Annotated in this window: 43 protein-coding genes, 3 pseudogenes and 1 riboswitch (2 of these 47 cut by a window edge); of the genes and pseudogenes, 29 read left to right on the top strand and 17 right to left on the bottom strand. The window is 71.5% G+C overall.

Annotation, left to right across the window (positions count from 1 at the left end; translation table 11 throughout):
• The 10 genes and pseudogenes from B4N89_RS42270 to B4N89_RS42230 all read left to right on the top strand — a co-directional run.
• A pseudogene (locus B4N89_RS42270) lies at positions 1-751 on the top strand (glycosyl hydrolase family 18 protein); its annotated part reaches 682 nt to the left of the window's first position; the annotation flags it as partial.
• Between the two features lie 267 nt (positions 752-1,018).
• A complete protein-coding gene (locus tag B4N89_RS42265; protein ID WP_078981933.1) occupies positions 1,019-1,561 on the top strand; it encodes a hypothetical protein in 543 nt (180 codons plus the stop codon).
• A gap of 2 nt (positions 1,562-1,563) precedes the next feature.
• Entirely contained in the window at positions 1,564-2,772 is a 1,209-nt protein-coding gene (locus tag B4N89_RS42260; protein WP_078981932.1) for a sensor histidine kinase, read from the top strand.
• The gene (locus B4N89_RS42255; RefSeq protein WP_078981931.1) at positions 2,769-3,452 is read left to right on the top strand and encodes a response regulator transcription factor; all 684 of its coding nucleotides are present in this window, start codon (positions 2,769-2,771) and stop codon (positions 3,450-3,452) included. Before B4N89_RS42260 ends, B4N89_RS42255 begins: the two co-directional genes overlap by 4 nt.
• Positions 3,453-3,500: 48 nt before the next feature.
• Positions 3,501-3,715, top strand: a riboswitch (cobalamin riboswitch).
• A gap of 18 nt (positions 3,716-3,733) precedes the next feature.
• Positions 3,734-4,813, top strand: coding sequence for an ABC transporter substrate-binding protein (locus B4N89_RS48435; RefSeq protein WP_101897536.1), 1,080 nt, complete (start codon positions 3,734-3,736; stop codon positions 4,811-4,813).
• Positions 4,810-5,892 (top strand): FecCD family ABC transporter permease, encoded by a 1,083-nt coding sequence (locus B4N89_RS42250; protein ID WP_201261159.1) that lies wholly within the window; start codon positions 4,810-4,812, stop codon positions 5,890-5,892. Before B4N89_RS48435 ends, B4N89_RS42250 begins: the two co-directional genes overlap by 4 nt.
• A complete protein-coding gene (locus tag B4N89_RS42245) occupies positions 5,889-6,704 on the top strand; it encodes an ABC transporter ATP-binding protein (protein WP_235619304.1) in 816 nt (271 codons plus the stop codon). The genes B4N89_RS42250 and B4N89_RS42245 overlap by 4 nt, the downstream gene beginning before the upstream one ends.
• Positions 6,701-7,453: a (2Fe-2S) ferredoxin domain-containing protein gene (locus tag B4N89_RS42240; protein ID WP_201261158.1), complete on the top strand. Its 753-nt coding sequence runs from the start codon at positions 6,701-6,703 to the stop codon at positions 7,451-7,453. The genes B4N89_RS42245 and B4N89_RS42240 overlap by 4 nt, the downstream gene beginning before the upstream one ends.
• A 226-nt stretch (positions 7,454-7,679) precedes the next feature.
• Positions 7,680-8,093 (top strand): VOC family protein, encoded by a 414-nt coding sequence (locus B4N89_RS42235; RefSeq protein ID WP_078981929.1) that lies wholly within the window; start codon positions 7,680-7,682, stop codon positions 8,091-8,093.
• A 184-nt stretch (positions 8,094-8,277) separates the two neighbouring features.
• Positions 8,278-9,249 (top strand): annotated as a pseudogene (locus B4N89_RS42230) (DUF5937 family protein).
• Positions 9,250-9,311: 62 nt separating this feature from the next.
• Here the strand turns inward: B4N89_RS42230 and B4N89_RS42225 are convergent.
• Complete coding sequence (locus tag B4N89_RS42225) at positions 9,312-9,965, bottom strand: hypothetical protein (protein ID WP_235619303.1); 654 nt, start codon at positions 9,963-9,965, stop codon at positions 9,312-9,314.
• A 110-nt stretch (positions 9,966-10,075) separates the two neighbouring features.
• Positions 10,076-10,582 (bottom strand): DinB family protein, encoded by a 507-nt coding sequence (locus B4N89_RS42220; protein ID WP_078982375.1) that lies wholly within the window; start codon positions 10,580-10,582, stop codon positions 10,076-10,078.
• 385 nt (positions 10,583-10,967) lie between these two features.
• On the opposite strand from B4N89_RS42220, the gene B4N89_RS52290 reads away from it, so the two are divergent.
• From B4N89_RS52290 to B4N89_RS42190, 6 genes are all read left to right on the top strand, one after another.
• On the top strand, positions 10,968-12,260 hold the full coding sequence (locus B4N89_RS52290) for a glycosyl hydrolase family 28-related protein (RefSeq protein WP_321170757.1): 1,293 nt from the start codon (positions 10,968-10,970) through the stop codon (positions 12,258-12,260).
• 403 nt (positions 12,261-12,663) lie between these two features.
• Positions 12,664-13,416 (top strand): DUF4232 domain-containing protein, encoded by a 753-nt coding sequence (locus B4N89_RS42210; RefSeq protein ID WP_078981927.1) that lies wholly within the window; start codon positions 12,664-12,666, stop codon positions 13,414-13,416.
• Positions 13,417-13,645: 229 nt separating this feature from the next.
• Complete coding sequence (locus B4N89_RS42205) at positions 13,646-14,227, top strand: snapalysin family zinc-dependent metalloprotease (RefSeq protein WP_078981926.1); 582 nt, start codon at positions 13,646-13,648, stop codon at positions 14,225-14,227.
• A gap of 247 nt (positions 14,228-14,474) precedes the next feature.
• A complete protein-coding gene (locus B4N89_RS42200) occupies positions 14,475-15,434 on the top strand; it encodes a helix-turn-helix domain-containing protein (protein ID WP_078981925.1) in 960 nt (319 codons plus the stop codon).
• A gap of 147 nt (positions 15,435-15,581) precedes the next feature.
• Positions 15,582-17,027: an aldehyde dehydrogenase family protein gene (locus B4N89_RS42195; RefSeq protein WP_078981924.1), complete on the top strand. Its 1,446-nt coding sequence runs from the start codon at positions 15,582-15,584 to the stop codon at positions 17,025-17,027.
• A 35-nt stretch (positions 17,028-17,062) separates the two neighbouring features.
• Positions 17,063-17,449 (top strand): nuclear transport factor 2 family protein, encoded by a 387-nt coding sequence (locus tag B4N89_RS42190; protein WP_078981923.1) that lies wholly within the window; start codon positions 17,063-17,065, stop codon positions 17,447-17,449.
• Positions 17,450-17,576: 127 nt separating this feature from the next.
• On the opposite strand, the gene B4N89_RS42185 is transcribed toward B4N89_RS42190, so the two are convergent.
• From B4N89_RS42185 to B4N89_RS42160, 6 genes are all read right to left on the bottom strand, one after another.
• Positions 17,577-18,452 carry a hypothetical protein gene (locus B4N89_RS42185; protein ID WP_078981922.1) on the bottom strand — a complete coding sequence of 292 codons (876 nt, stop codon included), beginning with the start codon at positions 18,450-18,452 and terminating at the stop codon, positions 17,577-17,579.
• A 10-nt stretch (positions 18,453-18,462) separates the two neighbouring features.
• Positions 18,463-18,912, bottom strand: coding sequence for a papain-like cysteine protease family protein (locus tag B4N89_RS42180; RefSeq protein ID WP_235619302.1), 450 nt, complete (start codon positions 18,910-18,912; stop codon positions 18,463-18,465).
• A 362-nt stretch (positions 18,913-19,274) separates the two neighbouring features.
• The gene (locus tag B4N89_RS42175; RefSeq protein WP_078981920.1) at positions 19,275-19,733 is read right to left on the bottom strand and encodes a hypothetical protein; all 459 of its coding nucleotides are present in this window, start codon (positions 19,731-19,733) and stop codon (positions 19,275-19,277) included.
• A gap of 217 nt (positions 19,734-19,950) precedes the next feature.
• Positions 19,951-21,003 carry an isocitrate/isopropylmalate family dehydrogenase gene (locus tag B4N89_RS42170; protein WP_078981919.1) on the bottom strand — a complete coding sequence of 351 codons (1,053 nt, stop codon included), beginning with the start codon at positions 21,001-21,003 and terminating at the stop codon, positions 19,951-19,953.
• Entirely contained in the window at positions 21,000-22,985 is a 1,986-nt protein-coding gene (locus B4N89_RS42165) for an aconitase family protein (protein ID WP_078981918.1), read from the bottom strand. The genes B4N89_RS42170 and B4N89_RS42165 overlap by 4 nt, the downstream gene beginning before the upstream one ends.
• Positions 22,969-24,222: a LeuA family protein gene (locus tag B4N89_RS42160; protein ID WP_078982374.1), complete on the bottom strand. Its 1,254-nt coding sequence runs from the start codon at positions 24,220-24,222 to the stop codon at positions 22,969-22,971. The genes B4N89_RS42165 and B4N89_RS42160 overlap by 17 nt, the downstream gene beginning before the upstream one ends.
• Here B4N89_RS42160 and B4N89_RS52285 point away from each other — a divergent pair.
• The 4 genes and pseudogenes from B4N89_RS52285 to B4N89_RS42140 form a co-directional block, all read left to right on the top strand.
• Positions 24,167-32,953: pseudogene (locus tag B4N89_RS52285) on the top strand (AMP-binding protein); the annotation flags it as partial. The gene B4N89_RS42160 and the pseudogene B4N89_RS52285 overlap by 56 nt on opposite strands.
• A gap of 266 nt (positions 32,954-33,219) precedes the next feature.
• Positions 33,220-36,162, top strand: coding sequence for a condensation domain-containing protein (locus tag B4N89_RS52280; protein WP_235619351.1), 2,943 nt, complete (start codon positions 33,220-33,222; stop codon positions 36,160-36,162).
• Positions 36,099-37,598 carry a thioesterase domain-containing protein gene (locus tag B4N89_RS42145; protein ID WP_161501010.1) on the top strand — a complete coding sequence of 500 codons (1,500 nt, stop codon included), beginning with the start codon at positions 36,099-36,101 and terminating at the stop codon, positions 37,596-37,598. The genes B4N89_RS52280 and B4N89_RS42145 overlap by 64 nt, the downstream gene beginning before the upstream one ends.
• Before the next feature lie 269 nt (positions 37,599-37,867).
• Positions 37,868-38,716 carry an MBL fold metallo-hydrolase gene (locus B4N89_RS42140; RefSeq protein WP_078981914.1) on the top strand — a complete coding sequence of 283 codons (849 nt, stop codon included), beginning with the start codon at positions 37,868-37,870 and terminating at the stop codon, positions 38,714-38,716.
• Positions 38,717-38,917: 201 nt separating this feature from the next.
• On the opposite strand, the gene B4N89_RS42135 is transcribed toward B4N89_RS42140, so the two are convergent.
• Positions 38,918-39,916, bottom strand: coding sequence for an AraC family transcriptional regulator (locus B4N89_RS42135; RefSeq protein ID WP_235619350.1), 999 nt, complete (start codon positions 39,914-39,916; stop codon positions 38,918-38,920).
• A 791-nt stretch (positions 39,917-40,707) separates the two neighbouring features.
• Between B4N89_RS42135 and B4N89_RS42125 the strand changes: the two genes are divergently transcribed.
• The 3 genes from B4N89_RS42125 to B4N89_RS42115 all read left to right on the top strand — a co-directional run bounded on the left by B4N89_RS42125 (position 40,708) and on the right by B4N89_RS42115 (position 45,183).
• Positions 40,708-42,219 carry an alpha/beta hydrolase gene (locus B4N89_RS42125; RefSeq protein ID WP_235619301.1) on the top strand — a complete coding sequence of 504 codons (1,512 nt, stop codon included), beginning with the start codon at positions 40,708-40,710 and terminating at the stop codon, positions 42,217-42,219.
• A gap of 386 nt (positions 42,220-42,605) precedes the next feature.
• Positions 42,606-43,835: a D-mannonate dehydratase ManD gene (gene manD, locus B4N89_RS42120; protein ID WP_078981910.1), complete on the top strand. Its 1,230-nt coding sequence runs from the start codon at positions 42,606-42,608 to the stop codon at positions 43,833-43,835.
• 229 nt (positions 43,836-44,064) lie between these two features.
• Positions 44,065-45,183, top strand: a complete 1,119-nt coding sequence (locus tag B4N89_RS42115; RefSeq protein ID WP_078982373.1) for a Ku protein — start codon at positions 44,065-44,067, stop codon at positions 45,181-45,183.
• Between the two features lie 120 nt (positions 45,184-45,303).
• Here the strand turns inward: B4N89_RS42115 and B4N89_RS42110 are convergent, their stop codons facing one another.
• Entirely contained in the window at positions 45,304-45,600 is a 297-nt protein-coding gene (locus tag B4N89_RS42110) for a hypothetical protein (RefSeq protein ID WP_143658289.1), read from the bottom strand.
• Between the two features lie 360 nt (positions 45,601-45,960).
• On the opposite strand from B4N89_RS42110, the gene B4N89_RS42105 reads away from it, so the two are divergent.
• The 3 genes from B4N89_RS42105 to B4N89_RS42095 all read left to right on the top strand — a co-directional run bounded on the left by B4N89_RS42105 (position 45,961) and on the right by B4N89_RS42095 (position 48,735).
• Positions 45,961-46,992 (top strand): AraC family transcriptional regulator, encoded by a 1,032-nt coding sequence (locus B4N89_RS42105; RefSeq protein WP_143658288.1) that lies wholly within the window; start codon positions 45,961-45,963, stop codon positions 46,990-46,992.
• A 343-nt stretch (positions 46,993-47,335) separates the two neighbouring features.
• On the top strand, positions 47,336-47,533 hold the full coding sequence (locus B4N89_RS42100; protein ID WP_078981907.1) for a ferredoxin: 198 nt from the start codon (positions 47,336-47,338) through the stop codon (positions 47,531-47,533).
• On the top strand, positions 47,530-48,735 hold the full coding sequence (locus B4N89_RS42095; RefSeq protein WP_078981906.1) for an NAD(P)/FAD-dependent oxidoreductase: 1,206 nt from the start codon (positions 47,530-47,532) through the stop codon (positions 48,733-48,735). Before B4N89_RS42100 ends, B4N89_RS42095 begins: the two co-directional genes overlap by 4 nt.
• 37 nt (positions 48,736-48,772) lie before the next feature.
• Here B4N89_RS42095 and B4N89_RS42090 read toward each other — a convergent pair whose 3' ends face one another.
• The gene (locus tag B4N89_RS42090; RefSeq protein ID WP_078981905.1) at positions 48,773-49,885 is read right to left on the bottom strand and encodes an acyl-CoA dehydrogenase family protein; all 1,113 of its coding nucleotides are present in this window, start codon (positions 49,883-49,885) and stop codon (positions 48,773-48,775) included.
• 305 nt (positions 49,886-50,190) lie between these two features.
• Here B4N89_RS42090 and B4N89_RS42085 point away from each other — a divergent pair, with 305 nt between their 5' ends.
• On the top strand, positions 50,191-51,096 hold the full coding sequence (locus B4N89_RS42085) for a protein kinase domain-containing protein (RefSeq protein WP_161501008.1): 906 nt from the start codon (positions 50,191-50,193) through the stop codon (positions 51,094-51,096).
• Between the two features lie 72 nt (positions 51,097-51,168).
• Entirely contained in the window at positions 51,169-51,486 is a 318-nt protein-coding gene (locus tag B4N89_RS42080; protein ID WP_078981903.1) for a hypothetical protein, read from the top strand.
• A gap of 65 nt (positions 51,487-51,551) precedes the next feature.
• Here the strand turns inward: B4N89_RS42080 and B4N89_RS42075 are convergent, their stop codons facing one another.
• The 6 genes from B4N89_RS42075 to B4N89_RS42050 all read right to left on the bottom strand — a co-directional run bounded on the left by B4N89_RS42075 (position 51,552) and on the right by B4N89_RS42050 (position 57,202).
• On the bottom strand, positions 51,552-52,649 hold the full coding sequence (locus B4N89_RS42075; protein ID WP_143658287.1) for a glycosyltransferase: 1,098 nt from the start codon (positions 52,647-52,649) through the stop codon (positions 51,552-51,554).
• Between the two features lie 259 nt (positions 52,650-52,908).
• On the bottom strand, positions 52,909-54,126 hold the full coding sequence (locus tag B4N89_RS42070) for an MFS transporter (protein WP_161501007.1): 1,218 nt from the start codon (positions 54,124-54,126) through the stop codon (positions 52,909-52,911).
• Positions 54,127-54,315: 189 nt separating this feature from the next.
• Positions 54,316-55,011: a hypothetical protein gene (locus B4N89_RS42065; RefSeq protein WP_078981900.1), complete on the bottom strand. Its 696-nt coding sequence runs from the start codon at positions 55,009-55,011 to the stop codon at positions 54,316-54,318.
• Positions 55,008-55,400: a DUF6114 domain-containing protein gene (locus B4N89_RS42060; protein WP_235619300.1), complete on the bottom strand. Its 393-nt coding sequence runs from the start codon at positions 55,398-55,400 to the stop codon at positions 55,008-55,010. The genes B4N89_RS42065 and B4N89_RS42060 overlap by 4 nt, the downstream gene beginning before the upstream one ends.
• Positions 55,397-56,032, bottom strand: a complete 636-nt coding sequence (locus B4N89_RS42055) for a DUF6230 family protein (RefSeq protein WP_078981898.1) — start codon at positions 56,030-56,032, stop codon at positions 55,397-55,399. The genes B4N89_RS42060 and B4N89_RS42055 overlap by 4 nt, the downstream gene beginning before the upstream one ends.
• Positions 56,033-56,080: 48 nt before the next feature.
• Positions 56,081-57,202 (bottom strand): SDR family oxidoreductase, encoded by a 1,122-nt coding sequence (locus B4N89_RS42050; protein WP_078982372.1) that lies wholly within the window; start codon positions 57,200-57,202, stop codon positions 56,081-56,083.
• A gap of 408 nt (positions 57,203-57,610) precedes the next feature.
• On the opposite strand from B4N89_RS42050, the gene B4N89_RS42045 reads away from it, so the two are divergent.
• A protein-coding gene (locus tag B4N89_RS42045; protein WP_078981897.1) for a type I polyketide synthase crosses the window boundary here: on the top strand, positions 57,611-57,671 show its 5' portion. 7,544 nt of this gene lie beyond the right edge of the window; only the first 61 of its 7,605 coding nucleotides appear in the window; its start codon is at positions 57,611-57,613; its stop codon lies off the right edge, out of view.

The raw sequence follows: 57,671 nt of genomic DNA, 5'->3' as shown, positions 1-57,671 counted from the left end.
GGCCGCGTTCGCCGAGTCGTGCCACAGCGTGGTCGAAGACCCGCGCTGGGCCGACGTGTTCGACGGCATCGACCTGGACTGGGAATACCCGAACGCGTGCGGCCTGACCTGTGACGCGAGCGGCTTCGGGTCGATCAAGACCCTGCTGGACGCCACCCGCGCCCGCTTCGGCGCCGGCAACCTGGTCACCGCCGCCATCACGGCCGACGCCGCCCCGGGCGGCAAGCTCGACGTCGCCGACTACGGCGGCGCCTCGGGGGCCGTGGACTGGTACAACGTGATGACGTACGACTTCTTCGGTCCGTGGATGGCGCAGGGCCCGACCGCCCCGCACTCGCCGCTGACGTCGTACCCGGGCATCCCCGTGCCGAACTTCAACTCGGCCGACGCGATCGCCAAGCTCCGGACGAAGGGCGTACCCGCGAAGAAGCTGCTGCTCGGCATTCCCTTCTACGGCCACGGCTGGACGGGCGTGACCCGGAACGAACCGGGCGGCACCGCGACCGCGCCCGCGTCGGGTGACGGCAGCTACCGCGCGCTCAAGGTGCGTTGTCCCGCCACCGGCCTGGCCGGCGGCACCTCGTACGGTCACTGCGGCGACGAATGGTGGGGCTACGACACCCCGGCCAGCCTCGCGGTCAAGACGAAGTGGGCCAAGGAACAGAAGCTGGGCGGTGCCTTCTTCTGGGAACTGAGCGGCGACACCGAGAACGGCGAACTCGCCGCAGCCCTCAACGGCGGACTGGGATAGCCCACCCCGCCCGAGCAAGGTCGCGGCCGGATCGATCGGGGCCGGCCGCGACCGCGGGACCAGGCCCGCGTCACCCGCCCGACGCCGTTCGCCGTCGACGGAGCGACGACGCGGACGACGCCCCGCGACCACGCCGGTCCGACGCCGGGCGAACACGCTCCGTAGTCGGCCTTCACGGGGGCTCCTCCTCGGCTCCACCCGCGGCTCCACCCGATGTTCCACCCGTGGGTCCAGGTGCGGGAAAGGCGACGGCGACAGTCTGGGGACATGAACACCACGGACTGGATCACCGACATCATCCTCGTTCTCATCGTCTTCCGGCAGATGCGGGAAGAGCGACTGGACCGCAAGACCTTCCTCATCCCCCTGGGGATCGTGGCCTTCGTAGGGTTCAAGTACCTCCACACGATCCCCACCGCAGGCAACGACACGGTGCTCATCGGCACGTTGGTGGCGATCGGCGCGGCGCTCGGCGTGGCGGGTGGCGTCTTCACCCGGATCCGCTCCGCCGGCGGGCATCTGCTGATCAAGGCCGGCGCCGTCTCGGCGGTGTTGTGGGTGCTGGGCATGGGGGCGCGGATGGGCTTCCAGGTATGGGTCGACCACGGCGGTGCCGACCACGTCGCCCGCTTCAGCCTCGACCACGACATCACCTCGGGTCGGGCATGGGTCGCGGCGTTCGTGCTGATGGCGGTGACCGAGGTCGTCACGCGGGTGGCCACGATCTTCGTACGGAGCCGGATGGTGGCCGCCCGGCAACCGGTGACCGCGGTGGCGCGTCCCGTGTCGTCCCTCGACCACGCGCTCTGACCATGGGATATGGTCGCGCCGTGCCCGTATCCGAGAGTGTTCCCGTCCCCGGGTCGGCCCGGGGACGGGAGTCCGGCCCGCGAGCGACGGCACGCCACGATCCCCGGGTGCAGTGGGTCGTCAGCCTCGGCGTCATCGCCGTGGGCATCGCGACGATCCGCCCGGTGGGCTCCAGCGGTCGCGGTCTGGCCGTCGTCGTCCTCATCGCGCTCAACTCCCTGTTCCTGCTGGGCCGCAACGTCCCCGAGGACAGGGTCCCCCCACGCGTGGGCGTGGTATGGATGGTGCTGGGCCTCGTGGCGGCGGCCGCCCTGGTCGGCACCGCCCGCGGCGGTACGAGCTATCTGTTCGCGTACTTCCTCGTCGGCCACATCGGCTACCGCCTGCCGCTTGCGCAGGCGGCCCCGCTCGCGGTGCTGGGCGGGCTGCTCTGCGGTGGCGTGCTGTACCTGCATCTCGGCCCGGGCCACGAGGCGTTGCCCTGGGGCCTGGGATTGTCCACCACCCTGCCGGTGGTGATGGGGATCATCAGCCGCAGTCGACAGCGGGCGGTGGAGGCCGTGATCGAATCCGCCGAATCCGCCGAGCGCGCCGCCCGCGCCGAGGCCCGCACGGCCGCACTGGCCGAGCGCAGCCGGATCGCCCGGGACGTGCACGACGTCCTCGCACACTCGCTGGCCGGCATCAACATGCAACTCGAACTCGTCGACGCCCTCCTCGACACGGGCGACCTGGCCAAGGTTCGCGAAGCCAACGACAAGGCGCACAGTCTGGTGAAAGAGAGCCTGAAGCAGGCCCAATGGACCGTCCACGCGCTGCGCGAGGACGCGCTGCCGCTCATGGCGAGCCTGACCGCCATGGTCGAGTCGTCGGGCCACCGGGACGCGCTCACCGTCGGCGGCACCGTACGCGAACCACCCGCCCGGACGGTCCAGCACCTGCTGCGGATCGCCCAGGAGGCGCTGACCAACGCCGCCCGGCACGCCCCCGGCGGCGATGTGCGGGTGGAGGTGACGTTCGCAGCCGCGTCGATCACACTGCGGATCCGCAACGGCCCCGCCACCTTGGAGGCGGCCGGGCCCGGCGGCGGCATGGGACTGATCGGCATGCGCGAACGCATCGCCATGGTGGACGGAACCCTCACGGCCGGACCGATCACCGAAGGACCGGAACGAGGCGGCTGGCAGGTGGAGGCGGTGATCCCGGAATGAACGACACCACAGGGCACGACCCGCGATCGGCCGACGCGACCCGGCGGCTGCGGGTGGTGGTGGCCGACGACCAGGCCGCCATCCGCGAACCGCTGGCGGCCGTGCTCGCGCTCGCCGAGGACATAGACGTCGTCGCGGCCGCCGCGGACGGGGACGAGGTGCTCGCCGCCGCGGCCGCGGGCCCGGTGGACGTGGTGCTCATGGACCTGCGCATGCCCCGGACCGACGGCATCGAGGCGACCCGGCGACTGACCGAGGAACACCCCGGGGTGGCCGTCGTCGTCCTGACCACCTTCGCCGACGACGACTCGATCCTGGCCGCGCTGAGCGCGGGTGCGCGCGGCTACCTGACCAAGAACGCGGGCCGCCAGGACATCGTCCGCGCGATCCGGGCCGCCGCCGCGGGCCAGTCCGTGCTCGACCGCGAGGTCCAGGACCGGCTGCTCGCCACCGTCCGCACCCGGGCCACGACGCCGAAAGACAACCTCCCCGACGACATAACACCCCGTGAACGCGAAGTCCTCGCGCTCATCGGCCAAGGCCTGCCCAACCGGGCCATCGCCGAGAAACTCTTCATCAGCGAGGCCACCGTCAAGACCCACATCAACAACCTTTTCGCCAAAGCCGGCATTCGCGACCGCGCCGACGCGGTGCGCCGAGCCATCGCGGCGGGTCTGTAACGCGGTTCCGGCTCCGGCCGCCGCGTCGAGCGCCGGCGAGACGCGACGAGCGGTTTGGTAGCCTGTGGCCGCCGTGGTGTACGGGAAGCCGGTCGAATGCCGGCGCGGCCCTCGCCACTGTAGCCGCGGAGTTCCGCAGCCCTCGCCGACCGCTCCCCAGGCGGTCGGGGTCACTGGATGGATCGGGAACGAGCCAACCGGGAAGGCCGGCCGCGGAGCGTCGATGCGGAAGCCAGGAGACCGGCCACGGCGCGACATGTTCCACGAGGGTTGGAGAACACATGCCCCGCGCTGCCCTGCGCCCGTTTCGAGCCGAACGTTCCATACCTCCGGCGGGCGCCCCGCACTCCGTGCGCCCCATACGCTCCACCCGCTCCGGTCTCGCCGCCGTGGCGCTCCTGCTCGTCGGCGCGCTCGGCGCCTGCACGGGCGCGCCCGAGGCCGACAAGCCCGTCGCGGCGGCGGGGAGCAGCCACCCGACACCGGTGAGCGTGAACAGGTGCGGCGTCACCACCACCGTGACGGCACCGCCGGCCCGGCTGGTCACCCTCAACCAGGGCGCCACCGAAGTCGCCCTGGCCCTCGACCTGCAGACCCGGATGGCCGGAACGGCGTACCTCGACGACGCGGTCCCGGCGCGATGGAAGACGGCCTACGACACCGTCCCGGTGCTCTCCGAGAAGTACCCGTCCAAGGAGAAACTCCTCGCGGCGCGCCCGGACTTCCTCTACGCCTCCTACTCCAGCGCGTTCACCGACAAGGTGGCGGGCACGCGGGACGAACTGGGTTCCCAGGGCATCACCACCTACCTGTCGCCGCTGGGTTGCGCCGACGGCAAGCAGTCGGCGTCGCCCTCCTTCCAGGCGGTATGGGACGAACTGGGCGATGTCGCCGAGCTGTTCGGCGTCGCACCGCGTGCCGCCGCCATCCGGGACACGCAGCAGCGGCAACTGGCCGAAGTCACCGCCAAGTCGACGGGCAAGGGCCTGAAGGTGCTCTGGTACGACTCGGATACCAAGACCCCCTACGTCGGCGCGGGCCACGGCGGACCCCAGCTCGTGCTCGACGCCGTCGGCGCCCGCAACGTCTTCGACACGCTGCCCGGTGGCTGGAAGAGCACGAGTTGGGAGCAGGTGGTCGCGGCGGACCCGGACGCCATCGTGCTCGCGGACGCCGGGTGGGACACCGCACAATCCAAGATCGACTATCTCGAACACGACCCCGTGCTGAGCAAGCTCAAGGCCGTCCAACGCCGTGCGTACGTGGTCGTGCCGTTCTCCGAGTCGACCCCCGGCGTGCAACTCGCCGACGGTGCCGTCCGGGTCTCGGCCGGCCTGGGCAACCTGACTCCGCGTCCGTGACCGCTCGTCCCGCCGCACGACTCGCCGGCGCGAGTCGTGCGGCGGTGGCCCTGGCCGTCGCCGCAGTGCTGCTGCTGTCCACCGTTGTGCTCGGCCTCGCCGTGGGATCGGTGCACGAGCCGCCGCACGTCGTGGCCGACGTGGTGCTGCGCCGACTGGGCCTCGGTGGCTCCGACGTCACGCCGTTGGACGATCAGATCGTCTGGCAACTTCGGCTGCCGCGCGTCCTGGGGGCCGCCGCGACCGGCGCGGGACTCGCGGTGTGCGGGGCCGTGTTGCAGACCCTGACCGGCAACGACCTGGCCGACCCCTACCTGCTCGGGATCTCCAACGGCGCCGCCGTCGGCGCGGTCACCGTGATCGTCCTCGGTGTAGGGGTCTCCGGCACCGCGGGAATCGGCGCGCTCCCGGCCGCCGCCTTCGTCGGTGCCCTGCTCGCCGTCCTCGTCGTGCTGACCCTGGCCGGGGCGCACAGCCGGACCCTGCCGGCCTCGCGAACCGTGCTGGCCGGCATCGCGGTGGGGCAGTTGTGCGGCGCGTACACCTCGTTCGTCGTGCTCGTCCTCGGCGACCGCAACGCCGCTCGCGGCGTCATGGAGTGGACGCTGGGTTCGGTGGCCGGGGTGCGGTGGAACACGGCCGTCTTCCTGGTCGCGGTGGCCGTCCTCGGCACGGTGGCGATGGGCGCGGCCGCCCGGGACCTCGACGCGTTCGCGTTCGGCGAGACCGCGGCCCGTTCCGTCGGCGTGCACGTCGAACGGACCCGCTGGGCCCTGATCGCCGCGGCGGCGCTGGTGACCGCGTGTCTGGTGGCCAATACCGGCGTCATCGGGTTCGTGGGTCTGGTCGTGCCGCACGTGGTCCGCCTGGTGTGCGGTCCGCGCCACGCCCTCCTGCTGCCGATGTCCGCACTCGTGGGCGCGTCGCTGCTCGTGGGCAGCGACATCGTGGCGCGCTCGGTGCTCCCGGAGCAGGAGATCCCCGTCGGCGTCGTCACCGCCGGGCTCGGAGCGCCGTTCTTCGCATGGTTGTTGTGGCGCCAGGCGGCAGGCAGGTCGGCCGGGGGGAGTCGGTCGTGATCAACGCGAACCGGGCGGGGCCGGCCGCCGAGAACGTAGGCGTGCGCGTCGACGGCGCCACATTGTTGACGGACGTGACGGTCGGCTTCGCCCTCGGCCGGGTGACGGGCCTGCTCGGGCCGAACGGTGCCGGCAAGACGACGCTGCTACGGGTCCTGGCCGGTCTGCGCCGGCCGCAGACGGGCCGAGTCCTCCTCGACGGCGACGACCTGTACGGCCTCACGGCCCGCCGACGCGCGCGCAGGGTGGCCTTCATGGAGCAGCAGGCCGACACCGCGCTGCCGCTGACGGCCCGCCAGGTCATCGATCTGGGGCGCACGCCGCACCGCGGCCGGTGGCCCGTGCTGCCGGGCCTCGCGAGCGCCCACGAGGATGCCGTGCTCGCCGAGGCCGCCTCCGCCACCGATGTCGGCGCGCTGCTCGACAGGACCTGGTCGTCCCTGTCCGGCGGCGAGCGCCAGCGCGTGCAACTCGCGCGCGCCCTGGTCCAGGAACCGGAGGTGCTGCTGCTGGACGAGCCCACCAACCACCTCGACCTGCGCTACCAACTCGGCTTCCTCGAAACCGTGCGCGGGCTCGGCATCACCACCGTCGCGGCCCTGCACGACCTCGAACTCGCCGCCGCCTACTGCGACGACGTCGCCGTGCTGCTCGACGGCCGACTGGTGGCGCATGGGCCCGTCGCCGAAGTGCTCACCTCCGCCACGATCGCGCGCGTCTACGGCGTCGACGCGACCGTGGAGCGCCATCCCCTGCATTCCCGACCGCACATTCGATGGAACGGCTTGCTTACCGAAGGGGTCGAGTCATGAGTGGAGAAGGTGCGCGAGCCCTCGACGGGCCTGTCGCGGGCGGTGTGACGGTCCTGGTCGGGATGTCCGTCACGGAGGCCGATCGGCGGGCCGAACTGCTCGCGGCCGCCGTGCCGTCGGGCGCCACGACGGCGTTCCTGCAGCAGGGCGAGCCGTCCCTGTCGGCCGAGTTGACCAGGCTGGCCGACGCGGGCGCGCAGGCCGTCGTCCTGATCGGGGTCCGCCTGGGGGCATCCGGCCCCGGACACTCCTGGCTGCGGCGGATCGCGGCGTACTGGTGGCGCGAGCGCACCGGCCATCGTCCCGCGCTGCTGGTTGCCACGCGGCTCGCCGAATCCGCGGACGCGGTGGCCGAGGTTGCGACGACCGTCAAACCGATCACCGGGGAGGAACCCGGTCTCACCTCTCCGGCCTGGGAGGAGGTCACCACCCACCGGCACCAGGTGATGGTGTGCCGCGGACCGCGCTGCACGGCCAAGGGCGCGGACGACACCCAGGTTGCGCTGATCCGCCGACTCACGGAGCACGGGCTCGGCGACGACGACGTCCTCGTCACGCAGACGGGGTGCCAGTTCCCCTGCAACCAGGCCCCCGTGATCAGCGTGCAGCCCGACGACGTCTGGTACGGGCACGTGGACCCGGCGACGATCGGCGCGATCGTGGCCGACCACCTGATCGGCGGCCGGCCGATCACGACGCATCGCCTCCCGCGGCACAGGAAGGAACCGGCGAACCGGTCGGAGGACTGACCCGCCCGCGACCCGTCGACGAGCACCGTCCCGTGCTCGACGACAGCGCCCGCCACGCGAGGCGGAGCGAGGGACGGCAGCCGAAGAGCGACGTCGGTACCGAGCAGGATTCGAGAAGCCCCGGCCGCCGTGCTGCCCCTAGCGTGATGGTCATGGCAACCGCGGGGCATCCGGGCCACAGTCCGGATGCCCCGCGGGTACACATCCACTGTGCAAGGGGCAAGTCATGAAGGCGCACGTCAGCTCGATTCTTCTCGGTGTCCGTGACATGGACCGGGCCAAGGAGTTCTACACCGAAGGGCTCGGTTGGAAGATCGAGAACGACTACGGCATCTCGGTGTTCTTCGCATCGGACGGCGCGTCGCCGGTCGGGTTCTACGCTCGCGAGGGCCTGGCCGGCCAGGTGGGCACGGACCCGGAGGGCAGCGGCTTCAGCGGGCTGGTTCTGACCTACGTCGTCCGCAGCGAGGCACGCGTCGACGAGATCATGGCGGAGGCCCGCAAGGCCGGCGCCACGATCCTCAACCCCGCCGGTGCTCTCCCGTGGGGCGGCTACGGCGGCACCTTCGCCGACCCGGACGGCTACATCTGGAGTCTCGGCTACAGCGCCCAGGGAACCGACCAGCCCTACGCCGAGTAGTCGCGACCGCCGGCCGCACCGGCGTCCGGGGCTGCGCGGCACACGCCGCGCCGCCCCGGGCCCCGAGCCGCCCCGGTTCGACACCCGAGCGTCCGCCGGTCCGCCCGCCGCGGGCGGTCGTCGCGATTGACGGTCGTCGTCCATCGACGCGGGCCCCGGGCCGGGAACCTGCGATGATCCCGCTGTGAGTCTGACCATCGACATCGCCGGAGTGCCGCCCGAGCGCCTGCTGTTCGCGCTCTCGCCCCTCGCGGAGCCGACCGCGACGTTGCACGTGCTCGCCGAGCCCGCGCACCACCCGGCACACCGCGTCCGGGCGGCCGAGACCCGGTCGGCGCTGCGGCCGGAGCCGGCCGGGCAACTGCTCGAGGCGGAGTTCCTGTGGCGCTCCTCGCGCGCGGACTTCCTGCTGCCGGGCCGCCCGGGCGCGACCCTGGCGGACGAGTTGGACCGGGTCGACCGGCTCGACCAGGACACCTACATGTCGACGGCGTTGGTCGCGACCTGCGGTACCGACCGCATGTTGCTGCGGACCCGCGTGCGGCGCATGCTCGAGGAGTGCGAGGCGTCGTTCTTCGGCGCGGAGTGACAGCGGGTGGCCCCTCGGCTCGCCGCGGATCTGTGCCTGCGGGCCGACCTCATGGCCCGGCGCGGCGTGGCCGAAACGTTGGCCTCGATCTCCGGGGCGGTGGCACTGGACGAGCGGCGACAGCGCATCGTGATCGACAAGCTCCAGGACAACACGACCGGCGCGCGCGGCGACGGGGTGACCTTCCTGCCCACGGTGTTCGGCGATCCGCACCTGGTCGTGGTGCACGCGCGGGGATGGCGTCCCGTCGTGCAGTACCCGGTCGTGGGCGGCGACCGGGCGTTCCCCGAGCCGGTGGCGATGGAACTGGTGCGACTGCGGCTCGAAGCCCTGTCGCATCCGGTCCGGCTGCGCCTGGTACGGACGCTCGCGCGGGGTTCGCACACCACGGGCGAGTTGGCCTCGGCCTGGGACCTGAGCGCGCCCGAGGTCTCCCGGCGCCTGGCGGTCCTGCGCGAGGCGGGCCTGCTGAGCACGCGACGGCGCGGCCGGTACGTGCTGTACGACCTCGACACCTCCGCGACGGCGGCTCTCGGCACGGATCTGATGGCGGCGATGCCGCGCTGAGCCCGCCGAACACGCCCCGGGGTCCGTGACGGGGCCGGATGCGTACGTCGAACGGCCGCCGCCTATTCGCCGAATGGCCGAGTGGACGGCGGCCGCGAGGGGAGCGGATCGCGCAACCCGGCCAGGTACCGCCGATAGGCCCTCGCCTCGGCCGAGGCGTCGTCGACGGCGGCGAGGCGGTCGGGGAACAACACTCCGCCCGCGTGCGGTCGGGTACTCGTTCCGAACCGGTTGCCGTGCAGACGGCCGGTCACCAACCGGCCCCGGTGCCAAGGGGTCGACCTGGACCCGCCGGCCACCACCGGGCCGCGGTTGACCTGGAACCAGACCTCGCGCCCGTTGCCGAACAGCACGACACTCTCCCGGAGATCACGCACGTCGGTGTACACGTCGAAGTCCCAGTCGCCAGGCGCCGCCCCCGCGCCGTAGCGGCCGCGAAGGTGGTGCACGAACCGGGGCAACTCGACGGACGCCCCGAACGGAACCACCGCGTCGGCATAGGGCTCACCGGCGACGAAGTAGATTCTGAACTCCAAGCCGTACAGCCGCCCGCGGACCTTCCTCCTGACGGAGAGCGAGAACATGTCCGCGTCGTCATGCCCGGCGCGGTCCACCGCACGCACATGCCGACTCAGATGCTCGAACGACAGCACCTCGCGATCGACCAACAGACCGGGGATACGATCGAGCGAACCATGGAACAGATACAGACACATCAGGTCCACCGGATGTGTCTCGTGGGCCAGGCGCGTCAGGAACCCATCGGAAAAGCCGTCCCGCAAAGGTGTCTCCAGCCGTCCTGCGCACTGCCGTGTCGTGGGCCGCTCTACTTGCCGGTCCTGCCGTCGAGCATCTCGCGCAGGATGTCCAGATGACCGTTGTGGCGGGCCGTCTCTTCGGTGAGATGGAGGAGGATCCAGCGCAGGTCGACGTGGAGGCCGTCGCGGATGGTTCCCACCGCCCGAGTGTCCAGCTCGTTCGCGGCGACCAGTTCGCGGTAGCGGGCGCTCTGTTCGGCATACGTGTCGAGCAACTCCGTGAGCGGGAAGTCGACGGCGATACGCATCTCGCGGTCGGGGTCCTCGTCCGTCATCGGGGCCCGGTCCTCCTCGCCGAGGAAGACCACCTGGAACCAGTAGTACTCGGTCCAGCGGAGGTGGTTGACCAACCCGCTCACGGTCATCAGCGGCGATCCCGGCAGGAGCGCTTTGCGGGCGTTCTCCGCGGAGATGCCGTCGCACTTGGCGCGGGCGGTGCCCCGTGCGTAGTCGAGGAACGTGGTGAGCTGGGTGCGCTCGTCCCATGCGGGCGGCGTGTCGTTGATTGTGGTCATCGTGCGAAGCATCCCCAACACCGCGCCCGCTGTCGAGGCATTTATCGACGGACCCCACCTGCTCCGCCCCGGTGAAGACCCGGCGTCTCGTTCCCCGACGCCGGGACGACGTCGACCCGACGGCGATGTGTCCGATACGCGCGGGCGCCGCGTGGTCGATTCACGCGAAGCCGACGGGAGAGAACGCGCCCTGGCATCATCCACCGAAGCCGGGCGATCTCCCGTCCGGCGCTTCCACGGGGGGACGGCAATGAACGGCGAGCACTCGTCCGACGAAAGAGCGCGACAGCGGGATGGCAAGGACATGACAGGGCGGCGGGGAGCCGGAGGCCGTCGGGCGTTCCTGACCGGTGCGGTGACGGCGACAGCGGTGGGGGTCGGGCTCGTGGCGACGACATCGGCCCCGGCGACCGCGGCGGGCAACGCCGCGGACTGGTACGACGTCAAGGCACACGGCGCGATCGGCGACGGCGTCGCGGACGACACCGCAGCCGTCCAGTCCGCGATCGACGCCGCGGCGCGAGCGGGCGGCACGGTCTACTTCCCCGCCGGCCGATACCTCGTGGCCCCGGTGCCCGTTGCCGGCAAACCCGCCGCCGCGCTGTCCGTGAACGGCGACGGCGTACGCCTGGTCGGCGCCGGCAGCAAGGCCGCCATGCTCGTCAAGAAAACCGACGGCATCCTCCTGCGGATCTCCGGCACCGGCCCCTCACTCGACGCGAAAGGCACCACACACCGCCGCTACTGCGCGATCGAGAACCTCGGCCTCAACGGAAACGGCAGGACGGGCCTGCTGCTCGAGCTCTACTACAACAACAACACCCACATCCGCGACGTCTACCTGACGAGCAACGCGGACATCGCCGTCGACGCCGTCGAACTGTGGGACTCGCGATTCCACGACATGGTCGTGGAATCCTGCACGGGTCCCGCGGACAGCAGTCGACACCCCAACGTCTGGCTGCGGAACTCCTCCACCGCGAACCCCCGGGAATGGGGCTACGGCACCGACAACGTCAATCAGGTCCACCTGACCGGCTGCCGCCTGGAGAACTTCGGCACCGGCGCACTGTGGGTCACCCAGGGCACCGCGGGAACCAGCAACCCCAACGGAATCCACATCACCGACTGCAAGTTCGAGACGTCCGCGATGAAGGGTGGACCACACTTCAGGGTCGACGCGTCCTGCCGACACGTGTTCGCCCGCAACATCTACGCGTACGCGGGCAACTTCGCCACCGGATACGGCACTCCGCAGAACATCATCGACTGGGCCCCCTCCGCGAGCGCGCTGGAGGACACCCTCATCGCGTGCGGCACGACGACGACCGTCAACTCCGGCGTCATCCTGTACTCGGCCAAGGGCCAGACCGGCGTCCTGCGCAACGTCAACGGCCTGTACGGCACCAAGCCCGCCGGCACGCACATCTACTACGAACAGAGTTCGACCGGCGACTTCCGCGTCGAGAACTCCTACGGCAACACCGGCGGACAGGCCAGTGGCGCCATCCCCACCCGCAACCAGCCCAACCCACCGCTGCGCCTGGTCGCGGGCCCGGTCTCCGACGCGTCGTTCCAATACCCCCCGCTCGACGGCACGATGGCCGTCGACACCACCGACAAGCGCCTGTACGTACGCGTCGGCGGCACCTGGACCTGGACCGAACTGCGGGCATGAGCCTGCCGGTGGCCCCGACACCCCGGACGCCCGGTGATCTCGTATCGAAGCGGCGCCGTCGGGCCGACGGTCGGGGGGACGCGAGTGACCGGCGGCGTGTGTTACCGCGCCGACGATGGGGGCGGCCACTGCGCCGCAGGCCGCGGGACGCGTGTAACACCATCCGTCGGGTCGCGGCGTGTCGGCTGTGACCTGGGCGAACGTGGTATTGCCGGGGTGTCGGGCGGGTGGATCGAGGTGGCCGTCGTTCCCTCTCGTGACCTTGTCACCGGTCGGTGACGACGGTGTCGTGGTGCGACGACTCGGGTATCGCCAGAGGCGGCGGACCCGCCATGGTGGTTGGGCAGGCACCGGGGAGCCGAGCGGGTTTCGGCTCCAACCACCAGCTATCAAGGGGTCGTTCATGTTCCGCAACCGTCGCACCGCCCTCCTCGTCTCCGCAGCCGTCCTCGGCGGCGCGATGTCGATGACGGCGTGCCAGGGATCGGACTCGAACTCGAAGTCGGGGGCCGCACAGGGCTCCTCACCCGTCGCGCCGCCGGCCGCACCGCCCGCTGCGGCGGCCCCCGGCGGCAACACAGGCGGCAGCGCGGGAGGTAGCGCGGGAGGCAGCGGGAGCGCCGGCGCGACCGAACCCGCCGGGAAGGTCTCCTCCGGGAAGGACTCCGCCGGGAAGAGCGCCGGCGGGCAGGGCGCGACCACCGGCGGCGGAGGCGGTGGCGCCGGTGGCGACGGCTCGATCGGCAAGTGCCGCACCGACGATCTGCGGGCCACCGCACAGGACGCCACGATCGGCGGCGACGACGCACTCACCGTCGCGGTGACGTTCGAGAACATCGGCCACAACTGCACGATGTCCGGGTTCGCGGGCGTGGACCTCCAGACGGCGAAGGGCCCCCTGTCCGCGAAGCGCGTCGGCGACCCGGCCGCCCCGTTCACCCTGAAGAGCGGCACGTCGGTGTCCTTCGGGGTCACCTACCCCAGCGGCGCCACCGGCCCCTACGGCGTCAAGATCACCGGCCTCGAGGTCACCCCGCCCGGGGAGACCAAGACCATCACGCTGAACTGGCCCGGCACGCCCACCCTGCCGGTCATCGACGGCGCCGGCTCCCCGGTCGACGTCGGCCCCATCGGCAGCGCCGGCCAGGGCGGCTGACCCGCACGACCCGCAGGAACCCGCCGGCCCCCGATTCGGGGGCCGGCGCTCGGCTGTGCGGTGGGCGGTTCCTTCTCATGTCGACGCCTGCGCGGATGTTATGGCCGGCTGGTATGTCTGGGAACCGACGAGCACGCACATACTCCCAACGATGAAACGAGTCGACAGGTCGCCGACATCCGAGGGACCTGTGCTTTCCCCGCCATGCACACGTCGAGGAAGGACGCTCATGCCCCAGCCCAAATGGTTCGCGGCACTCGGGACCGCCGCGGTCGTCACCATGGTCATGGCGCCTGCGGAGCAAGCCGCGGCCGCGCCGTCCAACGCCGCTCCGGACAGCGTTTCGGCGGCGACGACCCTCTACTACGACGACTCCCGAGCCGCCGGCTGGGAGGCGGCCATCACAGCCGGCGTCGCCACCTGGAACGCGAACGTCACCAGCGTGAAGCTGATGAAGGCGCCGCCCGGCACCCGGGCCCAGATTCGGATCACCGCCACCAACGGTTGGCCCCAGGCAAGCCTGGGTCCGGTCCGCCCGGGTGGACAGTCGTGGGTGGAACTCGGCAGCCAGGCGGTCGACCAGGGCTACGACAAGACCCGGATAGCCGCCCATGAGATCGGCCACAACCTGGGCCTGCCCGACAACAAGCCGGGTCCGTGCTCCAAGCTGATGTCGGGCTCCAGCGCGGGAGTCGGCTGTAGGAACCCCGTTCCCGACGCGGCCGAGCGATCGCGGGTCGAGTACAACTACGGCGGCCGTGCCGCCGCGCACATCCCGGCCGACGGCCGGGTGATGGTCGACGTGTCCTGAGATCCGACAACGAACGCATCCGCCGATCGCAACGTCCGACCCGCGCGTCGGTCGCGGGTCGGACGAGCACCACCGTGCGGTACGGGGCGGCCACTTCCCCGTGTCCGGTGTGCCCCCGGTACGCCGCCGCCCCGCCCGGCACGACGCCGCTCCGCCCTCGGCCGGCGATGTTCCTCCGATCTGGCGCGCGACACCCGCCGGAGGACACAATGACCGCCTACCGAGATCCCGGAAGGCTTGGCGTGACATGGAATTCGTGCTCACGACGGACGGCCTGCGCGGCGCCGAGCGCTTCGAATACTGGCGATCGGCCGTCTCCGACACCTTCGTCCCGCTGCGCGCCGAGCCGGCGCGCGGCGCCGGGCGGCCGTTCCGGGGCCGGATGCGGTCCATGGCGCTGGGCGCGCTACAGATCACCGAGGTCTCGGCGGATGCTCACGCCGTATACCGGACCCCTCGCCTGATCACGGCGTCCGGTGGCGAGTACTTCAAGCTGGGCCTCCAGCTCTCCGGGGGATGCGTGCTGAGCCAGGACGGCCGGGAAGTGGCGCTCGCGGCCGGCGACTTCGCGATATACGACACCACCCGCCCGTACCGCCTGTCCTTCGAGGCCGAATACCGTCAACTGGTGGTGATGTTGCCGCGGTCCCTGCTGCGTGTCCCGTTGCGAGAGATGGACCGGGCCACCGCCCGGCGGCTGTCCGGGCAGCGCGGCTTCGGTGCCCTCGCGGTGAGCGTGTTGCGGCAACTCCCGCAGCACCAGGCGGAGTTCCAGGGGGCCGAGCGGCACCGGCTGGCCGACACGGTGAGCGATCTGGTGGCCGGTCTGGTCACGGCCCGGCTCGCCCCGGTCGCGTCCGGCGGCGGGTCGGGCCGAGGGGTGTCGATCACCACGATCAAGGCCTATATCGAGGACCGGCTCGGCGATCCCGGCCTGGGCCCGGAACGAGTGGCCGCCGCGCACTACGTCTCCACCCGCCACCTGCATCGGCTCTTCCAGGAGCAGGGGACGACCGTGTCCGGCTGGATACGGCATCGCCGACTGGAGCGCTGTCGTCGCGAGCTGGGCGATCCCACGCTCCGGGAACGCCCGGTCGGGGCCGTCGCCGCCCGCTGGGGCCTGACGGACGCGGCCCGGTTCAGCCGCACGTTCCGCCACGCGTACGGATGCAGCCCGCGCGAGTATCGCGCGGCGGCACTCGGATGAGGCGTCGCATGGGCGGCCGGAACGGGGATCGGGCCGGCGCCCATGGACAAGTGCCGGGCGCCCAAAGACAAGAAGTCCGGGCCCCCGGAGGGGGATCCTCGCTCCGGGAGGCGCGCGTCGGACGCGCCGTGACACCAGGGCGGCGGCATGCCGAAGGGCCGGCTTCTCATCGGCGGAGCGTGGACGGCGGCGGCGGACGGTGCGGAGTTCCCCGCGCACGACCCGGCGAGCGGTGCGCCGCTCGGCCGGCTCGCCGCGGCCGGTCGGCCGGACGTGGACGCCGCGGTCGATGCGGCGAGGGCCGCCCTCGGCGATCCGGCCTGGACGCGGATCACCGCGGCCGAGCGGGCCCGCCTCCTGTGGCGGATAGCCGACCTGATCGAGCGCGACGCCGCCGAGTTGGCCGAACTGGAGACCCGTGACCAGGGTCAGCCGCTGGGCGTGGCGCGCGCGGTGAGCGTGGCGGGAGCCGCCGAGCACTTCCGCTACTACGCGGGGTGGGTGACCAAGATCGAGGGGTCGGTGGCCCCGGTGTCCTTCCCCGACACCCTGCACTACACCCGGCGCGAACCGGTCGGCGTCTGCGCGCTGATCACCCCGTGGAACTTCCCGCTGATGATCGCGGCCTGGAAGATCGCCCCCGCGCTGGCCTGCGGCAATACGGTGATCCTGAAGCCCGCCGAGCAGACCTCGCTCACCTCGGTGCACCTGATCCGGCTCTGCCAGGAGGCGGGACTGCCCGCCGGGGTGGTCAACCTGCTCACCGGCGGCCCGCGGACCGGACAGGCGCTGGTCGCCCACCGGGGAGTGGACAAGGTCTCGTTCACCGGCTCCACCGAGGTGGGCCGGGAGATAGCCCGGACGAGCGCCGACGACCTGAAGCGGGTCACGCTCGAACTGGGCGGCAAAGCCCCCAGCATCATCGCCCGCGACGCGGACATCGACGCCGCGGTGGCGGGCAACGTCCGGGGCGCGCTGCTGAACAGCGGCCAGGTGTGCGCGGCGTACTCCCGGTTCTACGTGGACCGCGCCCGCGCCGCGGAGTTCACCGAGAAGCTCGCCGCGGCCGTCACCGCGCTCCGGCTGGGTCCGGGGCTGGCCGCCGGAACCGACCTCGGCCCCCTGGTCAGCGAGGAGCACCTGAACCGGGTGGAGTCCATGGTCGCCGCGGGCGTCGCCGAGGGCGCCGAGGTCGTCACCGGTGGCGCTCGGGCGGGCGGCGACCTGGCGCGGGGCAATTTCTACCGGCCCACCGTACTGGCGGGCGTCGGCGACGCCATGTCCATCGCCCGCGACGAGGTGTTCGGCCCGGTGTTGCCGATACTCACGTACGACGACGAGGACGAACTGATCGCCCGCGCCAACGACACCGACTACGGGCTGGCCGCCGCGGTGTGGACCGCGGACCTGCGCACCGCGCACCGGCTGACGGCCGGCATCCGGGCCGGCGCGCTGTTCGTGAACATGCCCCCCGTCCCCGATCCGGCGGCGCCCTGGGGCGGGTTTCGCAGCAGTGGCTGGGGGCGGGAGATGGGCTCGTACGCCCTCGACGCGTTCACCGAAACCAAGGGCGTCTGGGTGCACCACGGCTGAGCATGCCGCTTCGACGACGAAAGCCGGGTACCGACATGACCTCCTCCCACACCCACCCCGATCACGACGGCGTCCACGCCGCCGTCCGCTCCTATGTGCGCGCGGTGACCGCCGGGGACGCCGACGCCGTCCGGGCCGTCTTCCACCCCGACGCCCGCATGTGGGGGTATCTCGGCGAAAGGTTCGTCTCCGCGCCCATCGAGGAGTTCTGCGCGGTGGTGGCCGCCGAGTCCGGCGAGCGGCGATGGTCGGCGCGGTACTCCTGGGAAATCCGCTCCATCGAGGTGAACGGCGAGGTCGCGGTCGCGGTGCTGGAGGAGTACGGCTACCGGGGCGCCGACTTCGTCAACCACTTCTCCCTGGTGCGTACGGACGGGCGGTGGCTGATCGCCGGCAAGACGTTCCACAGCCCGGCCACCTGACGACCCGTCCGTGAACCGCGGGGAGTACGGGCACGCCCCGGGCGCGGACGCCCGGTCGGGGCCGGGGCTTTCGCCCTGGCCCCTACCCGGGATGCCGGAAGCGGGGGAGGAGGGAGCGGGGTCGGGTTCAGCCGGTGGTCGTGCGCCGGCGCCGGTGGAAGACGACGGCTCCGCCCGCGAGGACGAGTGCCGCGCCGGAACCGGCGAGCAGCGGGGTGGACGTCGACGCTTCGTCCGTCGTGTGCCGGGGGCTGTAGCCGCTGGAGTACCCCTTCGTGTCGTACTCCGAGCCGGGCAGTTTGTCGGCGTAACGGGCCTTGACCAGCTTCTGGTAGTCGCCGAGCGACATCGACGCCCGGCCGTCCAGCCCCTGCCGGGCCTGGTCGTTGAGCGGTTCGACGGTGGTGAGCTTGAGTTGGTACCAGGCTCGGAGTTGCGGTTCGGTGAAGACGAGGGTGCCGACGGTTGCCCTGCCGGCGTAGGTGGCGTCGGTGTCACCGTCGCGGATGGCTGCCAGGTGCCAGCCGCCGCCCTGGGTGGGGGTGAGCATGACGGTGGCGGTGCGGCCGTTGACGGTGATGCTCAGCGAGGAGAGCAGGTTTGTCAGCTTGACGGCCTCGGTGGGCAGGGGTGGGGCGGTGCCCGCGACGAACCCGGGGGTGATCTCGTTCAGTGCCACCGGGTCCTTGATCGTGAAGGCCGGGAGGCCCTGGCACGGTTCGGGTGTGTCGGGGATCGTCTGCACCGTCCCGGTGGCGCCGGCGGGGATCGGAGTGCTCAGGAAGCGGCAGACCGAGTCGCGGACGGCGGTGGACTTCACCACGTCGAGGGCGGCCTGGTAGTCGGGGATGTCGGCCGGGAGCGGGTCCTTGGCCGGAGCCGCCCGGGTCGGGCCGGCGACGGACAACAGGACGGACGCGCTCGATGCGAGGACGACGGTCAGGCGGGAGAGGCGAAAGCCGGTCCGCTTGCGGGACGTTGTGGTGCCGCTGGTGTCGCGCATGTCGCCTGCCTTAGCGGGAGATGCCGATGCGGGAGTGCGTCCACTTCGACGAACTGTTGCTGACGTAGTCGGCGTAGTTCCACCACGTGTACGTGGCGGTGTCCGGCCATGGGTCGCCCACGGCGATCGTGTTGCGCGACGTGTCGAAGCCGTAGACCACGTTCATGTGGCCGCCACCGGAGGTCCACCCGATACGGGCCGCGACCGGCCGGGCCGCCTTGACCTCGGTGTACACCTGGTTGAACGTGGCGGCGCTGTTCAGGCCCGAGCCGGGGTGACTCATGCCCAGGCTGTTCCAGCCCCTGGCCATGTCGTCGAGCGTGGCGGGCTGGTTGTTGCAACCGTAGTAGGGCTGTGCGCGGTCGCAGAAGTCGGTCTGCGTGGAGCCGAGGCCCTGGAACTTGGCGATGGTCAGGCCGGAGGCGACCCAGCACCACTGGGTTTTCTCCTGTTTGTACATGTTGATATTGTCCTGACCCGCTTCCGCGTGGGCGGTGCCTCCTGCGGTCGCACACAAACCCAAGGCGACCGGCACGATGGCCGATACCGCGATTCCGTACCTGAATCTGCCCATGTTGCTGCCTTCCCGTGACGAGACGAACGGGGGCGATCTGGCATGGATATGACATCGCGTTACGGTGACATCACATAGGGGTATTACAGAAATTTCATTCGAATAGGCTATTTACCCGGTAATCGCATAAAGAGCGAAGCCGAGGCGCGGGCGTGGATGCGACGGTGCCCCCGGGTGGCCTCGTGGAGTCGAGGCCACCCGGGGCGTGTTCGGACCTTGCGTTCGGGGGTCGGTCCGGGGCGGTCGTTTCAGGCGGAGACCCCGGCGGGGGCATCGGCGTGTGAGGGCGCCCATTCCCTGGTGCCTCGGAAGTCGGCCGTGTAGCCGTCGGCCAACCCGCCGATCCACGACTGGGGGTCCCCGGCGAACGCCTTGGATTGCACGACCACATCGCCGTTGGTGTCGGTGATGCCGGAACCGACGTCGGTGCCGGCGACGAAGAAGAAGACCCTTTGACCTCGGATGGGCTCGCCGTACTCGTCCGAGAGGTGGGCACGGGCCTTGCCGGCGATCAGCTGACCGAGCTTGCCCCGCACCTGCGAGAGTTCGAGGTTGGTGGGCTGCGGATGGGCCGCGGGAGCCGTCTGGCCATTCTGGCTGTTCTGGTTCTGCGTGGCCTGCTGCTGCTTCAGCCGGTTGTTCTCGTCCTGAAGTTCCTTGTTCTTCGCCATCAGTGCTTCGATCATCTTCTGGTCGGCGTCCGACATGGCGCACTCTCCTCCTTCGGTGGGCCCCCCGGATCAGTTTGACCGGAGACGCAAACCAACGCACCACTTGGTTGGGCCATTCGAGTTGGGCGACCCGCCGGGGTTCGCATGGCCGCGCGGCGCGCCGATACCCGGCCGGGGTGTGGTGGTCGGAGGAGGACCGGGCGTGGGTTCTCGCCGACGAGTCGACGCGAAGTCGCGGCGCCGGGGGCGCGGTTCAGGTTCGGGGTTCGGGCCTGTCGTCGGCGAGATCCTTTTCCAGCCGTTTCATGACGTCCGCCATGAAGGTGCCGGTGGTGCCGTGACCGCCCAGGTCCGGGGTGGCGGAGTCGGTTCGCGCCGCGGCGGCCAGCGCCCGGCGCAGCGGGGCCGCTGCCCGGGGATGGCCGAGGTGGTCGAGCATGAGGGCGACCGCTGTCGCCGCGGCATACGGATTGGCGATGCCCCGGCCCGCGATGTCGGGCGCGCTTCCGTGTACCGGCTCGAACAGGGCGCAGCCGGTCTCCGGGCACACGCTCGCACTGGCGGCCAGCCCGAGTCCGCCCATCAGGGCCGCGCCGATGTCGCTGACGATGTCGCCGAAGAGATTGGAGGCGACGATGCCCTCGTAGGGCGAGGGGTCGCGCACCAGGTGGTAGCAGAAGGAGTCGACGTACTCCTCACTGCCCACCAGCCCGGGAAAACCGGCGAGTTCGGCACGGAAGACCCCTTGCCAGAGGCGACCCGTGTGGGGGACGGCGTTGCTCTTGTGCACCAGGGTGACCCGTTCGCGACCGCTCTCGCTCAGGGTGCGCAGGCAGTAGCGCAGAAACTTCTCCACGGTCTCCCGGGTGTATACGCATTCGTCGATGGCCACGGCCGGGTGCCTGCCGTGTGAGACGGTGCCGCCGACTCCGGCGTACAGGCCCTGGGTGTTCTCCCGGAACAGGGCGATTGTCCGGTCGCCGCCGCGAGGGGTGAAGGGTCGGTAGTTGACGTACAGGTCGAGGCCTCGACGAAGGCCCAGCAAAATGTCGCGACCATGTGCCATGTCGGGGATCCTGGGGTCGCCCAGGGCTCCGAGGAGAATGGCGGGGTAGTCGGAGGCGAGCAGGTCGAGCGCGTCGGGCGGCAGGCCGACCCGCTCGGCCAGCCATCGCTCGGCGCCCCAGTCGAAGATTCGGTACGAGAGCCCCAACCCGAAGTGGTCGCCGAGGAGTTCGAGCGCGGGCAGGACGGCCGGGACGACTTCGCCGCCGATTCCGTCGCCGGGAATCACGGCGATCCTCATGTCCGCGCTCCGGTGGCGAGCATGTCCTCCACGGAGCTGAGCCGTCCCGCGATGGCGCTCGCCGCGACCACGTACGGGGAGGCCAGATAGACCCGGCCGGGTCCGGACCGGCCGGGGAAGTTGCGGTTCTGAGCGCTGACGGTGACTTCGTCGGGCCGCTCCGAGACACCCGGCCCGGCGTTGATGCAGGCGCCGCACGAGGGCGGCAGGACGGTGACGCCGACCTGCTCGAAGAGGTCCAGATAGCCGCGTTCGGCGGCGTGGTCGAGCACTGCCTCGCTGCCGACCTGGATGTACGCCCGGACCTCGGCGGGGACCGATCGTCCCTGGTCGCGGGCGAGTTCGAAGACTGCGGCGTACATGTCCATGTCCTCGGCCTTGCCGCCGGTGCAGGAACCGCCGTACACCTTGTCGACGCGGACGTCCTCGCGCACCGAGGCGAGCGGGACGGCGTTGCGCGGGTTTCCCGGCAGGGCCACCATGGGTTGGACCGAGCCCAGGTCCACGGTGACGGTGGAGTCGTACCGCGCACCGGGGTCCGAGGTCGGTACGGCGCCGACGGGAGCCGGCGGAGTGCGGCGGGCCAGGTGGGCGTGAGTGACGTCGTCGGCTTCGAACAACGCGGTCATGCCCCCCGCCTCCACCGCCATGTTGCACAGGGTGGCGCGTTCGTCCACGCTGATCGACCCCACGCCGGAGCCGGTGAACAGCAGAACCTTGCCCAGGGTCCGACTCCCCTCGATCCCGGGGTGGACCAGCAGGCCGAGCATGACGTCCTTGGCGCAGACGCCCGGGCGCAGCGCGCCGTCGAGTTCGACGCGGACGACGGCCGGCACCTTCACCAGGGTCTCGCGGTTGTACCAGGCGTTGGCGATGTCGGTGGCGCCGACCCCGAAGGCCAGGGCGCCGACGGCGCCGCCCGTGCAGGTGTGACTGTCGGTACCGATGATCACGTCCCCCGGGCGGGCGACGTGCTCCAGGATGTGGTTGTGACAGATCGCCCGGCTGCCGCCCCCCTCGCGGGGGCCGATGAGGTGTCCACCACCGAGTTCCGCGAACTCCCGTTGCCGGAGCCCGAGATCCTCGACCCGGGCGATGAGCCGGTCACCGTTGTCCCGGCGCTTCAGGACCGGGGCGGCCAGGGAGAGGTGGTCCTGGAAGAAGTAGCAGGTGTCGGGCTGTTCGAGCCGGGCGTGCGGTCCGAACTGTCGCGTGAACATGCCCGCGGCCATGGGGGTGACGTACTCGTGCGAGAACCGGACGTCCGTGGTGACGAAGTACGACTCGCCGACGCGCACCGAGGCGTTCGCGGGGAGCGGGTTGCGCGGTGACAGGGCGCGCTGCAGGATCTTCTCCACGATGTTCAATGGGCGGGCGGGGTCGAAGTCGGAGGTCAGGCCCGAGCCTTGGCGATTGAAGCCGAACAGGCCCCCGAGGTCGACGATGGCGCGCTCGATGCCGTTGGCACGTCGGGTGAACGCCGCGAGCGGCAGTTCCTCGCCGTCGAGGAGCGACTCCAGCAGGTCGAAGTCGGTGCAGGTGACGATGCCGACGTTGCGGCAGTTCTGCTCGTAGATGCGCTCGAAGGACCGGGCGAAGACGACTTCGACGCCGGCGTACTTCTCGGCATAGACGGCGTGTTCCCGGGAGGAGCCGCAGCCCTTCGCCTCGCCGCTGACGATGATCCGGGGCGCGAGGGACTTCAGGGCCCCCTCGGCGACCTTCTCGTCCCGCAGCCCCAGGTAGGCGTAGTCACCGAGCTTCTCGTCGTACCAGTAGCAGCACCAGCCCGGGATGATCTCGTCGGTGGAGATGTTGTCCATGAGCGGCGCGCGCAGAAGTTCGGCGACGCCGGGCGCCGCACCCCCCGACAACTGGGCGGCCACCAGGTCGGTGTCCTCGGTCAGGACGAGGACGTTGCCGCGCAGGCGGATCCGGCGCTCCTTGGACCCGTCGTCTCGGGGCTCACTCCGCTGTCGCAATGATCCGCCCTATCTGTTCGTCGGTGAGGGGACCCGGATGAGCCCTGGAGCCGTCCAGGATCTTCTTGAGCAGGGACGCGTCGGTGCTGTCGTAGCCGTGAACGGTCAACCAGTAGCGAACGTTGTTGGTGCCCGACGCCCGATCGATCAGCACTTCCTGTTCGCGGCCCAGGTAGCCGGCCGGGACGCTGGAGTACACGCTGTCCTTGACGAGCGTGTCGCCCTTGCGGTGCGCCTTGAGGATCGCGGAGGCGTGGACCCCGGCGCTGGTCTTGAAGACGTCCCGGCCCAGCGCGGGGTAGTTCTGCGGGATGTCCACGTGGAGTACGTCCGCCGCGTACTCGCCGTACTGTCGGAGCGCCTTCAGGTCGTATGTTCCGTGTCCGTCGAGATGGCTGTTGACGATGAGCTGGTCCAGGGAGGCGTTCCCGGCGCGCTCCCCGATTCCCAGGATCGTGCCGTGCACCCGGGCGCAGCCCAGGGCCAGCGCCGTCAGGGAGTTGGCCAGGGCGAGCCCCCGGTCGTTGTGACCGTGCCATTCCAGGTCGACGGACTGCCGCCGGTTCCGGAAGTACCGGGAGGTCCAGTGGAGCAGCGCGGCCGTACCCTCCGGGCGGGCCGCTCCGACGGTGTCGCACAGGGTCAGCCGGCTCACTCCGGAATCGATCGCGGCGTCGTAGACCTGTCCGAGGACCTCCGGGGTGCACCGCACCGCGTCCTCCAGGACCAGGACGAAGTCGACCTCGTCGTCGAGGCAGGCCGCGGCCGAATCGACGATGTTGCGCTGGATGCCGGCGATGCTCCAGTCCTCGACGTACTGCCGGATGGGGCTCACGCCGACGAAGACGTAGGCGTCCACCGGGGTCTCGGCCCGCGCCGCGATCTCACGGATCGCGGCGATGTCCGCGGGGTGGGTGCGGCCGGCGTAGCCCGGGACGATCGGGTGTCCGGAAGCGATGATGTGCCGGGCCAGAGCCACGCACTCACGCAGTGCCTCCGGGTCGGCCCCGGGGAAACCCAGGTCGGCGGATCGCACCCCGGCGCGAGCCATGTGGTCGATCAGGGCCCGCTTTTGAGCCGGTGCGGGATTCCTGATGTGGGGTGCCTGGATTCCATCGCGGAGGGTTTCGTCGAAGAACGTTCCGGAGTACGCCGTAGGGTGTGGGGCGGCGTCCACGACCATGGTGTTCCAGTTGAACCAGATGTCAGGGCTCGGAAACACGCTCCGGCCGGTCATGCCGTTCAATTCGACCTCCTTTTCGATGGAATGGGATCTTTGGCGGGACCGGGGTGGACACCAAGGGCGCCGGAGTATGCACCTCGACAGAATCCGGTACTCCCATCCCGGGAATCAATGGTTCGGGACGCACCGGCAATTTCGCCGCGGGACATCATGCGGACGGATCGCATCCGCTTTCCCGGACCGGTCCCGTCGACAGGACAAAAGATTCCACGGTGAAAGCCGTACTTGCGACGCGCGCCGAGTTGCGTCGAATTCGCTTTCTCGCATCATGTTCCCAGGGGCCATCGGCCGGTCGGTGGAGCCGAGTTCCGGAACGGGGGATTCCGAATTCGGGGAATCATCCCGACGCGTCTTTACGAGGGAGCCGAATCCGGTGCGTTCCATTGGCGTTTCACAAGCGCAGGAGAGCCTGTGGCTGGCTCAGAAGATCACGCCGGATGTGCCGAACATCCCCGCGTGCAGATGGATCGTCGCAGGCGATGTCGACCTGGATCTGCTGCGCGCCGCGCTGCGCGTCGTCTTCCACGAGTACAGCGCCGCACGGGTGAACTTCCGCCGGTTCGGAGACGAGCTGCGGCAAGTGCTCCGCGAGGGCGACACGGACACCTGGACGCCCTCCTTCCACGACGCGAGCGCCGCCGCCGACCCCGAATCGGCGGCCCACGCATGGGCCGAGGCCATCGAGCGAGAGCCGTTCGATCTGGAACACGACCTCCTGTTCCGGGCCGGGATCGCCCGCGTGTCGAAGTCGCGCCACCTGGTGTTCCTCGCCGCCCACCACACCGTCGCCGACGGCTACACGCTGACCCGACTCCTGCCGCTCCGCATCGCGGAGTGCTACCGGGCCCTGAAGCACGACACGCCGATACCGGAGCGCTCCCACGGCGGGCCGGAGCTGATCCGCCTGGAAGACCTCCGCTACCGGAACTCTCCGCAGTTCGCCAAGGACGCCGAATTCTGGCGAACGCGTCTGGACGAGGCACCCGAACCGCTACGGCTGCCGGGACAACGCAGCGCCGGCCGCCCCACGGTGCTGCACCACACACTGGCGGTGCCGACCCGGGATACGGACGCGTGGTTCGACGCCGCCGCCTCCATCGGCGCGCGGATGCCCGCCTTCCTGACCGCCGCCGCCGCCGTCTTCTTCCGGCACGTGGGCGGGCGCCAAGACTTCACCTTCTCGATGATGGCCCTCGGCCGCACGAAGGCCGCGAGGGACTTCTACGGCTCGCAGTCGACCACTCTGCCCTTCCGCGTGCACGCCCCGTTGGCCACACGATTCCCGGACTTCGCGCACACGATCTCCGGCGAGCTGTGGCAGATCGGGCGGCACTCCGCTCACCAGGTCTCCGACATCCGTTCCGGAGCCGGGAGAGCCGACGTGGGGTCGGTCGCCAGTCCCTTCGGAGTCACCCTCAGCATCCTGCCCTTCGTCACCCCGGAGGTCGACTACGCCGGTGCGACCGCGTACGGGCAATCCGGTTTCTCCTGGGGCGCCTTCGACGACCTGCACCTCGCCATCTACTACGACGGCCACGCCAGGAGCGGCCTGCACATCCGGGTGGACGCCAACAGCACCTTGTACAGCGCGGACGACGTGCGTCGATTCGCCGACACCCTGGTGGCCTGCATCAGCGGCACGGCACGCAACCCGCACGCCGCGATCGGCTCGTTGGACCTGCTGGGGCCGGGTGCGCGAGAGCAGGTGCCGGGCATCGCCGACGACACGGCGGTCGAGCTGCCCGACGTGACCGTTCCGCGACTGTGGGCCCGGACGGCGGCGGATCCGGACGCGGTCGCGGTGGTCTTCGGGGATCGTCGAGTGACCTACGCCGAGTTGGCGGTGCGGTCACACCGCCTCGCCCGGGAGCTGACCGGCCGGGGCATCGGCCCGGAGACCCTGGTGGGGCTGGCGCTGCCACGCTCGGTCGAACTGGTCGTGGGCATGCTGGCCGTGCTCGAGTCAGGTGCCGCCTATCTGCCGATCGACCCCGGGTACCCCGGCGCGCGCCTGGACCTGATCCTGGCCGACGCGCGGCCCGCGCTCGTGCTCACCGACGCGGACACGGCTCGCGCCCTCCCGAGGACCGGGACCCCGCATCTGCTGTTCGAGGACGTCGACTTCACGAGCGCGGCCCCGGGCCCGGAGCCGGCGCCGGTACGGCCCGCGAACGCCGCGTACGTGATGTACACGTCCGGCTCCACCGGTACGCCCAAGGGTGTGACCCTCACCCACCGCGACATCGTCAACGGCGTGCTGCGCCTGAAGGACGCGATCGGCATCGACGCGGGCACCCGTATGCTCGCGGGAACCTCCATCGGCTTCGACGTCTCCGTATTCGAGGTGATCACCACCCTGGCCGCCGGAGGCACGGTCGAGGTCGTCCCGGACGTGCCGACGATCGCCGAGCGCGGCGGCTGGAAAGGCGGTGTGATCAGCACGGTTCCGTCCGTCATGGCCGCGCTGCTGGACCGGTGCGGCGACGGTCTGCAGGCCGACGCCGTCGTTTTGGCGGGTGAGGCGCTGCCCGCCGCGCTCGTACGGCGCGTACGCGAGGCGATTCCCGGCGTGCGTGTGGTCAACGCGTACGGCCAGACCGAGTCCTTCTACGCCACCACCCACACCGTCGGCGAGGAGCGGCCCGAAGCGGTGACCGTTCCGATCGGTGTGCCGCTGGGCAACATGCGCGCCTATGTGCTCGGCCCCGGACTGGCGCCCGTACCGCCCGGCTTTCCGGGCGAGTTGTACGTGGCGGGCAACGTCGCGCGCGGTTACCGCGACCGTCCCGGATCGACCGCCGAGCGCTTCGTACCCGATCCCTACGGGCCGCCCGGTGGGCGCATGTACCGTACCGGCGACCTTGCCCGCCGGAACGCCGACGGTCGACTGGAGTACCTGGGCCGCACCGACGCCCAGGTCAAGATCCGCGGCATCCGCGTCGAGCCCGGCGAGGTCGAGGCCGCCCTGACCGCACACCCGGGCGTCGCACAGGCCGTGGTCGTCGTCGGCGCCAACCGTAGCGGTGAGCGGCAACTGGTGGGCTACGCGGTGCCCGTCGGCGCCGGTGCCGACGCCGGCTCGTCCGGCCTCGGCGGCGGGGCCGGCCTCGGCGAGCTGGACGTGGACCTGGTGGGGACCGTGTCGCCGCGAGAGCTGCGCCGATTCGTGGCCGCCAGGCTGCCCGAGTTCATGGTGCCGTCGGAGTTCGTGCTGATCGACCGGGTCCCGCTGACCCCGAACGGCAAGCTGGACCACAAGGCCCTGCCCGAGCCCGAGTTCACCGTCGGCGCCTACCGCGCGCCGGGCAATCCCGTCGAGGAGGTGCTCGCCGCGGTGTACGCGGACGTACTCGGGCTGGAACGGGTCGGCGTCGAAGACGACTTCTTCGCCGTCGGCGGCGACAGCATCCGCTCGATCCAGGTCGTCTCGCGAGCCAAGGCGCAGGGCATCGAGATCACCCCCAGGCAGATCTTCGAATGCCGCACCGTGGCCGAACTCGCCGAGGCGGCCGGCGACGTGCGGCACACGCCGGTGCTCGCCGAGTTGACGGGTGGAGGTGTCGGCTTCGCACCGCTGCTCCCGGCGGCCCACCACGTGCTGCAAGCGGGCGGCGGCGACGACCGGTTCGCCATGACGACGACCGTCGATCTGCCCGTCGGCATCGACGAGGCCGGTCTGGTCGCGACGCTGGCCGCGGTCGTCGACCGGCACGACGTCCTGCGCTCGACCCTGGTGAACGGCGAAGAGGCGACGGGGCTCGACATGGCCCCGCCCGGCGCCGTCGATGTGGCGGGGCTCATCCGCCGGGTCCCCGTCGACGGCGCTTGGGGCGAGGGTTGGTTCGACCGGGCGCGCGGGGAACTGGACGACGCTGTCGACGGGTTGGCCCCGGCCGCCGGGGTGATGATCCGGTTCGTGTGGTTCGACGCGGGCCCGACGATCGCCGGCAGGCTGAGCATCGTCCTGCACCACCTCGTCGTCGACGACGTCTCCCGGCGCATCCTGCTCCCGGATCTGGCCGCCGCCTGGCGGCAGGTCCGCGACGGCCGCACTCCGCGCCTCGCCGAGATCGCCACCTCGGTACGTCGGTGGGCGCACGCCCTCGCCGAGGAGGCGACTTCGCCCCGACGCACCGGCGAACTCGCCCTGTGGCGACGCGTGGTCACCGGACCCGACCCCGACCTTGGCCCGCGCCCCTTCGACCCGGCCCTCGACGTGACGTCCACGGTCCGGTACGTACACCTGGACCTGCCCGCACCCCTCACCCGGACGCTGCTCACCACCCTGCCCACCGCGTTCCGCGGCGGTGTCGACGTCGGCCTGCTCACCGCGCTCGCGCTGGCGCTGGCTCGGTGGCGGAAGCGGCGGGGCATCGCCGAGACCTCGCTCCTGGTGCGGGTCGAGGGCCACGGCCGGGAGGAGGCGATCGTGCCGGGCGCCGACCTGTCCCGCACCGTGGGCCGGCTCACCAGCGTGTTCCCCGTCCGCCTCGACGTGGGCGGGGTCGACCTGGACGAAGCGCTCGCCGGCGGGGCGGCCGCCGGAGCCGCCGTCAAGGCCGTCAAGGAACAGCTCGCGGGCATCCCGGACAACGGCATCGGATACGGGCTGCTGCGCCACCTCAACCCCGAGACCGGCGAAGTCCTGCGCCCGCACCCCACCGGGCAGATCGCCTTCACCTACGTGGGCCGGCCCGCCGCGGTCGGGGACACGTCCGACGATCTCGACGGCCTCGGCTTCACACCGAGCGCGGGCACCACGGGCCTCGTCCCCGGGCCCGCGCCGGACCTGCCCGCGCCCGCCTCGTTGCACATCACCGCGTACGTCGACGAATTCCCCGAGGGCCCCCGCCTCGAAGCCAGGATCGGCTACCCCGAGAACCTGCTGTCCCACCGTGACGTACAAAACGTGACGGACCTGTGGCGCACGGCGCTGGAAGCACTCGCCGACCACGGCAGCCGCCCCGACGCGGGCGGGCCGACCCCGTCCGACACCGCTCTCGTGGACATCGACCAGGCCGAACTGGACGGCTGGCAGGCGCGATACGGAGGGCTGCTCGACGTCTGGCCGTTGACCCCGATGCAGTCCGGTCTGCTGTTCCACACCATGCTCACCGGCAGCGCGTCCGTCGACGCATACCACATGCAGCTCATTTTCCACCTGTCCGGCGAGGTGGAGCCGGAGCGCATGCGCGCGGCCGGGCAGGCCCTGCTCGACAGGCATCCCAACCTCGGCGCGGCGTACCCCGCGAACAGGTCGGGGGAGTGGCGCCAAGTAGTGCCGCGAAAGGTGGAACTTCCCTGGTGCCACCTGGACTTGAGCACGCTGGAGGCACCGCACCGGGACGAGGAGCTGAAGCGGTTCCTGGCCGCCGACCACGCCGCGTACTTCGATCCGGCGGTGCCACCACTGCTGCGGCTCTCCCTGGTCAAGGTGGCGGCGGACCGCTGGGAACTGGTCCTGACGGCCCATCACATACTGTTCGACGGCTGGTCCGTGCCACTGCTGATGAAGGAACTGCCGCTTCTGTACGCGGCAGCGGGCGACGGTACGGCGCTGCCCCCGGTGCGCGGCTACCGCGACTTCCTGTCCTGGCTCGCGCGGCGGGATCGGCGCGCGGCGGCCGACGCCTGGGCCGGGGAACTGGCCGGGATCGAAGAGCCGACCCTGCTGGTCCCCGACGCGCCCGCGGACGGGCACAGTGCGGGGATCGGGCTGATCGAGGTGCCCGTGCCGCCGCGGGCGGCACGTGACCTCGCCCGGACCGCGGCCGCACTGGGGGTCACCGCCGGCACACTGCTGCAGGGGTCCTGGGCGGTACTCCTGGCCGGGCTGACCGGCCGCCAGGACGTGGTCTTCGGTAGCACCGTCTCCGGACGCCCGCCCGAACTCCCCGAGATCGACTCGATGGTGGGCCTGTTCATCAACACGCTACCGGTGCGCGTCGACTGCGCCCCCGGCCGTACGCTGCGCGACATCCTGACCGACCTGCACCGCCGACAGGGCTCCCTGCTGGACCACCAGCACCACGGGCTCCTGGACATCCAGCAGGACCTCGGCCTGAGCACCCTGTTCGACACGCTGGTCGTCCTGGAGTCGTTCCCCGTCGACAGCGCGGCCATCAGCGAGGCGACATCGGCCGCCGGGATGCGGATCACCGGCCTGAGCCCGCTCAGCGGTGTCCACTACCCGATGGCGGTCGTCGCCCTCGCCGAACCGCACCTGAAGGTGGCCATCCAGTACCAGAACCACCTCTTCGACCGCGAGCGCGCGGCCGACATCGTCACCGCGTACGCGAGGATCCTGCGCCGTCTCACCGAAGACCTCGACACGCCGGTCGGCGCGATCGACGTCCTCGCCGACGCCGTCCGCGACCGACTCCTGACCGAGTGGAACGACACCGCGACGGCACTGCCGGAGACCACCCTCGACGAACTGTTCGCCGAGCGGGCCGCCGAGACCCCGGACGCGGTCGCCGTCGTCGACGGCGAACGGCAGCTCACCTACGCCGAGTTGGAGACCCGCGCCAACCGGCTCGCCCAAGTCGTCGCCGCACGAGGGGTGGGTCCGGACACGCCGGTCGGGCTGGCGCTGCCGCGTTCGGCCGACCTGATCGTCGCCACACTCGCGATCCTCAAGGCCGGGGGCGCCTATGTGCCCCTCGACCCGGACTACCCGGCCGAACGGCTCACGTTCATGCTGCGCGACGCCGCCCCCGCCCTCGTCCTCACCGACACCCGGATCGCCGCGAAACTCCCGTGCGACAACCGCCCGTTGCTGGTCGTCGACGAGCCGGCCGTCGAGCAGGAGATCGCGCGGTCCACCGATCGTGTCCCGCGGTGGCGGCACCACCCCGACCAACTGGCGTACGTCATGTACACCTCCGGCTCCACCGGCACCCCGAAAGGCGTCGCCGCCACGCACCGCGCCGTGGCGAGCCTCGCCCTGGACCGCCGCTTCGCGAACGGCGCGCACGAGCGGATCCTCATGCACTGCGCGCAGGCCTTCGACGCCTCCACCTACGAGTTGTGGACCCCGCTGCTGCGCGGCGGCACCCTAGTCCTGGCCCCGCCGGGCCCCTGGACACCACCACGCTCGCCGCTCTCGTCGCCGCTCGGGGGGTGACGCTCGCGTGCTTCACGGCGGGGCTGTTCAAGGCGGTGGCCGAGAGCGAGCCGGAGAGCTTCGCGGGCCTGCGCGAGATTCTGGTCGGCGGCGACGTACTGTCCCCGACCGCCGTGGCCCGGGTCCTCGCCGCCTGCCCCGGCATCCGGATCTCCAACGCGTACGGACCCACCGAGACCACCAGCTTCTGCGTCCACCACCCCGTCCCCGCCGTCGCGGGCGTGCCGGACACGCTGCCCATCGGCCGGCCGAGGGGCAACACCCGCGCCTACGTCCTGGACACGGCCCTTCGACCCGTCCCGCACTCGGTCCCCGGCGAGCTGTATCTCGCGGGCGCCGGCCTGGCGCGCGGCTACCTCGGGCGCGCCGCCCGGTCCGCCCGGTCCTTCGTGGCCTGCCCGTTCGGGCCCGCGGGGGAGCGCATGTACCGTACCGGCGACATCGTCGTGCGCACCCCCGACGGGCGGCTGCACTTCCGTGGCCGCGCCGACTCCCAGGTGAAGATCAACGGCTTCCGCGTCGAACCGGGGGAGGTCGAGGCCGCGCTGAGCGCGCACCCCGGCGTCGCGCAGTCCGCCGTGACGATCGTCGCCGACCGGACCGGCGAGCGCCGCCTGGCCGGATACGTGGTGCCCGGCGCCGACCTTCCCCCCGCCGTCGACGAGGTACAGCGCATCGAAGGCTGGGAGCAGATCTACGACCGGATCTACGCCAACGCGCGCGCCCCGTGGGGGCAGGACTTCTCGGGCTGGGACTCCAGCTACACGGGCCGGCCGATCCCGCCGTCCGACATGCGGGAGTGGCGGGCCGCGACGGTGGACCGGATCATCGCGGGTGAGCCGCGCCGGGTGCTCGAACTCGGGGTGGGCTCCGGCCTGTTGATGTCGTCGATCGTCGATCGGGTCGCCGAGTACTGGGGCACCGACCTGTCCGCCGAGGTCATCGCACGACTCACCGGCGAGGTGGAGCAGGCCGGGTACGCCGATCGGTGCACCCTGCGCCGGCAGGCGGCCGACGACGTGACCGGCCTGCCGAACGGCCGCTTCGACGTCGTCGTACTCAACTCCGTCGCACAGTACTTCCCCGACGCCGACTACCTGGACCGGGTGCTCGCCCGGGCCCTGCCGCTGCTCGCACCCGGCGGACGGCTCTTCGTCGGCGACGTGCGCAACGCGGCCACGCTGTGGCTGTTCCGCGCCGGAACGCACCGCGCCCGGCGTCCGGACGACTCCCCGGCGGCGGCCCGCACCGCGGTACGGCGCGCGGTCCTGCTGGAACCGGAACTGGCCCTGGACCCCGAGTGGTTCCTGCGTTGGGCCCGGCGGCACGGCGTCGCGAGCGTGGACGTCGGGCTCAAGGCCGGCCGCGTCCACAACGAACTCACCCGGCACCGCTACGACGTCGTCCTGTGCCCGGATCTCCCCGCGGGCGTCCTCGTCCTCGACGACGCTCCGCGCGTGTCGTGGGGCCCGGAGGCGGTGGGCCCGGACGACCTGGACCGGCTGTGGCACACGCGCGAGGACGAGGGTGCGCTGGTCGTCACGGGCATCCCCAACGCCCGGCTCGCCGGTGAGGCGGCGTTGGCGGCGGAGTTGGGGCTGACCGGTCCCACGGCCGGGAGCGCGACCGACCCCGCTGCCGGGCGCACGGACGCCGTCGGCGCGGCCCTGGACCCGCACGACGTGCTCGCCTGGGCGGCCGAGCGCACCCTGACCGCCCGGCTCACCGGGTCGGCGACAGGCGCCGAACGCTTCGACGCCGTGCTCCTCCCACGCGGCCACCGGCCCATCGCCCTGTGCCCCGCGTCCACCGCGCGCCCCGATCGGGAACTGGCCACCGACCCGTCCGCCGCGTCCCGCATCGACATGCTCGTCGGCTCGCTCCGCGGCCGGCTCGGCGAGCGACTGCCCGCCCATCTGGTCCCCGCCGCCGTCATCGCCGTCGCCGCACTGCCCCTGACACCCCACGGAAAGCTGGACCGGCGAGCCTTGCCCGTCCCCGACTTCGCGCCCACAGCCGGCGGGCGAGCCCCGCGCACCCCGCTGGAGGAGTTGCTGTGCGCGCTGTTCGCCGAGGTGCTCGGCCTGGACCGGGTCGGCATCGACGACGACTTCTTCGACCTGGGCGGCCACTCCCTGCTGGCGACCCGGCTGGCGGGCAGGGTCCGCTCCGTCCTCGGCATCGAGCTGTCGCTGCGGGTGCTGTTCGCGGCCCCCAAGGTCGTCGAACTCGTCGAGCACCTGCCGCACGGCCCCCGCACCCGTGCCCCGCTGCGGCCCGGCGCATCGCGCCCCAAGACGGTTCCGCTCTCCTTCGCGCAGCGCCGCCTGTGGTTCCTGGACAAGTTCGAGGACGGATCGAGCACCTACCACACCCCGTTCCCGCTGCGCCTGACCGGCCGGCTCGACGCGACCGCGCTCGCCGAGGCACTACGCGACGTGGTGCGGCGCCACGAGAGCCTGCGCACCCTGTTCCCCGAGGACGCCGCGGGCGAGCCGTACCAGTACGTCCTGGACGCCGAGGAGGCGACCATCGACCTGCCCGTCCTCGACGTCGCCCCCCGGGACCTGGAGCGGGCTGTGGCCTCGGCGGCGTCCCGTCCCGTCGACCTGGCCTCGCAGATCCCGATCCACGCCACGCTTTTGCGCCTCGCCGCCGAGGAACACGTCCTCGTCCTGATGATCCATCACATCGCCGCCGACGGAGAGTCCTTGGCGCCGTTGGCCCGGGACCTGTCCGCCGCCTACACCGCCCGCCTGCGCGGCGAGCCGCCGCGCCGACGCGAACTGCCCGTACAGTACGTCGACTACACGCTGTGGCAGCGCGAGCTGCTCGGCTCCGCCGACGACCCCGACAGCCTCCTGACCACACAGATCGACTACTGGAAGGCAGAACTCGCGGGCCTGCCGCAGCCCCTACAGCTGCCCACCGACCGCCCGCGCCCTCTCGTCGCGAGTCATCGGGGCGACGTCGTGGAGTTCGCCATCGACCCGCGCACGGCCGCCGCCGTCGAGGAACTGGCCCGCGGCCGCGGTGCCACCGCGTCCATGGTGTTCCAGTCCGCGCTCGCCGTCCTGCTGCACGCGCTGGGCTCCGGTGACGACATCGCCATCGGTTCCCCCATCGCCAACCGCACCGACGACAACCTCGTCGACCTGATCGGCTTCTTCGTCAATACCTGGGTCCTGCGTGCCCGGGTGGTGGGCAACCCCGCCTTCCTGGACCTGCTCGACCAGGTGCGCGGCAAGTCGCTGGACGCCTACGACCATCAGGACCTGCCCTTCGAACGCCTGGTGGACGTCCTCAACCCCGAGCGCTCGACGTCCTATTCGCCGCTGGTGCAAGTGGTGCTCGCCTGGCAGAACTTCACTCGGAAGAACCTCATGCTGCCCGGGCTGCGGGTGGACCTGGAGCCGCTGCGCAGCCGCGTCGCCAAGTTCGACCTGTGCTTCAACCTGTTCGTCGACGCGGCCGGGCAGGGCGTCGTCGGCCACCTCGAATACGCCACGGACCTGTTCGATCGGGACACCGTCGAACGCCTCGCCGACCGCTTCGTGCGGGTCGTGGAACAACTCGTGGCCGATCCCACGCAGCGCGTCGGCGCGGTGGACGTACTGGAACCGGGGGAGCGACTGCTCCTGAGTGCCTGGTCGCGCGGCGGCGGCCCCGGCGACCCCGTCCCCGACCTGACCCTCGGGCAGGCCTTCGAGGCGACGGCGGCGGCGCACCCGCGGCGGCCCGCGGTCACCGGGGGAGCACGAACGCTCGACTACGCGGAGCTGAACGCCGCCGCGAACCGCCTGGCCCGCCTGCTGCGCGGGCGCGGTGCGGGCCCCGGCCGACTGGTGGCCGTGGCGCTGCCCCGCTCGGCCGAACTGGTCGTCGCGCTCGTCGCGGTCCTGAAGACCGGCGCCGCGTACCTGCCGATCGACCAGGGCCACCCGGTCGACCGCATCGCGTACACGCTCAGCGACGCAAGCCCCGAACTCGTCGTCACCGACACCTCGTTCACCGACCGATTGCCGTCGGGACCGCCGTGCGTGGTCATCGGCGCCCCCGGCTCCGACGCCGCGCTCGCCGCGTTGCCGGGACACGACCTCGACGCGGACGAGCGCGGCACCCACGGCACCGACGACGCGGCCTACGTCATCTACACCTCGGGCTCCACGGGCCGCCCCAAGGGCGTCCTGGTCACCCACCGCAACGTACTCGCCCTGATGACCCGGACCCGGGACCTGTTCGACTTCGGCGCCGACGACGTGTGGACGATGTTCCACTCGCCCGCCTTCGACTTCTCGGTGTGGGAACTGTGGGGGCCGCTGCTGCACGGCGGGCGCCTCGTGACGGTCCCGGACGACACCGGCCGGTCGCCGGACGACTTCCTCGCGCTGCTCGTGCGCGAGGGGGTGACGGTGCTCAACCAGACCCCGTCGGCGTTCTATCAACTCATCCGCGCGGATCGGGAGAACCCCGAGGCCGGTCGCCGATCGGCCCTGCGCACGGTGGTGTTCGGTGGCGAGGCACTGGATCCGGCGCGGCTGGTCGAATGGTACGAGCGGCACCCCGCCGACGCCCCTCGGTTGGTGAACATGTACGGCATCACGGAGACCACCGTGCACGTCACCCACGGCCCGCTCGACCCCTCGCTCGCGCACGCCGGCGCGGGCAGTGCGATCGGTACCGGCCTGCCCGGACTGGATGTGCGCCTGCTCGACGGGGCGCTGCGCGCCGTACCCGCGGGGTCGTGGGGGAGCTGTACGTCGGCGGGGACCAGCTTTCCCGTGGCTATCCGAACCGTCCGGGGCTGACCGCGGCGCGGTTCGTCGCCGACCCGTACGGGCCGCCCGGCAGCCGCCTCTACCGCTCCGGCGACCTGGCCCGCTGGACGCGGTCGGGCCGACTCGAATACGTCGGGCGCTCCGACGACCAGATCAAGCTTCGCGGGTTCCGGATCGAACCCGGCGAGGTCGAGGCGGCGCTCCTCGCGCGGGCGGACGTGGCCGACGCGCGGGTCGCCGTGCGCGTCGACGCGGCGGGGGACAAGGCGCTGATCGCGTACGTGGTCCGGGCCGGTTCCGACGCGCTGCCCGAACCGGCCGCGCTGCGCGCCGAGTTGCGCGGGCTGCTGCCGGACTACATGGTCCCCGCCGCCTTCGTGTCGCTGGACCGCATCCCCCTGACCGGCAACGGCAAACTGGACCACGCGGCCCTGCCCGCGCCCACGCGCACCGTGTCGGACCCCGCCGCCGCCGGGCCTTCCGGGGATCTGGAACTGCACGTCGTCCGTGCGTGGAGCCGCGTCCTGGACCTCGACCGGGACGGCGTGGGCATCGACGACGACTTCTTCGACGCCGGGGGAGACTCGTTCAAGGCGGTCGCCCTGGCCCGTGCGATCGGCCGGGGGTTGTCCGTGGTCGAGGTCTTCAAGAACCCCACACCCCGTCGACTGGCCGCATGTCTGGTCTCGTCGGCCGACTCATCCGGGCTGTTGCACCGCCTGACCCCCGACCGCGAGGACGGGACGGACCCCGAGCACACCGTCGTCTGCATCCCGTACGGCGGGGGCAACGCCACCGCCTACCGGGCCCTCGCCCGGGAGGTTGCCGAACACGCCGATCTGTGGGCCGTCGAATTGCCCGGGCACGACCCGGTGCGCCCCGACGAGCCACCGCGGCCCTGGGCCGAGACCGCGGAGCTGCTGGCGAAGGAGATCGTGCGGACCGTGCGCGGCCGGTACACGCTCTACGGGCACTGCGCGGGCACGCTGCTCGCCGTCCGCGTGGCCCGCCTCCTGGAGGACTGCGGCGCCGCCCCCTCGCGGATCGTCCTGGGAGCCGCGTTCCCCCCGGGCGACCCGACCGACGGCCGGGCGACGGACGTGCCGGAGGTCGCGGAGGCGGCGGACGTCGCGGATGAGCGGCTCTACGCCTTGCTCCACACGCTGGGCGGCTTCTCCGGAGCCCTGGACGACACGGATCGCCGCCGTGTCCTGACCGTCGTACGCCACGACATGGCCGAGGCCACGCGATTCCTGCGCGAGAGCGTCACCGACCGGGATCGGCTGCGCACCCCGATTCGGGCCCTGCTGGGCACCGACGACCCACTCACCGACGGCTACGCGACGGGTTACCGGGCCTGGGAGCGCTACGCCCACGACGTGACCTTGCACGTGATCGACGGAGCGGGCCACTACTTCGTCAAGGACCGCGCGGAGGAGGTGTCCCGCGTGGTCATCGGCGAGTGAGAAGGCTCGGCGCGGGGGAGCGGTGGTCGGGTGGTCGCGACTCCCCCGAGCGGTTGGCGTGTTCCGTCCGCCGGGCGACGCATCGTGTCCAACGGTGCCCGGCCGGTGCGGAGTTAGGTTCGTTCCGCAGCCGGGGAACGTGATCTCGATCCCCGTCGACGTCCCGTCCGAGCGGCGAACGCGGAACACCCCGGCACGCCCGGAGGACTCGCAACGGCCGCGCTGCGCACCGTCCTTCGCCCCCACGCGTCGTCCTCTGGAGATCCACCATGGCCCTTGACACCCACGGCCTGACCATCCACACGCATACGGCCTCGGAAGCCGGCCTGCTCGTCAACTCGTACCTGGTGGAGACCGGCGCAGGCGTCGTGGTCGTCGACACCAACCTCCTCAACTCCGAGATCGCCGCACTCGTCGCCAAGGTCGACGCACTCGGCAAGCCACTGCTCGGCGTCTTCGTCACCCACGCACACCCCGACCACTTCAACGGCGTCCACGCCCTCGTCGACGGCCGCGACGTCCCCGTCTACGCCACCGAAGCCGTCGACCGTGTCATCCGCGACATCTCCGACGCCAAACGCGCCCAATGGGGACCCGTCTACGGCGACGAATGGCCCGCCGTCACCGCCTTCCCCACCGTGCAGTTGAAGGACGGCGACCCCGTCACCCTCGACGGTGTCCGCTACACCGCCCGCGACCTCGGCCCCGCCGAAAGCCACGCGGACAGCGTCTTCCTCGTCCAGGCCGACGGCGCCGATCGGGATGTGGCGTTCATCGGGGACCTGGCCTTCCACGGCACCCACCCCTACACCGCCGACGGCCACGGCGCCCAGTGGCTGGAGGCCCTGGACACCCTCGCCGCCGAACTCGCGGACGCCGCCGTACTCCTGCCCGGCCACGGCGCACCGACCGGCGTCGAGGTCCTCGCCGCACAGCGCGATTACCTGCTCTGCTACCGCGCCGAGGTCGCCCGTCTGGCCGACGGGCAGCCGTCCCTCACCGCCGAGGCCAAGGAAGAACTCGACCGTGCCATGGAGAAGTACGCGCCGGACGCCCCGCTGTCCTGGATGATCGCCCTCGGCGCCGACGCCGTCGCGGCCGAACTCGCCGCGTCCTGACGGCAGTCACCCCTCGACCGGCCCCGCGCCTCCCGCCCGCCGAGAACGGCCGCCGTACCGGTCCCCCGGTACGGCGGCCCCGGCGCGGCGCCGGAACGCCGTGCACCCGCCGCCCCCACGGCCGGCGGCCCGGGGCGGTCGGTCCGTACAGCCCGAACGTCGCGCGGGCCCGCGCCACCGCGTTCGGCCGGTTCGCGACGTTCAGCCCAACACAGGCTGCGCGATGTCCGGTCCGGTCGTGTCGGGCCTGGCCCGCAGCGCCGCCGGAGTCTCGCCCTGCCATCGGAGCATCGCCCGGCGGAGCGTACGTGCGTCCGTGTAGCCCACGCGGGTGGCGATGGCCTGCTGCGGCAGATCGGTCTCCCGCAGCAGCCTCAGTGCGCGTTCCTCACGGGCGGCCGAGACCTCTCCTCGCCAGGTCGTACCGAGCGCGGACAATCTGCGCTGCAGGCTGCGGCCGCTGATGTGCAGGCGGGCGGCGACGTGGTCGAGGGCGACCGCGTCGCCCCGGAACGCGGAGTCCAAGGCCGCGCGGAAGCGCTCCTGCCAGGTCGGCGTGGCGCGAGAGGTCGCCATGATCCGGTCCGCGCAACCGCGCAGCAACCGGTCGAGGCCGGGCTGGAAGCCGGGCAGCGGACGCCGGACGTCGTCGAGCCGGAACGTCACGGAGTTGGCCGCCGCCTCGAACTCGATGTTCCGCGTACCGAAATGCTCGGCGTGCCGGCGGACCCCGGCCGGGGCGCGATGGGCGAGGGTCACCTTCAGCGGGACGAGCGGCGTCTTGGTGGCCTCGCCCGCCCGGCGCAGGAACACGGCCAGCGTCATCAGGTCGAATGCCTCGGCCACATCGGGGACGTCGACCCCGACGGACTGTTGCAGCGTGTAGAGCGAACCGCTCTCGATGCCCTCGATCCGCGTGTCCGCGTCGCCGACCACCCTCAGATACTCCGCGGCGGTGGCGAACGCCGTACGCAGATCGGGGCCGCAGGTGCTCAGGTAGTCCCATACGCCGAACGTCCCGATGTCGGCCGCGTCGGTGAGGCGCAGCGCGACGAAGGGACCGGATCCGGCCACCACCAACTGCTCCCACAGCGCGACCGCCGACGCGGTCGGCACGCGTATCAGATCATCGCCGAGGTCCTCCGACGAAAGCCCCGGAAGTTCGTCGAACCGGGCGGAATCCCCGCCTGAGTCGCGCACAAGGGCGCGGAAGAACCGCGCGCAGTGCGCCGAAACCGTCCATTCGTGCACGGTCGGCAATCCTAGATGCGGATTTCGTCCCCCGCTGCGAAATCATGATCGAAACCGCACAAGGCCGCGATCGGTCTCGACCGGGAGCGCCCGCGCGCCGGCAGGACCGGGGTTGGCGTCCCTCGCGGGGCCGTGGTCGTCGGGCGCACGAGGGCTGCGCCGGGCCTCGGACGTCTCGCGCGGTGAGCGCGCCGCCCCGCGACCCTGTCCTCGGCGTCGCGGTCGAAACCGCCGTCGGCCCACGAGCGGCGACGGCGGGGCAACGGTCCGGGTGGGAGACCTCGTCCCGGAAGTCCTGCCGGGCGGATCACCACTGGCCCTCGGATTCGCCGCTCACGGCCGAGGCCTGCGCGTGTTCGGCCCGGGCCGCCGCGGCGGCGTCGACGAAGGTGACGATCGCGTCGACCGCGGCCGGCACCTCGGGTGGCGACAGCCGCGTTCGGACGGTGCGACCGGCAGGTGATCCTGCCGGGCGAACAGGCCCGGGCCCGGGGCGGGGGCGGTCGCGCCGGGGGCGGGGCCGGTTGTGCGCGGCCTGGTACGGAAGTCCTCGTCCCTACGGACGACGCGCGGCGGAATCGTGCCCGGAACCGGTACTCGGGTCCTTCCTTCCGGCGGATGAGGTGGCGCGCGTTCCGCATTCGTAGCCTCCGTTCATGCCATCACCGGGAATACCTCACGCTCGACGGAATTCCACGAAGTCCCCTGCGGCGCAACGAAATCGGCCCTGGTGGAGGAGGGTGCGCGGGCGCCGTGTCGCGCTGCTGCTCGGCGCCGCCCTGTCGGCCGGTCTCACCCCCGCCCTCGCCGCGGGCGCGGCGCAGGCGGCGCCGCTCGCGGCCGACGCACCAGGCCGACTCGACGCCTACGAACGGCAACATCCGACGTGGCAGCGGTGCGCGGCCGACGCCCCGGCCGAGTTCGAGTGCGCCACCGTCCAGGTGCCGCTGGACTACCGCGATCCCGGCGGTCGCCGCATCGAGGTGGCGATCTCCCGGATCAAGGCGGCCGACTCGCACCGGCGGCGGGGCGTCCTGCTGTTGAACCCCGGCGGCCCCGGTGGTCCCGGGCTCGGCCTGCCCTGGGAGTTGGACTCCTCCTTTCCGCAGTCGGTGAAGGACCGCTTCGACCGAATCGGCTTCGATCCGCGCGGCGTCGGCCGCAGCACTCCCGTCGACTGCGGCCTCACCGCGGACGAATACAACATCTTCCGGCCGCACCGCACGTTCGACGCGAACGTGGCATGGGCGCGCGGCGTCGCCGACAAGTGTCGTGCCCACGCGGGCGACCTGATCCCGTACGTCACCACCCGCAACACCGCGCGCGACATGGACGTGATCCGCGCGGTGCTGGGCGAGAAGCGGATCTCCTACCTGGGCCTGTCGTACGGCACGGCCCTCGGCGCGGTCTACACGCAGATGTTTCCCACGCGTGCCGACCGCTTCGTGCTGGACAGTTCGGTCGGCCCCGACATGATGTGGCGCGGGCAGTTCCGCAGTTGGGCCCCGGAGGCCCAGGCCGAGTTCCGGCGCTGGACGCGCTGGACGGCGGAACGCTCGGCGACCTACCACCTCGGCGACACGCCCGACGAGGTCGCGGCCGGCTTTCGGGACCTGATCGCGCGCGCCGACCGGGACCCGATCGTGTTGGGCGGCACACCCGTGAACGGCGTACAGATCCGGCAGACGCTTCGACCCATGTTCGCCACCGTCGCGGAAGCGGCGAAGTGGGTGGTCGTCGTGAAACAGGGGGCCGCCGGGGAGCCCACCCCCGAACTGCCGCAGGCTTCCCCGCCCGACCCCTCCGCCTCGTTGACCGTCGTCTGCGGCGACGTCGACTGGCCTCGCGACGTACAGCGCTATCGGGCCGACTCCGCCCGCGACTCGGTGCGATACCCGGTTTTCGGCGACCTCGCCTCCGGCATCATGCCGTGCGCGTTCTGGGCCGGTCCCCGCGAGCCGGTGACCGTCGTGGACAATCGTGTGCCCGCGCTCATCGTGCAGAACGAATGGGACCCCGCGACCCCGCTGTCCGGGGCGCGGTCCATGCACCGATCGCTGAAGGGCTCCCGCATGATCACGGTCGACGAGGGCGAGGGGCACGGCGTCTACCTGTTCGCGGGCAACCGCTGCGCCGACGAGACGACCACGGCCTATCTCGTCACCGGACGACTTCCCGGCGCGGACGTGACGTGCCGCGCACAGGCCGACGACCGACGCGTGGCCTCGCCGCCGTCCGCGCGCCTGGGCTGAGTTCGCGTACGCCCGGGCGGAACGGTGTGCGCCGGTCCGCCCGGGCGTCGGATGTCCCGCGCGCGAAGCGCGGATCGCCTTTGCCGTACACGCGACGACCCGACCGGGCCCCGACCGGGCGGTCACCGCTTCGACGGCGGTCGTCGCGGCTCGCCGATGGTCGCCGATGCGTCGGATTCGGCAATGACGCCGAGGGTGGTCGAGTCGACTCCGACAACATCTGGCAACCGGTTGCCGCCCGAGTCGGGCGAACGGCGTAATGGCTGTTGAACCCGGGCAATGAAGGAGCCCTGCGTGCCGCCTTCGGCGCGGCGGACAAGCGTGGGATGCGCCCGCCGGCCACCGGGCACACACGACCGCCCCCAACCGGAAACGAAAGGCAAGACGTGCAGATCATCTCGGCCGACGTCGTCGTCACCAGCCCGACGCGAAACTTCGTCACCCTCAAGATCACGACGGACGAGGGTGTCACCGGGCTCGGTGACGCGACGCTCAACGGCCGCGAACTCGCCGTCGCCGCCTACCTGAAGGACCACGTCGCCCAACTCCTCGTCGGCCGCGACCCGCACCGCATCGAGGACACCTGGCAATTCCTCTACCGCAGCGCCTACTGGCGGCGCGGGCCGGTCACCATGGCGGCGGTCGCGGCGGTCGACATGGCGCTGTGGGACATCAAGGGCAAGGTCGCGAACCTGCCCGTCTACCAACTCCTCGGCGGCGCCGCCCGCACCGGCCTGACGACGTACGGTCATGCGTCCGGACGCGACCTGCCCGAACTGTTCGACTCGATCCGCCGGCACCTGGAGGAGGGCCACCGGGCGATCCGCGTCCAAAGCTCGGTCCCCGGCATCACCGCGCTGTACGGGGTGGCGGCCCAGGCGCAGGCGTCGGGCCGGCGCTACGACCACGAACCGGCCGGGCGAGGCAGCCGACCCACGGAGGAGGACTGGGACACCCGGGCCTACCTGCGCCACGTGCCCACCGTCTTCGAGGCCGTACGCGCCGAGTTCGGCCCCGGGCTTGCGTTGCTGCACGACGGCCATCACCGCATGACGCCGATCCAGGCCGCGAAGCTGGGCAAGGCCCTCGAGCCCTACGACCTGTTCTGGCTGGAGGACGTCACCCCGGCCGAACACCAGGAGGCGTTCCGGCTCATCCGCCACCACACCACCACCCCGCTGGCGGTGGGCGAGGTGTTCAACCACGCGGCCGACTTCCGGACCCTGATCACCGAGCAGCTCATCGACTACGTCCGGGCCGCGGCGACCCACTTCGGCGGCATCACCCCCCTGCGCAAACTCATGGGCACCGCGGCGGAGTACCAGATCAAATCGGGCTTCCACGGCCCCACCGACATCTCCCCGGTCGGCCTGGCGGCCCAGGTCCACCTGGGCCTGGCCATCCACAACTTCGGCATCCAGGAGTACATGGGCCACAGCGACGCCACCAACACCGTCTTCCGCCCCTCCCTGACGTTCCGCGACGGCCTCCTCCACCCCGGCGACACCCCCGGTCTCGGCGTCGAACTGGACGAGGAGGCCGCCGCCGCCCACCCCTACCAACAGGCATACCTGCCCTTCAACAGGCTCGCCGACGGCACCGTGCACGACTGGTGAACCGCCCGTCCGGGCCACCTGTACCGCCGGACCCACCCCGAGGCCACCGTGCGGCCGGGCCCACGGCGGCAGTTCCCACGACAGCCGAAGACAGGTGCTAAATGCGGCACTATCACCCATAAATGGGTGATAGTGATGTGGATCGAATGGTCGTCGTTCCGGCGGACGCCGAGGCGCCGTGGCCGCTCCGATCGCCTCGCTGGTTCTTCGACGAGAGGAGTGTTCGGTCGTGGCGCGTGCGATCTGGACGGGCGTGATCAACTTCGGATTGGTCACGGTGCCGGTGGGGTTGTTCTCGGCGACACAGGACCACACGATCCACTTCCACCAACTCCAGCGCGGCACGGGCGACCGGGTGCGCAACCGGCGGGTGAACGAGCGCACGGGGGAGGAGGTCGACTACGCCGACGTGGTCAAGGGCTATGACGTCGGTGACGGTCACTACCTCACCGTCGAGCCCGAAGAACTCGCCGACATCGCACCGGGCCGCTCCCGCAGCATCGACGTCGGCGACTTCGTCGACCTCGCCGAGATCGACCCGATCCACTTCGACAAGACCTACTACCTCGCCCCCACCCAACCCGAGTACGAGCGCGTCTACGCCCTCCTCCTCCAGGCCCTGGAGCGCACCAACCGCGCGGGCATCGCCCTGTTCGTCATGCGCGGGCGCCAATATCTGACCGCGCTGCGCGCCCAGGGCCGAACGCTGACCCTGCAGACACTGCATTTCGCCGACGAGATCCGCGACCCCGCCGCCGAACTCGACCACCTCCCGAAGAAGACCGCCTTCAAGGACCGCGAACTCGCCATGGCCGAGCAGCTCGTCGAGGCCATGGCCGCCCCCTGGCGTCCGGAGGACTACCACGACACCTACCGCGAACGTGTCGAACAGCTCCTCGACGACAAACGCCGCGGCCACGAAACCGTCGCCGCCGACGACGCCCCCGAACCCACGAACGTCGTCGACCTCATGGAAGCCCTGCGCCGCAGCGTCGACACGGCCGCCTCGCGCGGCAGAGGCGGCTCCGGCAAGGGCGGGCGGAGCTCGACGAAGCGCCGCGCGAGCGCGAAATCGACGCACCCACGCGGCAAGAAGGCCACCCAGGGCGGCGGCAAGACTCGCCCCCGTGACACGAAGGCCGCAAAGGCCGGTCGCAGCGGCGCCACCACCAAGGGCGACGCCGAGGAGCTGTCCGGGCTGACCAAGTCCGCACTGGCCCGCAAGGCCGCCGACCTCGACATCCCCGGACGCTCGAAGATGACCCGCGACGAACTCGAGAAGGCGATTCGCACCGCCGGCGACGGCGGCAGGACCGGGTCCCGCACGGGCAAACGCAAGGCATCCTGACCCACCTCACGCACCCGCCGCCGGCCTGGGTGAGGCCCATCGCGACGCCCTCGCCGACGTGCCGAACGGCCGGCGTCCCTGTGACGACCGCGGCAAACGCCACGATGCCGGCGCCTGTGGTCAGGCGTACACGCGTACGGAGTTCGTCGAGGTCAAACTGGTCCACAGGCCCGAGTTGCAGTTGTTGATGTCGAGGTCCCAGGCCACCTTTCCGGTGCCGTCTCGCCCGGTGAACCCCTTGATCCCGGCTCCGCCCGTCTGGCAGTTCACCACGGTGTAGTCACCGACCAGGTTGCTCACGTTGTACGTGCCGTAGCGGTAGAAGTTGTACACCATGGGGTGATTCGGGCTGTCGTCCCAGATGTCGCCCTTGTAGATGCAGACATGGCCCGAGCCGCAGGCGGATGAACGCATCACGGGGGCAGCCGAGGGTGCGGCGGTCGCTGCGGCCGGTGACGCGGACGCACCGAACGCGGTGGCAACGGCCAATCCGAGGGCGGCGAGAAGCACGGCCGGGGCGCTGCGCGCCGGGGCCTCACGACGGGATCGAGGCCGAGTCGGGTCAAGGTTCATGAGCGGTCCCATTCTTGCGACGCGGAATCGGCCCATCCGACACAGAACGGGCCTTCAGGCACAGTGAGTCCTGCGCTCGGCCCCGCGCTATCCGCCGATCGGGTGGCGTACGGAGGCCCGTTCGGCACGGTCCGCGACCGGATCGGGACGATCGTGGACGACGTGCACCGACGGGGACGGGCGTGATCATCTAGCGTGGACACCGTGCTCGATGGAACCGTCTCGGCCCGTATGGGGCGCTTCATGGTGGACTTCGCGCGTCGGGCCGGAATGCCGCCCGAGCGGCTGGGGCGCCTGCCCGGGCTCGGGGCCGAGATCCTCGCCGACGAGTTCGTGCGAGTGCCGACGTCCGCGGCGCTGGTCCTGTGGGAAGAGATCATCGCCGGGTCACCCGATCCGGACGCCGGACTGCGCGCCGCCGCCATGGCCCCGCTCGGGTCCTTCGGTGTCTGGGACTACCTGTTCACCTCCGGCGCCACGCTCGCCGAGTCGCTGAACAGCGTGGGCGGCTACGTCACCGTGATCGGCGACCCGCAGGCCGAGCGAATATCCGTCGTCGACGACGGCCGCCTGCTGATCCTGTCGCACAGTACGGGGCCGGCCGGAGCCGATGTGGTCGCCGCCGTCGAGCAGTTCGCCGCCGTCCTGTTCACCCGGCGGGCGACCGAGGCACTGCACCGCCCGGTCGCCCCCGTGCGTGTCACGTTCCGACACCGCGCCCCCACCGGCACCGGCACCGACGCCCTCACCGAGCTGCTGGGCACCCGGAACATCGACTTCGACGCTCCCGCGAACACCATCACCTTCCTCGCCGACGACGCGCACGCTCCGCTCCCGCACACCCAGCCGGGCCTGCACGAAGTCCTCCGCAACCACGCGGAACTGGTCATCGCCGCGGCAAGACCCGTGTTGAACTGGCACGCCGTCTTCCGCATCGCGCTGCACGCCGCCATCCACAACGCCGACCTCTCGCTGGCGACCGTTGCCCGCCGCATGGCCACGACCCCCCGCACCCTGCAGCGCCGCCTCGCCGAGCACGGCACCACCTGGCGTGACGAAGTCCAGGCCGTCCGAGAGCAGTTGGCCCTGGAGCTCCTCCGTGACGGCACCATCCCCCTTCGCGCCGTCGCGGCCCGCGCCGGCTTCAGCGACCCCCGCACCCTCCGTCGCGCGATGCACCGCTGGCAAGGCGCCCCACCCGCCGACGTCCGACGGTCCCTGACCATCCCCACCTGACCGACCGGTTCGTCCGCACGGCGTCGAACGCGAGGCCCCGGAAGCCGAAAACGTCCGTGGGCCGCCAGGGCGCGCATGCCCTCCATTCCGGGGGTCCGCCGCCCGCCCGGCCGCAGACGCCGTTCATCCCCGGTGGTGGCGCATCGTATGTCCCTGCCGGCGTGCCCGGTCCCCCGTCCGCCCCCGTTACCGGACATAGATTCGTCGACGAGCCGCAAGGCCGGGGCGGAACCGCCGCCAAGCCGGTCGGCGACCGTATCCACATCGGAGGAAACGAGCATCCCGCCGTGCGCGATTCCGCCCGACCCACCCGACCCGCCCGACCCGGAAACGGAGCCCGCCCATGCGCATCACCGTGGACGTGAAGCTGTGCGAGAGCCACGGCCAGTGCGTCTTCGCCGTCCCCGACGTCTTCGCCTTCGACGACGACGACTGTCTCATCTACGAGAGCGAGCCTGCCGACGTGTTCGCCGACACGGTCCGTGCCGCGGTCCACTTGTGCCCCGCCCGCGCCATCAGCACCACCGCCGAGCCGTCATGAGGCGCATCATCATCGTCGGCGCCTCGCTCGCCGGACTCCGCACCGCGCAGGCGCTGCGCGCCGAAGGATTCGGCGGGACGCTGACCCTGGTCGGTGCCGAGCCGTATCCGCCCTACGATCGTCCGCCGCTCTCCAAGAAGTGGCTCGCCGCCGGAGCCGATGACGCGCCCGCCGACGACCCGGCCCTGCCGATTCCCGCCGGCCTGGACGCGAAGTGGCTGCTGGGCACCCGCGCGGTCGGCCTCGACCCGGCCGCCGGGGCCGTCCACCTGGAGGACGGCGGCGAACTGGCGTACGACGGCCTGGTCATCGCCACCGGGGCGGCCGCGCGGCCGCTGCCGACTGCGGGGACGCCGCCACCCGAGGGCGTGTTCACGCTGCGCGACCGCGACGACGCCGACGCGCTGCGCGCCGAACTGCGCCCCGGCCGCCGCATCACCGTGGTCGGCGGCGGCCTCCTCGGCAGCGAGGTCGCCGCGACCGCCCGCCACCGCGGCTTGGAGGTCACCCTCGTGGTGTCCACGCCGCACCCCCTGGAACGACTGATCGGCGAGGCGGCGGGCCGCTTCGTCACGGCACTGCACCGGGCCGCCGGGATCACCGTCGTCGTCTGCCGGAGCGCGACCGGCTTCCGCGACAGCGGACGGCTCGCGGCGGTCGAACTGTCCGACGGCACCGAGATCGGCGCCGACCTCGCGGTGCTCGCCCTCGGCACCCGGCCGAACGCCGAATGGCTTGCCGCAGCAGGTCTCGTGGTCGACGAAGGCGTGCTCTGCGACGAGCACTTGCGGGTCCTGCGCGCGGACGGCACCCCGGCACGCGGCATCGTCGCGGCGGGCGACGTCGTCAGCCGGCCGCATCCGCTGACCGGCGGAACACCCATCAGACTCGGCCACTGGAACAACGCGGCCGAGCAGGCCGCCGCCGCGGCGTACAACCTCCTGCATCCCGCGCGGCCCAGGCCGTTCGCCGGCGTCCCCTCGTTCTGGTGCGACCTGCACGGCGTCACCTTGCGTGCCGTGGGGCTTCCGGCCATCGCGGACGAAGTCCGGGTCGCCGAAAATGCCCTGTACACACGCAAGTTGGAGATCACCTATGCCCGGGCCGGCCGACTGGTCGGCGCCCTCACCGTGGGCCGCAACGGCAGGCTCGCGGGCCACCGACGCGTCCTCGCCGAGAGCCTTATGGCCATCCCCGCCTGAGCGCCGGCATCCCTCACACCACCGCCGAGGACGCCGCCTATCCGGGCTGATCGCCGCCGGTCAGACGTTTGCCGATCATGTCCCGGCAGACCTCGACCGAGAAGGCCATCAGTGCGCCGGCCTGGGCGTCACGGAAGTGCCGTTGGATCGGGGAGGAACGCAGGAAGCCCGAGCCGCCGCCGACCCGAAGCGCGAACTCCGCGATTTCCTTGGCCACCTGGTTGGCGTACAGCTTCGCCTCCACGGCGGCGTCGAGGGCGCCTGGCGCGTTGCGGTCGGCGAGCCACATGGACCGTTCCGCGAGGGTGCGTGCGGCCAGGAGCTTCACGTGCGCGTCGGCGGCGTCGAAATGGACCCACTGCATGTCGCCGACCGGCCTGCCGGTGCTGGGCACGACGCGCTTGCGGGCATGGTCGGTACACGCCTCGAGCGCGGCCTCGGCAACGCCGATCGACAACCACGGCAGGCCGAGCGCGATGATGTTCGGCGCCGTCGGGTCGACGATGTGGCATCGGTTCTCGTGGCGCAGCAGTGTGTCGCGGAACTCCACCAACTGGCTGCGGGTGCCGCGCAGGCCCATCGAGTCCCAGATCGACACCAGTTCGATGCTGTCGTCCCGGCTCACCCCGAAGAACGCCGGTCCGTCCTCGAGCAGCGCGTTGACCAGGAAATAGTCCGCGATCTCACACCCGGACACGAATCGCTTCGCGCCGTCCAGCCGGAAACCGCCGTCCACCGGTTGCGCCCGCTGGAGCGGCATCAAGAACAGGTTGCCGCCGGTCGGCTCCGACAGCGCGTTCGCGAACCGTTTGCCCGCGGCCAACTCCTCCGCATAGACCGGCGGTCCGTGGCCGACCAGCGCCTGCGCCGCGCCCAGATGCATCGTCCAGACGCACGCCGTCGACGGGCACGCCCTGCCGACGATGCGAAGGATCTCTCCGAGCGCCTGGTAGGACAGTCCACGACCGCCCCGGTCTCGCGGCATCACGGCCAGGTCCAGGCCGGCCTCGTGCAACGCGGTCAGATTCGCGACCGGCAGGGTGGCCTCGTGATCGTGCTCGTCCGCCGCCGCGGCGAACCGCGGGGCCAGATCCCGCGCCGCGTCCACGAACGGCTGTTCTTCCCGGGGAACCGCAAACGGTGAAGTCACCGGCCGAGCCTAGAAGTTCCACGTCGACGTCGGGGGTCCGTTCCCCGCATACGAACCACAGGCCCGCACGCGTCGGCATCGCGCGCATGCGGCAGCGGCCCCGCACGCACACTGTTCGTCCGTCTGTTCGGCGCGCGCGCCGAGCGGGAGAACGCGCACCGTTCCTACCGCGCGGCGCGAGTGCTTGCGGACAGTCGGAGCGTGTCCCGGAGGCGTTCGGCTCGTTGGACCGGGCAGTTGGATGTTCGCGTGTCGTTCGCAGGGAGCGGATCGGCGGTCGCGCGGTGGAGGGAGTACACGACGCGATGGGTACCGAGCCGGCGCACGTGTGTGGTCGGGGTTCGGATCCGGGCGTGGTGGGTGGGCATGTCGTGGTGCGCCGGGTGCGGGCGCGAAAGTGCGTCGCGGTGTACGAGGCACGTGCCGGTGTCGTGTTGAAGGTCGTGTGTGCCCGGGCGTCGGATTCGGCACGGGATCGGTTGGACAACGAGAGGGCGTTCCTGACCCTGCTGGCACACAGCCCGATCGCCCCGAACCTGCTCGGCGCGGGTGAGGCGGGCGACGCCCGCTACCTGGCGATCGCGTGGCGGCCAGGAGTGACGCTGGAGCGGTTGGCGCGCTACGCGGGCCCGTTGGGCGCGGTCGACTCGGAGGCGAATGCGGACCTGTTCGCGGCGACGGCGACGGCGGTGGGCGCGGCGTTCACCCACCTGCACCACCACGGCGTCGCCCACGGCGACGTGAGCCCCGCGAACATCGTGCTGGCGCCCGACGGGTCCGCCACGCTCATCGATTTCGAGAGCGCCCACCGCCTGACCACCGCCGACTCGCCTCGTCGGCGTCCCGCCGGTGCACCGGCCGTCGTTCGGCGCAAGACGACCCGCGCCTACCTGCCGCCCGAGTTGTTCCCCGACGACGGGCGGGAGCCATACCTCACCCATCCGCCCACGGTCGCCTCGGAACAGTACGCGCTCGCCGCCGTGCTGCGCAGGCTCCTGGACGGCGACAGCCCTCGTCCGGGAGGGGCCGTCCTCGACGAACCCGCGCCGTCGGCCGGTTCGTTGACACGGTCGAGGCCGGCCACCGGATGGCCCGCCCGCCGATGGCCGGCGCTGCCGGGTGTGCTGCGCACGGCGCTGGACCGCGAACCCACACGCAGGTTTCCCACCATTCGCGCATTCGCGCTGGCCCTGGACGACGCACTGACCTGAATTCCGCGCCGCCGACGCACCTCGCGGCAAGGCGCACCCCCCTTCGACCCCCGCACCTCTTGGAGGAACATCATGTCGCCATCCCCGTCCGCTCGCCGCACCGCCGTGTTGTCCGCGACCGTGATCGCGGTAACCGCCCTGGAGGCACTCACCGCCGGCGCGGCCTCGGCCACCACCGTGATCGGCGGCTTCAACGGCACGTTCGGCAACGCCTGTGTCAACACCACCGATGACGCCACCGCGGCCACCGGAATCACCACTCACGCCCAGGGCATCATCGGCGGCCACGCCCTGGCACTGCCGATCAGCGGGCCCGCGAACCAATGCGCCAACCTCGGACTGCCGCAGGAGAACTCCGCCGAGGAAGACTCGACGTCGAGGGGCGCGTGAAGTCGATCCCCGAACATCGGGCGCCGTCTCGCGGCACGTCAACCCCGGCCCGCCGGGCGTGTGGGTCAGGCTCGGGTGTGCCCGCCGTACACGAGGTCGGTGAACAGGTTCTCGTAGCGCGTGATCATGTGGTCCGTGGTGAAGTTCCCCACCACGTGTTCCCGGCATCTCCGTCGGGAGATGTCGGCGATCCCGGTGATCGATCGCTCCAGCTCTCGGAGGTCGGAGGCGATGAAACCGGTCTCCCGGTGCTTGACCACCTCCGGGACGGAGCCGCGGTCCAGGGTCAGTACAGGAGTTCCGCAGGCCATGGCCTCGATCATGGTCAGGCCGAATGATTCCTCGCAGTCGATCGGTGCCAAAAGCGCGCTCGCCTGCTGGTCGTAGGACACGAGGTTCTCCCGCTCCTGGTAGCCGGCATACCGGATTTGGGAGCCCAGGAACGGTCGGACTGTGTCCTCGAAATACTTCTCCTGCGCGGGGAAGTACCCGCCGCACAACACCAGTTCCCGGCCCGCGGCCAGCGCCAGCCGCACCGCCTCCGCCGCGCCCTTCTCCGGGGTGATCCGCCCGGCGAACAACAAGGGGGCGTCGGCTTCCGCGACACCGAACGCGTACGTATCGACGTCGACGCCGTGATGGATGGTGGCCGCGAACGGCAGGTCGTCGCGGCCGTTTCGTTGGCGGTCCGAGATCGACACCAGGTGGGACGCGGGGGAGCGGTGCGCCGCGAACATGTCCGCGTACCAGGGGAAGAGGGGGTCGTGCAGGACGGAGACGACGCGGACCCGCGGGTAGCGTTCCACGAACGGAAGGGCGACCTCGGGGTGATGGAACAGCAACACGTCGTAGACACCGCGTGAGGCGCACTCGAACATGTCGCGGGCCATCGCGAAGTCGCGGAGCCAGGCGACGTAATGCAGGTGCGGCTTGATGTCCGCGAGCCAGGCGACCCATTCGTCCACGGTGGTGACCAGTGACCGCATGCCCAGCGTCTTCACGGGGACGTCGAGGACACTGCCCAGCGGCGCGTAGAAATCCACGTCGTGACCCCGGCGCTGCAACCCGAGGGCGACGTCGACGGCAACGTCGAGGGGAGCGTAGGGAATGTCGGGCGGACGGGGGACGGGCAGATAGGCACGCACCATGGTCGCGATTCTCACGAGGGACGGACACCTTTCGAAGCCACGGAGGCGAGATCGTCGGGCCACCTCGGTCGGCCGACGTGTGGTGCTCTCGTCGGACACGACGCCCACGATGAGCGGGCGCGCCGACGGCAGCCGGTTTCGGACCGGCGCGAAGCCTTCGACCGCCTCACGCCACCCCTTGCGTTGATCGAACCGGCCGAGAGCCGATGCCTTTCGCCCGAGCCGGCTCCCGGTCGGGCGGGGGACGCGGCACCGCCACCCGTCGTCGATGCCTTCACGTGGGTCTCCCCGCCAGAGTCGGCGTCGGCGCGCGGGGCTTCAGGAAGCCGGCGGTCGCCAGCAGGGCGGCCATGACGAGGAAGCACAGCGGAACCAGGGCGAGACCGGTGTGCAGACTTGTGCGATCGGCAAGCGTGCCCAGCAGCACAGGAGCGCAGAAGGTTCCGGTGGCCACCAACAACTGCACTCGGGCCACCGCCCGATCGGTTGCTCCGGGGGCGGCCCCCGAGGCGGCCGAGACTCCGAGGGGGAAGAGATTGGCGATCCCGCCCGCCGCGACGACGAGCCCGATCAGCCGCCACGGTTCGGGGCCGGGCAGCAGGAAGACCGCGGAACCCGTGAGGGAAAGGGCCAAACAGATGCCGAGAGCGCGCTGTTCACGCGAGGGCCGTAGCGAAGAACACAGGGCGGCGACCCGGCCGCACACCTCCCCCGAGTAGTACAGGGCAAGCACCAGAGCCGCCGAGGGATATCCGTGCGTGGTCGACAATCGGGGCGCGAAGAAGCCGATGCAGACCTCTCCCGAGACTCCCGCCATCACCCCCGTCGCCATCAGCCAGTACCTCGGCGGCAGTCGCGCTTCGGAACCGGACTTCTCGTCGTCGCGGGAGCCGACCGCGCGCGTGCAACGCGGCAGCAGTACGGCGAGAACCACGAAGGCGGCGGCGAGCACCACCCAAGCGGCACGCCATCCGATGCCCGTACTCGCCATGACGGCGACGAAGGACGAGCCCGTCAGCGACCCCACCGAGGCGCACAGGGCGGCACCCGCCAACCGCCTCGGCCGACCGGCCTTCCCTCGTTCCTCCAGGGCAGCGATCACCGCGGTCTGCACCGGCGCGTTGAACAAGCCCAGACAGGCGGCGGCGACGAACAACATGACGGGACCGACCGCCAGGGCGAACAGCAGTCCCGACCCGGCCACCCCCACCGCCGTCGCCGTGAGTACCCGCGGTCGGCCCCACCGACGGACGCAGCGCAGATAGCCCGCGCCGGAGACGACCGTCGAGGCGGCCAGGACCGACGGATAGGCACCGACGACCGTGTATGTCATGGGCCAGTCCCGCTGCGCCTCGATCACCGTGGGATTCAGTGCCGACATACACGCGCCGAACCAGAACTGACTGCCGTAGAGGACAAACAGCGAAAAGTCCTCGAACGCCGGTCGACGGAGCACGCCGGCACCCTCCTCGCAGGGAATTCCTGAAGACATGGGCATCCTCGGCGGCCCGGCCGCGGCCGAGCCGACCACCGGATTCGCCCGACCGGTGCGCCGAGCCGGGATCACCCCGGGAAGACGACGTCGAGTCCGACCCCGAGTCGGTCGGCAAGGAGGAGACCTCCCGGGAACGAGGCGTCCCGCGATGCGATCGCGCGCGAGGCAGGCGCGGCATGCGAGTGGTCACCGCGCCGCCGTCCCGCCGAACTCGGGCCGCGGGTCGTGGCATTCGGGCCGCTCGTCGCCGGCGAAGGTGGTGTGCCCGGCGTGCACCTCGTCGGCGGACAGGGCGATTCCGTCGGCGTGCACGTCGGTCAATACGAGGTGGGGCAGGGGGATCGGCGGTACGGCGCGGGTGGAGAGGGTGATCGGCAGGACCCCGAAGAGTCGGCCGGTGAAGGAGTCGGCTCTCAGGCGTACCGCGCCGCGGGCGGTGACGTGGTCGACGTGCAGGCAGCCGCCGTCGGGGCGTCCGTGCAGGTGGGTGACGTCGTCCAAGGTGATGGACAGCGCGTGGCAGGTTCCGCCCGCGAGGGCCGCCCGGGAGCAGTCGAGGCCGACGATGATCAGCCTTCGTGCGGTCAACCGGTCCCGCGCGGTGGCCGATCGCAGTGGTGGCCGGTTCGTGGCGGCCGGACACGCGGCCAACGCGTGGATCTGCTCGGGGCCAAACGCGGACGACGAGGCCAACGCCGAGGCAACGCAGCGGAGTTCGGTCTGCGGTGGGCCCTGCGTCGACGCGGCGTCGGGTGGCGGGAACTGCGTCGGCGGCGGGAGGACCGCGCCGGGGGAGGGGTCGATCGTGGCTGCCGTCAGGGCCAGGGCGACCGCCAGGGTCAGGAGCGTCGGCACGGTGCGATGTGCGCCCGGTGCGCTCACGGGGCGGGCTCCGCCGACGCGTGCCGCTCCTCCGGGGTGTGGCGTGGTGTCTCGCGCCAGGCCAGGGCGAGCGATCCACCCAGAACTGCCAGGAGCATGCCGATCAGGAACCCGCCCAGGTTGGACATGGGGCACGACAGCAGACCCAGGACGAGGGCCCCGGCACCGGCCGCGCGTGCCCGTCCCGGACGCCACAGGGCGAGTGCGGCACAGGCCAACAGGCCGCAGGCGATGAGCACGGACGAGGTGGCGCCGACGCCTTGGAGGCCGAGCAGTCGGGGCCGGCGCAACGGGAGGTAGGCCAGTTCGATCGCCGCCGCCGTCATGGCCACCGCCGCGAGGACGGGACGGTCGAGCGGTCGCCGCGGCGCGGGGGCGGCGGGGGTCACGGGCACGAGTGGTCGCCCGCCGTGATGGACATGGAGGCGTCGGTGAGGCTGAAGGTGCCGGCGGTGATGGATCTGGCCTGGACGCGCAGCTTGTCGATCTCCAGGGTGCGGGCCTGTTGTCCGTAGGCGCCGGGGGTTCCGACGACTCCGGGGACGGCGTCGAGGGTGGCGGCGTCGCGGCCCATCTGTACCTGGCCGAAGGTCATGTCCCCGTTCAGTCGGTCCAGGTCGATGACCAGGTGCTCGGCCCGTACCGCGGTGTTCGGTCCCGAACGGATGGTCAGCGTGAGATCCCCGAAAGGGGTGTGCGCGACCGAGGACTGGCACAAATTGGTGAGGCGGGCGTCGGCGATGCCCGCCACCGCCACCGGATGTCGACGGTCGCCGGCGTCGGTGCGGTAGGAGGCGAATTGCACCGCGTCCTTGCCGGACAGGTGGTCCGCGCTGATGCGGAAGGTGCCGCCGGAGACGGCGAAGGAGACGGGTACGCCGGCGGCGATGGTGCCCCACAGCGTGCCGGCGGACAGCGCCAGGGCGCCGGTCGCGATCAGCGCGAAACGGCGCACCTCGGTGTGTGGATGCGCGCGCCGGGCGCGACGAACGCGCGGGGCCGGCGGGTCGGAGACGGGCATGCGGACGCTCCCGAAGAGTCGCGGATGGAAGGGCGGTGCCGCACCCGGTCAGGTGGGCTCGGGCGGGCGTGGGTGCAGGCCGCGGGCGAGGTAGTCGCGGTCGACGGCGGGCGGATCGGGCAGGTCGCCCACGGCGCTCAGCAGGTTGGCGCGGTCGTAGGTGCGGCGTTGCCCGACGAAGGAGGACAGCGGGGGCAACCGGTCGGCGAGCAGCGCCTCCAGGGTGTTGGGCGTACGTGTCCGGGTCGGAGACGAAGCGCGCACGCGAAGTCCGGGGCAGGCCAGTTCGAACCCGCGCAGGACCTCGGTCAGCGTGGTGTTGCGCGGGTGGGTGACATGCAGGGTGCGCACCCGCGACGACGCGGGGAGCGGGTGTGCGGCGGCGCGGATCATCGCGTGGACGGCGTAGTCGACCTGGAGCAGGTTGAGGTTGTCGAGCGGGTCGAACGCCAGATGTACGTCCGCCGTGGCTCCCGCGCCGTCGGAGCCGGGCCCGCCCCTCGCGCGCAGGCTCGCGTCGATCAGTCGGGCGTAGGCGCTCAGCGGCTGGGCGGGCAGGCCCGGAGGCGCCGGTCGGTCGGTGACCAGGAGGCTGGGCCGAAAGACGGTGGCGGGTCGCTCGTGGTGCGCGGACCAGGCGTGGATCAGCCGTTCGACGTTGAACTTGGTCTCCTCGTAGTACGTCCGGAATCCGTGGCGTTCGCTCAGGTCGCACTCGCGGATGTGGCCCCTGTGTCGCAGGCCCGCGACGTAGGCGGTGCTGACGTGGAACAGACGGGCGGCGGGGGCTCGTTCGGCCAGCGCCAGGACGGAGCGCGCGCCGCCGACGTTCGTCTTGAACAGGGGGACGGGGTCCCCGCGCAGGGCCAGCACCGCGGCGCAGTGCCAGATCGTGTCCAGGTCCTCGGTCGCCGCGTCGCGGGTGCGGGCGTCCCAGCCGAGCCCGGGGACGGTCAAGTCGCCCGCGAGGTAGCGCAACCGGCGCAGCGCCCCATCGCAAAGGGGCCGTCGTCCCGCCGCCAGCAGGGCGGCCTCCACGCGCGGACGCAACACGCTCGGGGCCGCGCGCCCGACGACGGTGATCGGCTCGTCCCGATCGTCGTCGTCGAGGAGGCGGCGCAGCAGGCGGCTGCCGAGGAAACCGGTGGCGCCGGTGAACAGGACGGACAATCGAGGCTCCTGGCGGATCCGGCCGGGCGGGGCGGCGCGGGCTCGACCGCGGTGGTCGGCGCACCGGGTCGCGGGCGCCGGCATGGTCGCTGTCGGGCGGCGAGCGCATGCGTCGGGTTGCGAGCGATCATTGCCGATCCGCGGGGTGTGTGGGACCGGACGTCGGCGCAACTTCACCCAAACGATGATTCGGTTGGCTCGGACGGTGGGAGATACGGGGGCGGTGGGGAATCGGACTTCACCCGAACGAGTTCCCGGCGGGCGTGCTGCCCGGACCGCGATAGGCCATTCGGTGACGTCCGCGTTTCCTCGCCGTCCCCGGCGCTGCCACGATCGGTCGAGCGCCGGCGCGAACGCGGGCGAGGGCACCGCACGGCCCTTTCGCCGACTCGAACAGGGACGGTTCACATGCATGACCGGGAGACCGAACACCGAGAAGCCATCGCCGTGGTCGGGGTGGCCTGTCGAC

It is taken from the genome of Embleya scabrispora (genome assembly GCF_002024165.1).
GTDB classification, from domain to species: domain Bacteria; phylum Actinomycetota; class Actinomycetes; order Streptomycetales; family Streptomycetaceae; genus Embleya; species Embleya scabrispora_A.
The sequence above is the reverse complement of the archived record's forward strand: the minus strand, read 5'-3'. Positions and strand labels throughout refer to the sequence as shown.

Coding starts and splice junctions, on each gene's coding strand:
- B4N89_RS42265 (WP_078981933.1), top strand. CDS start 1,019: ATGAACACCACGGACTGGATCACCGACATCATCCTCGTTCTCATCGTC.
- B4N89_RS42260 (WP_078981932.1), top strand. CDS start 1,564: ATGGGATATGGTCGCGCCGTGCCCGTATCCGAGAGTGTTCCCGTCCCC.
- B4N89_RS42255 (WP_078981931.1), top strand. CDS start 2,769: ATGAACGACACCACAGGGCACGACCCGCGATCGGCCGACGCGACCCGG.
- B4N89_RS48435 (WP_101897536.1), top strand. CDS start 3,734: ATGCCCCGCGCTGCCCTGCGCCCGTTTCGAGCCGAACGTTCCATACCT.
- B4N89_RS42240 (WP_201261158.1), top strand. CDS start 6,701: ATGAGTGGAGAAGGTGCGCGAGCCCTCGACGGGCCTGTCGCGGGCGGT.
- B4N89_RS42235 (WP_078981929.1), top strand. CDS start 7,680: ATGAAGGCGCACGTCAGCTCGATTCTTCTCGGTGTCCGTGACATGGAC.
- B4N89_RS42225 (WP_235619303.1), bottom strand. CDS start 9,965: ATGTGTCTGTATCTGTTCCATGGTTCGCTCGATCGTATCCCCGGTCTG.
- B4N89_RS42220 (WP_078982375.1), bottom strand. CDS start 10,582: ATGACCACAATCAACGACACGCCGCCCGCATGGGACGAGCGCACCCAG.
- B4N89_RS42210 (WP_078981927.1), top strand. CDS start 12,664: ATGTTCCGCAACCGTCGCACCGCCCTCCTCGTCTCCGCAGCCGTCCTC.
- B4N89_RS42205 (WP_078981926.1), top strand. CDS start 13,646: ATGCCCCAGCCCAAATGGTTCGCGGCACTCGGGACCGCCGCGGTCGTC.
- B4N89_RS42200 (WP_078981925.1), top strand. CDS start 14,475: ATGGAATTCGTGCTCACGACGGACGGCCTGCGCGGCGCCGAGCGCTTC.
- B4N89_RS42195 (WP_078981924.1), top strand. CDS start 15,582: ATGCCGAAGGGCCGGCTTCTCATCGGCGGAGCGTGGACGGCGGCGGCG.
- B4N89_RS42190 (WP_078981923.1), top strand. CDS start 17,063: ATGACCTCCTCCCACACCCACCCCGATCACGACGGCGTCCACGCCGCC.
- B4N89_RS42185 (WP_078981922.1), bottom strand. CDS start 18,452: ATGCGCGACACCAGCGGCACCACAACGTCCCGCAAGCGGACCGGCTTT.
- B4N89_RS42180 (WP_235619302.1), bottom strand. CDS start 18,912: ATGTACAAACAGGAGAAAACCCAGTGGTGCTGGGTCGCCTCCGGCCTG.
- B4N89_RS42175 (WP_078981920.1), bottom strand. CDS start 19,733: ATGTCGGACGCCGACCAGAAGATGATCGAAGCACTGATGGCGAAGAAC.
- B4N89_RS42170 (WP_078981919.1), bottom strand. CDS start 21,003: ATGAGGATCGCCGTGATTCCCGGCGACGGAATCGGCGGCGAAGTCGTC.
- B4N89_RS42160 (WP_078982374.1), bottom strand. CDS start 24,222: ATGACCGGCCGGAGCGTGTTTCCGAGCCCTGACATCTGGTTCAACTGG.
- B4N89_RS52280 (WP_235619351.1), top strand. CDS start 33,220: ATGCTCGTCGGCTCGCTCCGCGGCCGGCTCGGCGAGCGACTGCCCGCC.
- B4N89_RS42140 (WP_078981914.1), top strand. CDS start 37,868: ATGGCCCTTGACACCCACGGCCTGACCATCCACACGCATACGGCCTCG.
- B4N89_RS42100 (WP_078981907.1), top strand. CDS start 47,336: ATGCGCATCACCGTGGACGTGAAGCTGTGCGAGAGCCACGGCCAGTGC.
- B4N89_RS42095 (WP_078981906.1), top strand. CDS start 47,530: ATGAGGCGCATCATCATCGTCGGCGCCTCGCTCGCCGGACTCCGCACC.
- B4N89_RS42085 (WP_161501008.1), top strand. CDS start 50,191: ATGGGTACCGAGCCGGCGCACGTGTGTGGTCGGGGTTCGGATCCGGGC.
- B4N89_RS42080 (WP_078981903.1), top strand. CDS start 51,169: ATGTCGCCATCCCCGTCCGCTCGCCGCACCGCCGTGTTGTCCGCGACC.
- B4N89_RS42070 (WP_161501007.1), bottom strand. CDS start 54,126: ATGTCTTCAGGAATTCCCTGCGAGGAGGGTGCCGGCGTGCTCCGTCGA.
- B4N89_RS42055 (WP_078981898.1), bottom strand. CDS start 56,032: ATGCCCGTCTCCGACCCGCCGGCCCCGCGCGTTCGTCGCGCCCGGCGC.